Raw genomic sequence first — 52,319 nt, forward strand, 5'->3', positions numbered from 1 at the left:
AACGCCCACCATGGAATAAATCACCTGTTTGTCGCTCATAAGGCTCCTGTTCCTTAATTTATAATTGCCGGAATTTGGCGTGCGCAGCAATCTCAATGGGAGATAGCGCGCAATAATACTCTGTTCTCATGATCGATTTTTGCCATGTTCCCTGTTTTTTAGCAAGACGTTTTTCTGCACGCCCGCGCCCAATCCGGCGCCCTGGATGCCCTCAACCAAAGCCAATCCACCCAAAGCCACCCCATGGACCCGCGCTCTTCCTTGTGGTATCATGTAAAAAATCGGAACCGCCCGCATAATCGCCGGGCGGGAAAAGTGGCCTTAACCTGAATGTTGATGGAATAATCGCCTATGAAACGCCTCATGATGTTCTTCCCGCCGAAGCCCGCCGCCGCTGAACCAAAAGCCCATAAAAAATTCGGGGCGGCCCTGTTTTTCATTCTTCTGGCATTGGTTGTCATCTCAGGATGCCGCCATGTAGAGGACGGACAGGCGGCCTCAAACCCGGTCGTCCAGACGGCTTCTTCGGACCTGGTGGTCAAGGTCGTCAAACAAAGCCCCATGGCCGTCCTCAAAGTCAAGCTGAGCATCGGCGGCCAGGAACTGGGCGCCATGGAAGCCGGCCAGGCCAGCGGGGCGACGGCCAACTGCCGTCTTTTTTCCGCTCCTGAAGGCCCCTATAAATTGGTCATGGACCTGAGCACCCAGAACCAAAACTCGGTTTCCCTGCAACATCGCCACGAAGTGGATTTGGACGGAGAGCCGGGCTTTACGGACTACGTGGTCATTTCGCTGGGCGGGCCTGGCGATGAAACCACGACCCGCGTGGGAACATTCAAGATAGCCTCCCCCTCCGCGGCAAAATTAAAGGATAATGCGGCGGCCGGAGAATGCACCGCCTTTACGGAAATTCGTCAGGATGCGGAAAATTACGCTCTCAGAGCCGCAGTGGAGGACGATGTCCTGGTGCAGACCAAGGCCAAAGCCCAATCCGGCGATCCCGAAGCCCAAATGCAGATGGCCAGGATGTATCTTGGCGGCGCAGGCGTGGAAAAGGATGCGCAAAAGGCTCTGGATTGGGCTCAAAAAGCGGGAAACAGCGGTTACATTCCCGCCCAAATGCTGCTTTCGGCGGGCTACCTGAAAGGTTTTTTTGGAAAGACCGACAATCCCAAAGCCTTTGAATGGGCCCAAAAAGCAGCCGCCCAGGAGGATCCCAAAGCCATGGCCCTTTTGGCCTCCTATTACAAAATGGGCGTAGGAACTCCCAAAGATCCGGAAAAAGCCTTTGAATGGTTTCTGAAATCCGCCGAAAAAGGCCATATGGTCTCGCAGATTGTGGTGGGAGAGGCCTATTATAAGGGGCTCGGTACAGCCCAGGATTTGAGCAAGGCTTTTGAATGGCGGCTTAAGGCGGCCTACGGAGGCTCCCCCGCCGCCGCCAATACGGTTGGCCAGATGTACTACCGTGGAGAAGGCGTGGCTCCGGACCTTGACAAAGCCTTCACCTGGCTCCAGTGGGCGGCGGAAAGGCGCAGCGGAAACGCCTGCGCAACCTTGGGCCTCATGTATTTTCAAGGCCAGGGCGCCGAAAAGGATTCAGCCAAGGCCGTTGAATGGTTCAGCAAAGGCGCGGCTCTGGGCAACATCCTGTGCATGAGCAACCTGGGCAATTGTTACCTGGCCGGCGTAGGCGTGGAACAGGATAAACAAACGGCCAAACAGTGGCTGGCCAAGGCCGGAAAAAAAGGCTACGCCCCGGCCATCAATAAGCTGGCGTTGATATTTCTCCAGGAAAGCGACCCGCAAAAGGCTGCGGGGTGGGCCTCCATCACCGCCAAGGCGGGCAATGCAAGCGGAGTTTATCTCCTGGGCCTGGCCCAGGCCCAGGCGGGCAACATCGAAAAAGCCCTGGAGACCCTGGGGGTTGCCGCCAAGGCGGGGCATAAGGGCGCCGCCGAAGCCATTGAGAAAATCAGCGTTCTCAAGACCCAGCCGGTTCCTGAGGATGGGGCGCCGGAAATCGTACCGGCCGATCCGGCCTCCGAGGAGGAATAAAGACTCCGGACAGAAATTTCTGACAGTATTTTTGAGTAATTCGGATTTTTTTGGGGGGGAATGCATTTTTTTGCATTTCCCCCCTTTTTGCCTGTGGGCGCCAATGATCAAAATATTCAGACTGGTATTTTGCAGTCCTGAACATAATTCAATTACGAATTTGAGCCTGATACAAAATGACTAAACCTAATTCTAAATTACTATTTCAAATTTGGATGAAATATTTTTATTTAATTTTCCTATTAAATCAATATTTTGAAAAATAGGGCCAAGTTTTTGCCCGGTCGATGACTTTGTGAAGCGAGCTTAACCATAATACATATAAATTGCGTTAAATTTTATAATTACTGTATTAAACTACTCACGTCCAGCAACAATGGTAGAATAAATTGAGATGTAGTCTGGTGTATAAAAATAAAATCTTAATATTTATTATAGAAATCATCACTACTCATTAAAGAAGGCTGTTGCTACCCTCTTTTTATATTAAAAATACACAATAAATCAAATTGTTATGCTCTTTATTTCCCGGAGGCTCCGTTCCTAATTAATCTGGCCGAAGCATGATAATGATTATCATTAAAAAGATTGACAGAGAAAATTATCTTAGTTTATGATAGCCCGAACTATGCATGGCGGTCCCTCTGTGCTGTTCATGCTCCATCTCTGTTAGAAAAAGTTAAATCAGGCTGTATTCGATGTATCGCCATGTATTAATGATATTAATGGTGGTGTGTGTCCTCGCCACGTCCGTCCAGGCCGGCCCGCTCACCATCAGCCAAACCATACCCGACGCCTTTATCAATGACTCCATTGCAGGCTCCCAAGGGCAAACCTACCAACTCGCCGCTTCCAACCCCACGGCCCTGACTTCCACTAATGTTGCATTTTCCGTGGATATCCCGGCGGGTTTCTCCTACGTGGCCGGAACCCTGACCAATGACGCAGGCCTCACCCCGAATGTTACGGCCGGCGACCCTTTTGTCATCGATTTCAACGAAGGCCTGACCCTGGCCCCCGGGGACAGCATCAACATGACGTACCGCCTGGCCACGGATTGCACCGCGGTGCCCGGCCAGCAGCTTATTTCCGTAACCGCAAACTATGACGAGCCCGAATCCCCGGATTCCAACTCCTCCCTGGTGACCATCAAGTCCGGTCTCATCCAGGCTGATTTGATCGCCGTGTCCCCCAACCCATTCAATGTAGAGGTGGGCGATACGGTCCAAATGACCGCCAGGATCAGCAACGAGGGCGAAGGCTCCCTGTTCAAGATCGACTTCAACGCCAATTGGGGGGCGGATTTCGCCAGCCCGACGCTTACGGGCGGGACGCTGGCTCCAACCCTGTCCGGCGACAGCTATACGGTTGTCACCGGCGAGATTCCCGCCGGAGAAAGCCGGGAGTTCACCTTTGAACTGGTCGTGGCGGGCTGCGACGATCTGGCCATCGACGTGGGCGCGGAAGATCCCTGCGATCCAGGCACGATCTACACGGACGACAATTCCCCTTTCCTGACCCTCAAGCAGCCCAATATAACCATAGGAACCGCCAACGCTTCCCTGGATTACTGCGGAACCGGAGACATGGTCCTTACGGTTCAAAATTTAGACAACCCGGCGGGGACGAGGGGAACCGCCTACAACTTCTCCCTGTCCACAAGCCTTCCCGATAATGTGAATGTGGACAGCGTTTCCGCAGGCTGGACCCATGACGGCTTGGGCGGCTTTACTCTGAACGGCGGAAGCATCGCCCCGGGAGATACGGAAACCCTGACCATCGTTTTGTCGGACGGCACCCCCTGCGACGGCGCCTCCGGCGTATTTATTTTTTCGCCTGCCTACACAAACGCCTGCGGCGACCCTTTTGCGCCTCCCGTGGTGACGGCCGGGTATTCCACCCAGGCCGGGCCCACTATCGGGCTGGACATGACCCATACCCCGGACGGCGGCGACCCGGAGCGCGTCTTCCTGAATGAACGGGTGGAGTTCACCATCACGCCCTCCCTGACCCAGGCCGATGACTGGGACGGGAACATCGTGATTACCGATGTCTTTCCGGCCACGCTGGGCGGCTTGAGTGAGGTGGGATCCGCCGTGGGAATCGTGGACGTGGACACAGACGCCAACACCGTGACCTGGACCCTTACTCCAGCCCAGGCCGCAGCCTCGCCCTCCTTGACCCTGGAGGCGACCACAACGGACAACGCCTGCCTCGCCGGGGATTACATCAGCAATACGGCCTCCATAACCCAGGCGCGCACGGACTGCGGATGCGATGAAGCAGACAGCGACACGGCCAGGATGTACCTCCAGAGCAAGGAACCCCCGGCCGGCGTGGAACTGGACGAAACCAAGGAAATCCTCAATACCCCGGCCGAAGGCAGTTTCAACGTTTGCCCCTCATCCGACGTGCAATACTCCGTTGTGTTGAACTTTGATGCAGGCAGCGCCGGCGTATGGACCAATTCTTATATGCAGGAAGATATGCAGGGCGGCCAGGTTTATGTGGCCAACTCCCTGGAATACGACGCGGGAGGCGGTTTTGTCGCCGTGCCGGGAGGGAACATAACCTCGGTTTCGCCGCTGACCGTAGACCTGGGCTTTTTAACCGCCGTGACGGGCGGGGACGCCGTGGCCGGTAAATCCGTGACCTTCCAGTACGAACTCACCGTCAGCAACGCAGCTCTTACGCCGTGCGAGCCCACCGGCTCTTTTTTGTCGGAAACCGAGGTTTACGTTTCCCAATCCACGGCCGGATGCTCCGAAGCGGGCGGCAGCCGCTTTTTCCTGGGCGTTCAGGTTCCGGTGTCTCGTGCGGCCCTGGATCTGGGAATCAGCCTGCAGACCAACTCCGTGTCCAAGTCCCAACCCCTGACCCTTGCGGAAACTTCTCCGGTGCGGGTGGAAGTCAATAAGCTGACCCCCTGGAACGCCAACAATGTGGTGGTCACCGTGGACACCGCCAACTACGAATATTTAAAAAATCCCCAATATAGCGGCTTTGGAAACCAGACGCCCAGTGTGGCGCATGTGGGCGATGAGCTTACATTCACCTTTTCCAACCCCTTGGGCGCGGGCCACTCGGGCGTCATAACCTTTGACGCCGTCAAGACCTGCTCGGCCGACTATTCCATTTCCGCGGACCTGACTTTCGAGGACGATTGCGGCGTTTCCTGTCCGGATCTTGTGGACGGGCCGCCGCATTCCGCGAGCGACTCCCCCACCGTGGAGTTGCAGGGCGATCTCCGGGTAAACGCCACTCCCGCCCAGGTGCAAGCCAGCTCCGGCGAACTGTCCTGGACCTTTTACATCACCAACAAGGGGTCTGGCACGGCCTACAATGTTATCCTCACGGAAGAGCTGGACAAAATGTTCAACTACGTCAGTTCCACCGTGGACGGGGCGCCGGCCGCCCCGGCTGAGGTGAATGGCGGAACGACCTGGGACATCACTTGGGAACTGGGTTCCCTTGCTCCCAACCAGGTGGCGCAAGTGCATGTGGCTGCGGAGCTCACCGGCCTCTCCTGCGACTTCTCCAACGCCAGCACGGTCAAAGCCACCTACGGATTTTATGACGGTTCCGATACCCCGGTCTACACGGCGTGCGAGACGGAAACGGCCGCCACCGTGCCCATCTTCACCCAGCCGCCCTCCCTCATGACTCTGACGAACGCTTCCGGCGGCGTGACCCTGTGCGGCAGCGGAACCATCAACCTGACGCTTAAAAATAACGGCAGGACCCACAACTATAACGTGGTGGCCACCCAGAACCTGGGAACCACGGGCCTGGAATACGTTCCTGGCAGCGCGAAGCTGAGCATCAACGGCGGCGGGGCCGTGGCCATAGCCGATCCCGACATTTCGGGCGCCGACCTCACCTGGACTTCCGATTCCGGGCAGACCTATTATGTCGCCGCCCTGGAAGACATGAACATAGACGACATTTATGTCATCTCCTTTGAAGTCAACGCCTACGAGGGTTTCAACGCCAACCAGCTTATTTCCGCCACGGCCAATTGGGAGAAGCCCTGCGAACGCGACGGCGTGGGCACCGGCGTGGCGGGCGGAGCAGGCTTTGACGTACCCATCGATCGGCCCGAAATCACCGTGACGAACGCCGGTTGGAACGTCACGGCCGCCCAGCCCGAGGGAAGCCGCGCCAATACCGTGTACGGCGGCCAGGGCGACACGGTGGTCTGGCGGGTGGACATCGCCAACAATGGAACCTCGGCCGCCCAGAATGTGGAGATACGGGACGCCATCGGCGGTAATTTTGATCTCACGCGCTGGGCGGACAACGCGGGGTTCGCCGGGGCAGCCCCCTTTGCAGGCGGCGCGGACACCGACACCGGCTACCTGTCCATCCCGGATATTCCAGCCGGAGGGGATGTCACCTATTATTTCGAGGGAACCATCCTGGCGGACTGCAGCAACCAGACCAACACCGCTTATGTGCGATGGGGCTGCGGAAACTCGCCCCTGACCGAGCCGGACGACGGCGACGACCCCGCTTACCTGGTGACCGTGCCCGATTTCAGCAACGCGGTCAACGTAACCCAGGCGATTACCAACCTGGCGGAAACCGCCGTGCCGGATGTCAACGGCAAGGTGGTCATTACCGTAACCAACGGCGGCGGTTCGGCCGAAAACCTGGTGCTCACCAATGACTTGCCCACGGGCTTCAGCATTGATACATCGGCCTTTACGCCAACCCTGGATCATAACGGCGTATTTGTAGGCAACCCGACAGTCACAGGTTCGGCTACGGTTCCGATTTTCACCTTTGATCCTTTGTTGACGCTCCTCCGGTACGGAGAATCCGCCACCCTGACTTTCCAGATAGTCCAGACCGGCTCCATTGATTCCAATGAAAACCAGGACGACCGCCAGGAAACCACCGGCGACGGTCTTGATCCTGCTTTTCCGGTCACCAGTAACAATGCGGTCACCCTGGATTACGAAAACACCTGCGGCGCCGCTTTTAGCGCGACGGATAACGTCAGCGTCAATCCCCGCACCCCGGATCTGGATATTGATATCGACCCGGGCGTTTCCATCGTAAGAACCGTCAGCGGAACCGGCGATACGGAAACCTTTGCAATCCGGATCAACAACCGCGGCGACGCAGCGGCGCATAACGGAACCCTTACCGTGGACGTGGGCTCCGGTTTTACGGTAACCGGCAGCGGCGGCATGACCGACAATGGCGGCGGAAATTACACCTTGAGCCTGGCCTCCATCAACGCAGGGGCCAGCCGAACCATCACATTCAATCTCACCGTTGCCAATGAAACCGATCCCCTGACCTTTCACGCTCAGGTGGAAGGCATGATAAAAGACGCTTCCGGCGCGGACATTGATTTATACTCCTTGGACACCATCCGGGCCAGGGTCATCGGATTCCGTATGGACAAGTCCCTGGCTTCCACTACGGAAGCCGACTCGGTCGACCCCAAGGTGTTCATCGGCGAGGACGTGACCACGACCATTACGGCGACCTGGTTCGGCTTTGACGGCTTGGAAAACGTGTCCAATATTACCGTCACCGACGCCATCCCCGAGGGAATGGGGTATCTGACCCACGCAATAAACGATCCATACAGCAGCGTGGACAGTATATCCGGCGACACATTGCACGGCGACGGAAACCTGGTCTTCTCCCTGGCGGACAACAACGCCGCCGGAACCTTTTCCGTGGATGTCAATTCACGCGTTTTGAACGATGCCTTGAACAGCGAAGGCGCTCCCAATGTGGACGCCCATGACCTGACGGACACCGCCTCCGCCCAGTTCACCTATTTGGGGACCACATACAGCACTTCCACCACAGGCTTTACGGCCCTGGCGGACAGACAGGAGACGGTCACAGTAAGCACCCCAAGCGTATCCGTAACCAAGCAGGTCCGTAACATGACCGAGGACTCTCCCTCGGGCGCTGGAAATTATGCGGGCTCGGTTTCGGCCAAGGCGGGCGACACCCTGGAATACTCCATCACTATCACAAACGCGGCGGGCCGCGCGCCAGCCTACGACGTGGAAGTATCCGACACGGTTAACGCCAAATTCCAGTTGATGAACATGGCTGTGGACGGATTGGATAACGACGGAGACAGCATTACGGACGGCGGGGATATTGGAGAGCAAAACTTTGGCGGTTACGGCGCGGCTATTTCCTTTGACGATTCCATGAACGCCGCCCTGGACAAGTTGGACCCCACGGACAGCGTGACCTTCAAGTATCAGGTGTACGTGGGAACCACGGTCAACCCCAACGAAACCATCCAGAACACGGCGACGGTCACCTACGACACATTGGACGAAGCCTCGGGCAGCCAGACAGGCGGTTTTGAAATCGCCAGCAGCTTGGCCGCGGGCGCCAGGGAATACACCGGTACGGACACCGCGGAACTGGATGTCGATCCGGTAGACGTGACCGGCTCCAAAGCCATCCTGGCCACGTCATACACGCCCATGGGCGCCGCCGCGCCCTTTGCCGGCCCCCAGGACGTGGTCATCGGCGAGGAAGTGCAGTATCAACTGAAATTCACCGTGCCGCCCTCCACTCTGGAAAACTGGGTGTTGGAAGACACCCTGCCCGACGGCCTGACGGCCATTGAAGGCTCAACCTTCGCCCTGCCCACGGGCGCCGCCCTGTTTACGCCCGGTGGAAACATCGCCCCGGCCATCACAACCAGCGGCGGCCGGTCCGTTATCACCTGGAATTTTGGAGATCAGGTTTTGGATCCGGATGCAGGCGAGCAGACTATCACGATCAATTTCATCGCCCGGGTGGAAAACGTCGCCGGAAATCAGGCCGGAACCAATCTGAACAACACCGAGGCTGAAGTGCGTTACGAACTCAACTCCGTACCCCAGACCGTGGAATTAGTGGACGTTAACCTGGTGGTTCGCGAGCCCGCCGTTACGATCACAAGGGAAGTGAGCCCTTCGACTGGCGTGGACGCAGGCGACAAGCTGACTGTATCCATCACCGTGGAAAACACCAGCACGGTCACCGCCCACAATGTACGGGTGACCGAAGACTTCACCGCCGAGGATTTTAACTATGTCGCGGGAGAAGTGGGCGGGACCATCCCGGACACCGTGGACGAGTCCAACGCCGACGCCCCGTTTTATGTTTACGATACTCTAAATGCAGGCCAGTCCAAAACCTTCACCTATTCCATCTTGGTGGATACGGACGTTCAGCCCCAGGAAAACCTTAGCAACACATCCTATTGTTCCTGGACATCTCTGGCGGACGACTCCGTGGCTCTGAATGCGACTACCGGAACCATCGGCGCTGACGGCGCCGCTTTGGGCATGAGAAACGGCGACATTCCGGGCGACGGCGGCTTGAATGATTATGAAGACTTCGACGTGTTCAACGTCGCTCTGGACGTGGGTATAGACATCGGCGAAGTCACCGCAGTCAAGGCGGATGAAGGCCTTGTTGCGGGATTCCCTGAAAACGTGCCCGGTGCACGGCATGCTTTCTCCATCACCATTGATCTGCCCGAAAGCACGATCAACGATCTTGTGGTCACGGACCAGCTAAACGCCGGCGCTGCGGGATTGGCGCTGGAAAACAATGCAACCTATGACGTGACCTACACCTTCACCGATATTCTCACGGTTAACGGCTCGGCGGCTGCCGGTTTCGCAGACAGCGGCGACGTGGAAGCCGCGCTCATTGCGTTTGCCGCCGACCAGGCGACCGGTACGGTTACCTGGAATTTTGGAACCGTGATTACGGACGAGGAAGACGACACTCCGGGCGGAGGAGTCAAGAATCCCCAAATCGTCATTAATTACGTAGCCCGCATAGACAACGTTGCGGACAACCAGGCCGGAACCGCCCACGAAAACCTGGGCACGGTCACCTACGATAACGGCGAAACCGCAGCGACCACTACAATCAACGCGGGCGCAGTCCCCTTTACGGTTCTTGAACCCCAGCTTACGGTGACCAAGGAAGGCCGGAACATCACCCGGGGCGACGGAGACTTCTCCTCCATGACAGCCCCGGACGCAGGCGACATCCTGGAATTCCGGGTTACCATTGCAAACGGTAATACCAACGCCTTCACGGCTTACGATATCAACATCCAGGACTCCCTGCCCGAAGGCCTGGCCCTTACGGCCGATCTTCCTGTCGGCGATGTCTCCACCGCCCCGGACGTAACAGGCGACGGAACCGCCGGAAACGCCGAGACCCTGGTTTGGGGCCGCACCCAGGCAACGCCCTTGAGCATCGACCTTGCCGCTGACTCCTCCATGCAGTTCACCTATCAGGTGGAGGTGCTTGGTTTTGTGGAGCCGGGCCAGGAATTCGCCAATACCGTGGATATCGACTGGACCTCCCTGTCCGGCGCAAATGCTGACGAACGGGACGGCGCCGGCGGCGTGGATGACTATACGGATTCCGATTCGTTCACAACGACCAATAGAGACGACACCACATTCGCCAAAGCCCGCACCTCCGACACATACGGCCCGGGCGACAACGACGTGCGCATAGGCGATTTGGTCACCTTCACCCTGACCATCGGCCTGACCGAAGGCGTGACAAGCAGCCTGGTTGTGGAAGACGCTCTTCCGGCAGGCCTGGCTTTTTACGACACCGTGTCCCTGAACGGCGACGCGGCGGCGCCTTATTCCAGCGCGAACAACTTTACTTATACCGATATTCCGTCCGGCGATACGCCTGCTACCGGACAGACCGGAACCGTGGCATGGACCATGGGCGACGTGACCAACGCCAACGCCAACACGGCGGGCGTGGATACCTTCACCATTGTGTATCGGGCCAGGATAGCCGACGCAGTGGGCTTCGGGCTCACGCCGTCCACCCAGACCGTGTCCAACGCTGCGGATCTGAACTATGTGGAGTACGATAACTCGGCCCAGCAGTTAAGCGATTCCGTCAGCCTAGACATTGTGCAGCCGGTTCTGGAATCCACCAAAGCCCTGGCGGTGGGGCAGACCGAACTGGTCAATCCCTCGGGAACCGTTTCGTACGAAATTACCATCACCAACACCGGCGACGCCGCAGCCTATAACACGGTGGTCGCGGACACCCTGCCCGCAGGCATGAGGATGACGGCGCCGGCTTTTGTTTCGGCAACCTTGGGCGGAGCGCCGGTCGCCCTGGCGCCGCTTAGCTTTAACGCGGCCGCCGGATCGGTCTCCTGGACCCTTTCGGACGCCCAGGCCATCCTGCCCGGCGAGAGCCTGGTGATCGAATACCAGGCGACCGTGGACGATCGCGTGAAAGCCGGAACCGAACTGACCAACCAGGCCGGCGTGGTTTCCTGTTTTTCCAAGGAGAGCGCAGACCCGGACGAAAGAAGGCAATATCCCGCTTCCGCCAAGTCGTCCGCCACGGTCACCGTGTTCGGCATGCTGTTTACGCCCAATCACGAGCAGACCACCCAGGCCGGAACGAGCATCCATTACATCCACCAGGTGGACGTTTACGCAGCCGGAACCACGGCGGATCTGTCCTTCAGCTCAGTTTCCTCCCAGGGGCTTGTCTGGACCGTTTACTACGACACCAACGGCTCGGGCGCGCTGGACGCAGGAGACGCCAGATACACCAACGGAACTTCCTTTGCCACCGGAGAATACACCTTCTTCATGCGCACGGTGGTTCCCAACCAGGTGACTGACGGCTGGAGCGACACGACGGTTTTCACAGCCAGCCTGCAATCCGGTCCCAATATCCAAACCCGCACTGTAACCGACATCACCCGGGTGGTTCTGACCGGCGATGAGGGCGCGGGCGAGGTCACGGCGGCCAAAGAAGCCGCCATCGACACGGATTGCGACGGCGATTTGTCGGACGAACTGGTCATTGACGCAACCTACGAAATTTTGAAAGACGCCGAGCCCGGAGAATGCGCGATATACCGCATTACCTTCGCCAATCAGGGCACGGGAACCATAACCAACGTAAAGGTAGTGGACGACGTGGTGGATTACTCCACCTACGTGGGAGGGTCCGCCGAATTTGAAAACACCCCGGCGGGCCTTACGGAAACGGCAATCACAGAGCCTGCCGGCGGCGCCATGGGCACAGTGACCTGGACCTATGGCGGAAGCCTGGAACCGGGCCTGTCCGGCAGCGTGAAATACACCGTAAAAATTGATGAATAAAGGCGGCGAAAGTCCATGAAGCAAAAAATCACCCAGCAGCGTCGAATACAACGGGCATGGCTCCATGCCTCGGCCCTGGTGTTTTTGGTTGTCATGGGCCTGGGCCTCGCCCTGGCTGCAATGCCTGACGCGGGAACGAAAATCGTAAACCAGGGCTCTGTATTTTATACGGACGAAAACGGCGAGGACCGCCAGGCTTCAACCAACCTGGTGACCCTGACCATCAGGCAGGTCTATGCGGCGAGCCTGGAAGGCGACCGTTCCGCCTACGCCTCTCCGGACGGAGAAGCCCTGATGTTCCACACCCTCACTAACGAGGGCAACGGCCAGGACGTCTACTGCGTTTCCGTGGCGGAAGCCGCCGGAGACTCGGGCGACTTTGAACGGCTTCAGGTGGTTTTGGATGAAAATCAGAACGGCGCCGTGGATGACGACGAGGAAGTTCTGCACATTTCCGGCCAGGCCGGATACGGAACCGTTACCCTGGATAGGGGCTCTGCGGCTTCCTTAATCCTGGTGGGCAAGGTTCCCTTCGGCGCCGTGGACGCCCAGAATTACGGCGCTGTGCTGACTGTCCAGGCCCAGGAAGGGACCGGCGCCTGCCAGAACGGCGGGGTGACGGACGGCGGCGCCAACGCGGACGCCTCCGGCGACACCAACCAGGATACGGTTATCATCACCAACGACGGCGTCCTGTCCATCACAAAAACCTCGGTCTACCAGGAAAACGGGGCAGGTACAGCTGACGACACAATCCTGTACACGGTCCAAATCGAAAACCAGGGCGCCAATGACGCCAAGGACATTGCGGTGACCGATGACCTCCCCACCGGGACGGCTTACCAGGACGCCTCTTTGGCGGTAAACGGCGACTGGACGACCAACGCCGGGGACGACGGAAACGACGGATTGGACGGCCAGGAGCCCACCCACGACGCAGCGGTTCCCGGAACCATATCCGGCTTGATCGACCTGCTTCCTGCAGGCGATTCCGTGAGCTTTTCCTATGTGACGGACCTGGACGACGATCTGGAAGGCGGCGCCCTGATAAAGAACTTTGCAACCTGCCAGGGCGACCTGGATAACGACCCTTTAACCACAGAGCCGGAAGTCAAGTCAAACACCACGGAAGACGTTTTTCCTGCGGTCTACGGCGTTGAAATTGCCGACACCGGCGCAGGCGCTTTGGCGGGAGTAAACGACGGCGGAGACGACGACGCGGCCAACGACAGCCAGTTGGTGGATCAGGCCGATCAGGGCGAGTCCGTCATCTTCACAAATATCGTCACCAACCAGGGCAACCTGGAGGACAGCTTCAACCTGGCCGTCACTGCAACCGGTTTTCCCGCCGGGACCGTTTTTGTGTTCTACAATGCTTCGGGCGAAGTCCGGCTTTTGGATACAAACGGCGACGGAACTATCGACACCGGCCCCGTGGCTTCGGGCGCCTCGGTCAATGTAATTGTCAAAGCAGTGCTTCCCTCTTCCGCCTCATTAGGCGGGCCTTACACTGCAACGGTTACTGCGACCTCAGCCCTGGATCCCTCTGGCTTGCCGGCCGCGGACACGGTCACGGAAACCCTGACGACCATCGTTTCCAACATCGTGGATATCGCCAACAGCAACCCGGCGCCCGGCTTCAACGACGGCGGGGTTGCCAATGCCGACACGCCTCCGGCTGTGGTCAACTCCCTTTCCGCGGTTCCGGGGCAAACCGTCATCTTCACCTTGTATGCCGCCAACGAAGGCAGCTTTCAGGACGATTACGAACTTTCCGCCTGGGCCGACGTAACAGGCTCCGTAGCGCTTCCCGACGACATCCAGGTGGAATTCACCCTGCCTGCAGGGGAAACCGTCACCCACACCGGCCCCCTGGATTCCGGCGAGGTTTTTTCCTACTACGCCAAGGTCACCTCATCCCAGGACCGGGTCACGGGAGCGGTCACCATATTTTTTATGGTCAAATCGCCCGTCACCCTGGCCCAGGACGTTAAGGCGGACCAGCTTGTGGTGGCGACGGACGAAAGCATTGCTCTAAGCCCCAATCAGCGTGCGCCCATCTATCCAGGTTCGGTGGTTCATTACGTCCATTTGCTTCAGAACACGGGCAATACCCAGGAAGACGTAACCGTTTATGTGGAAAGCCAATCCCACCTGAGGAATGAACTGGAATACCCCACGGCCGCCCTGGGCTCCGAGGTTACCGCCTGGACCAAGACGGAAAACCTGAACATCGGCGACAACGTGGTGATTTACGATTCAAGCGCCGCCTCATGGATATCCGTCGCCTTGGTGGACGACGGCTCCGGCGGCCTGGCCATTCCCATGGACCCGGGCGATCACACCAATATCCGGGTGCGCGTCCAGGCTACGCTTAACGAGGTGGAGTTCACCCGCGACCTGCTGGTCCTGAGGGCCGATGTGGCTGTGGGCTCTGCAACAGCCAGTGTGCTGGATATCACCACCGTCAACGGAACTCAACTGACCATCACAAAAACCGGCGCCGTGGATAACAATTGCGACGGAACGCCGGACACGGTCTTTGGCACCGGAACCCTGGAAGCGCTTCCCGGCGAATGCGTGATCTGGAAGCTGGAAGTGATCAACCTGGGCCAAGAGCCCATCTGTCAGGTGGAGGTGCATGACGGCGCCGTGGCGTTCACCACCCTGGACGGGGCGCCGGCCATTATCTCCGAGCCCGCTCCCGGCGGAACAGGAAGCTGTGTAGTGAACGGCCAGGACTTTGATTGCACCGTAGGAAATCCCTACGACATTGATAACAACGGCGGGAGCGAATCTTTTTGCCTCCAGCCCGGAGAACAGGCGGAAATCCGTTTCCGCGTAAAGGTGGAATAATAAACCATGATCCGCTTTGTCAGGAGTTTTGCCATGCGCAAACAAATATCCAAAAGGACCCTCGCCCTGACGGCGTTGGCGATCTTGGCTATGTGCGCAACTGCTTTTGCAGGCCCTTTGGAAAGCCTGATGGAAACCCTTTTGGTGACAAAAGACGCCAAGGGCGCCGAGGTCCTCAAAAAAACCGACGCCGCTTATCCCGGAGACATTGTTGAGTACCGCACGACCTACCGGAATACCGGCGACTCGGCCCTGAGCGGTTTGGTGGTGCAGGTTCCCGTGCCTCCCAATACGACCTACGTGGCCGGTTCGGCGACGTCCCTGGTCGTCCATGATCTTTTGATCAGCATTGACGGCGGATCGACCTGGGATGAAGAGCCCGTCAAACGCATGCGCCAAGGCGAGGACGGAGTAAAAAAGGAAATCATTATCGGTCCCGAAGAATACACGCACATCCGTTGGGTTCCCAAAAGCGTGATCCAGCCTGGCGAAGTGCAGGTGTTTCGGTGTCGTGTGAAAATCTCATAAATAAAAATGCTAACTTTTAATCCCGGCCTCCTGCCAAGGCCCGGGATTTTGCGCCAAAAAACCTTATTACACTACTGGAGGATGTTATGAAAACCTGGAACTCTAACCGGCAAATTAGCTGGAAAACCGTATTTGCGGTTTTGTTGGCATTGTGCGTCCTGCCGGGCGTTGCTTTGGCGACTGGAACTAGCGCGGGGGAGCGCATTCAGAACCAGGCTACTGCAACTTACGTGGATGCAAACCTGAACGCCCAGACGGCCCAGTCCAATATTGCGACCGTGGAAGTCGGGCAGGTTTATTCCGCCACTTTGGCTGAAGACCGCTCTCTTTACGCGGCTTCCGGCCAGTCCGTAAACTTTTCTCACGTTTTGGCAAACACCGGCAACGGAGAAGACACCTACACCATCGCCCTGGCCCAAGGCATTTCCGGCGGCGACGACCTCGATTTTGACAACCTGGCCGTGTACATCGACCAGAACGGGGACGGCGTGGCCACCGCCGGTGAAACCCTGATAACCAACGGCGGCGGAACCGGCACGGTAACCCTGCAGGCCGACAGCCAGTTGGACCTGGTCGTGCTGGCCAAACTGCCCACCTCCACACCCGGCCAGACCGCCGGCGCCACCCTGACTGTAACGCCCACCAGCGGAATCGTTGACGATCTCACCGCAGGCAACGGCGTGGATACCCTGGACGGCACCAACGAAGACCTGGCAACCGTGACTGACAACGCGGTCCTGAACGTCAACAAGTCTTCCACGTACAACGACGGGGGCACCGACTCCATCGTGGACGATACGGTCACCTTTGTGGTCACCATCACCAACACCGGCCCGGTGGCGGCTTACGACGTGGAAATTCAGGACGCCCTGGATCTCACGGTGTTTGACGTAACCGATGTGACCGACATCGTAATCAACGCTACCGAGGGCGACTACGAAGACACCGTCGCAGACCCCGCGGAAGGTACGGCCAACACAGACACTATCAACGGCTTTGACCCCATTGCAGTCAATGACGCCAATAACGACGCCACAACAGGCGATTTTGGCGTGCGCGGCCATGACGACGTGTTGAACGCCGACGAGACGATTTCTTTCACCTACACGGTTCCCGTCATAGCAACCTTGCCCGCCGGAACCCTGCTCCGGAACTCCGTGAACATCCTGGGCGACAAAAATGACGACGGCGATGACGATGACGACGGTGAAGACGTCACCTCCAACATCACCACCCAGATCGTTCCGCAGGTGTACGGCGTGACCGTGACGGATACAGGCGTTAACGGAGCCGCCGGCGTAAATGACGGCGGCGACGACGACAGCCTGCCCAACGACACCCAACAGGTGAACACCGCCGCTTCCGGCGAGCAGGTTCTGTTCAAGAACATCATTACCAACAACGGCAACGGAACCGACATCTTTGAACTGACCGCAGTGAACGGCAATTTCCCCGCAGGCACCGTTTTCAGTTTCTGGCAGGCCGACGGAACCACCGCCCTCCTGGACACCAATGACGACGGCGCCGTGGACACGGGCCCCATGATCGCAGGCGAAGTAAAAACCATTATGATCAAAGCCCAGTTGCCCGCAGGCGCTTATGACGGCGACGGAACCAACGCAGGCTCCTTTACCGCTACGGTGGCCGCAACTTCCGAAGGCGACGCAAACATTTCTGACGATGCAACCGAGGAACTGCTCACCATTACCGCTCCCAGGGTCGACCTTTCCAACGAAGCAGCGGTTGGCGCCAGCACTCCTGACGGAAACCCCCTCAGCAACGAGGACGCATACACGGTCGTGGGCAGCGAATCTCCCACCACCACGTATAATGCCGCCCCCGGCGCGGCCGTGAACATCCCGCTGACCATCCAGAACGACTCCGGCGTGCCGGACTCCTTCCAGCTTACCGCAGGCGCAAGCTGGAACGGCGCCGTCCTGGGCGGAATGCCCACGGGTTGGTCCTATGTGTTTAAAAGCACGGCAGGCAACACCATCACCACCACGCCGGCGGTCTCCCCGGGCGGAAGCTACTCCTTTTATTTAAGGGTGACGGTTCCTTCCACCGCCGTGTTCGCTCTGGCCGATTACTCCTCGGACTTTGACGGTGACGCAACGGTTGAAACCATTGACGGGTCCTCTCCGGCTGACGGCGACGGCGACTACCCCGTCTTCATCCGGGTCGTCTCCACCAATACGGGCGCTTCGGATATCAAGCTGGACGCCATTGACGTGTCCGATTCTGAAAAGGTCACCCTGCAGGCCAACCAGACCGGCCAGATTCAGCCCGGCGGCTCCATCGCCTATCCTCATACCTTGAGGAACGACGGCAACACCGTGGAAGCCTTCACCCTGTCCGCCGTAAACAGCCTGAGCGCCTCCGGTTGGGGCAACAACATCCTGGTGGATACCACGGGCGACGGCTCCGGCAATAAGCCCTTCTCCACCCTGGCCATTACGGACAGCGTGTTCTACACGGACGCCGCCGGCGCATATGTTTCCCAGGTGTTCGGCCAGACTGTGGCCAACAGCCTGGTTTTCGCTCCGGGTGAAAAACTTGGCCTCTCTGTTCTGGAATTCGCGCCCTCAAGCGCCCCGGACGGAACCCTGGACATCCTGACCATCACCGCCACTTACAACGCAGGCGCCTCCAAGGTCGTGAACATTGACCAGACCACAGTTATCCAAGGCCAGATTCGTCTGTCCAAGACCGTGGCCGTGGATGCGACATGCAACGGCGTGGCCGACGAAGCCTTTGCTGTGGAAGCGGCCTCCAAGGCCAATCCCGAAGAGTGCGTGTGCTGGCGTCTGGTTGTCACCAATGAAGGTACGGCTGCGGCTGACGACGTGGTCATCTACGACACCGTACCTGCTTTCAGCGACTACGTGCCCGGCTCCATGCTGAGCGGCGCAGGCGACTTCGGAACCACTGCCAACCCAGGCGCTTCCCTCATCGCCCATACGGACGCTGACGACGCGGAAGCCCGCCCGGACGGCTACAACGCCAAGGTGGTCGGCGACAGCATCACCTTTGAACTCGGAACCATTGCTTCCGGCGCATCCGTTACTCTGCAGTTCCAGACCAAGGTGCAGTAGCGGATCGGACGCACAGGTTCTTGTGACATCCTCCTGCGTGCAATCGGGAGTGTGTTTTGAGGTTTTCAAGGCGCAAACCAACGGGAGTCCGGCCGGTCAAACGGCCGGCCGGAACCCCGACAAATTTTAAAGCCGAGGCAGGGGGCTTCCCCGGCCAAGGCAAGGGTATAGGGTACATGATCCGGCATAAGTTTTTACAAATAGTTGTGGCCGTCCTGGCGTTGCTCCTGGCAGCAGCTCCGCCGTTATGGGCCGTCACTCCAGCCGGCGTACTCATTACCAACCAGGCGACCGCAACGTATTTTGATACGGGCAAGGAAATCGCCGGCAAAACATTGTCCAATATTTCCCTGGTCACAGTAGGGAACTTGTACGCCTTATCTTTGGAAGCGGATCAAAATCAGGACGCGGCGGCTGGGCAATATATCAACTTTCAACATACCTTAACAAACACCGGCAACACGGCCGATACTTATAGCTTAAGCTATGCCAACCAGCCCGGAGACGACTTTGACTTCGACACGGTGACCATCGCCCTGGATACAAATCAAAACGGGCTGATAGACGATGGTGAGCCTGAGATAACCGAAACCGATCTCATTCCGGCGGGCGAATCCATTTATCTAATCTTGGGCGGCAGCGTCCCGAGCACGTACGTGGCCGGCCAGACCGGAGCTATTGTCATTACCGCTCAAAGTCAGACGGAGGCCGCTGTTTCCAGCAGTAACACGGATACCGCAACCCTTAACTCCAATGAGGCGGTTTTTCAGTTTTCCAAAAACAGCGACCCGGAATGCGACGAAGCCGTACATCCAGGTGAGGATATCACCTACTCCATCACCCTGACCAATGTGGGGGGCGCTGCTCCGGACTTTCGGGATATCGTGGTGGACGGCGTTATTGAAACAGGCTTTTTGGTGGAAGACCCCCTGCCGCCCAATGTGGTCGTCGCCCTGGACGTCGATGCCCTGGCGGCGCCTGTTGGCTCCAAAGTGCTGGCAAAGTTGTCCGGCTCGGGCGTCAATGATTGGATTGCCCTTTCCAACGCAACCGAAGACGATTTGATTGAACGGGTTGGCGTATTGTTCCCCGACACAGCTTTGGGATCCAACGAAAGCGCTTCCTGGCAGTTTACCGTAAGGGTAATAAGCGAAATCACCCCCGGAACCACGATTATCAATCAAGCTGAGATCGACAAGGACGGCGACGGCTTTAAGGATTTGTACTCCAATGAGACCTGCAATACTCTTGAGGAAGGCGTGGAAGACGATCCGGAAGCGGAGAACGAAGCTGTTATCAGGTTCCTGGAACCGGTTTACTCCTTGAGACTCAATTCCACGCCCCCGGATTTTGAGGACGATGACGATTACCAGGACGCCGGACTGTATCGGCTGTCCTCATATCCCACCTACGATGAGGTTCGGGACGGCGTGTATCTGGAGGTTCATTCCTCCAGCCTGAACACCAGCCCGGTGGCTGCAGACGTGATTGTGGTGTACGTGGTTTCCATGCTGACCGGCGACGACATTTACATCCAACTGGAGGAAACCGGCCCCAACACAGGCGTCTTCCGCTCCAGGGTTCCCATAACGCTGGATGCGGACCAGACCTCCGGCGGAGGAACCTGCTCCGCGGCCAACGCGGGCGGATGCGTGCTGCAAAGCACGTCCCGCGACACCTTGCGGGCCACTATCGAAGATCCCGGCACAGGATTCGTCTTGGTGGACGCGGCGACCGTAGACCCCCTGGGCGTGGTTTTCGATTCCGTTACTTTGGACCCGGTGGCGAACGCAATCGTATCCATCCGCACTTCGGACGGTCAACTCGCATTGGACCCGGATACGGGCGGCGCCTCTGTAATTGAACCCCAACTGACCGGTTCGGACGGCGAGTACCAGTTCCCAAGGGTCTATCCCGGAACTTACTATATCCATGTGCGGCCGCCCGAAGGCCTTAATTTTCCGTCCGTCACCCCGGCCCACACCTTTGCGGGCCAATACACGGTTAACGCGTATTCCTACGGCCAGAACGGTTGGCAAAGAACGCCCAATTCCGGCGAATTCACCCTGGCGGCCGGAGATCCGGCCCTGATCGTGGACATTCCGCTCGACCCCGACAACGACGGCCGCTTTGTGCTGGAAAAAACCACCACGGATTCTTCGGTCCAGGTGGGCGACTTTGTGCCTTACACCCTGACGGTGAGGAACAACGCCGGCGCCAAGCTGTTTGATACCACTGTACGCGACGAAATCCCCTACGGCTTTAAATACGTGCGGGGCAGCACTAAATACGACGGCGAAAAAGCCGGCGACCCCACAGGCGAAAAAGGCCCGGTGCTAGTGTTTGACGTCGGAACCCTCGCCGACGGCCAAGCCGTGGAAATAACCTATGTGCTCATGGTGACGCCCGGCGGACTGGATTCCGACGGCGTCAATAAGGCTCAGGCTTTTACGGTCACCGGCCGGGGCGTCAAGTTCAACTCCGTCAAGGTCCGGGCCATGGTGGACATTGAGCAGGACGGGCTGTTCTCGGATCGCGCCATCCTGTTCGGTACGGTTTTCGTGGATAAAAACGAAAACAAAATCAAGGACGAAGACGAATTGGCCGTAGGCGGCGTCAGGATTTATCTGGAAGACGGAACCTGGGCCATCACCGACGAAAAAGGCCAGTACTCCATTTACGGACTTAAGCCCGGCAATCATGTGGTCAAGCCCGACCCCATCACTTTGCCCAAGGGCATGAAGCTGTCGGCCATTGACAACCGCTTTGCCAAAGACGCCGATTCCCGGTTTGCGGATCTGGTGGAAGGCGATTTCCACAGGGCGGATTTTGCACTCCTTCCGCCGGAGGAAAACGCCGAGGCTCTATACGAGGCTATTGAAAAACGCAACGCATCCCTGGACGACTCCTGGGTGTACGAAGCGGCTGTGGAGTTTGACGGTACGGTCTTTGACGATACGGAATACGAAAAAGACCACACGCCGGCAAGCGCGGACGGCGATATATCCTCCGGCGTCGCCTATCCGGCCGACAAGGCCCTGTCCGATCCCGCAGCGGGGGCGCCCAAGGTGGAGGCCTCTGAAACGGCTCAGCCCGTTTCCAAGGCCATGCCCAAGGTCGAGGACGTTGCAAGGCAGGCCACCGCGCAGCAAGCCAAGGAAGGCGCGTTTATATGGCCTGCCGGCGAGGTCGCACGAGACGGCCGGTTTATGGTTGTCATCCCCAAGGGAATCGTTCCTGTGCTTAGCGTAAACGGCAAGGAAGTTCCGTCCAATAAGTTGGGCGAGCAGGTTTTGAATAAGGCAACGCGGGCTCAGGTGCTGGCCTGGTACGGCGTACCCCTGGAGCCGGGCCCTTGTGAAGTGACGGTCTCGGGCAAGGATATGTTCGGCAACCTGAGGACCCTGGCCCAAAAGACGTTCGCCCATCCCGGGCCGCCCAAGACCCTGAGAATCGTCCCTTCCGCATCCAGCATTCCCGCAGACGGCGGCAAGTCCTCCCTGCCCGTTGAAGTCCAGATCAACGACAAGGACGGCATAGGCGTGTTGGGCGTGCATTTCGTCACCGTGGAGGCCTCCGACGGACGATTCCTGGAGCCTGACATCCAGTCCAAGGAGCCGGGGCATCAGGTGCGTGTGGAAAACGGCCGGGCCATGCTTCATCTGCAAAGCAGTTTCAGGGCGGGCGAGGTGGATCTGGCCGCTACGGCCGGGACTGGGTTGAAGGATAAAACCCAGGTGAGATTCGCCGCGCCGCTCAGGCCTATTGTGGCGGCAGGTTTGGTGGATTTTTCCGTGCATTTCAACGATATCTCCGAGGAATCCATCCTGCCTACGGATCAGGCGGATTCTTTTGACGAAGAACTGGATTACCGGGGCCGGGGCGCGGTCTTCCTTAAAGGCAAGATAAAAGGCGACGTGCTTTTGACCCTGGCCTACGACTCGGACAAAGACGAAGACGAAACCCTGCTTCGGGACATCGACCCGGACGAATACTACCCCATTTACGGGGACGCCTCGGTGAAGGGCTACGACGCCCAAAGCCGCAGCGCGCTCTACGTACGCCTGGAAAAGAACAACAGCAGCGTCATGTGGGGCGACTTTCGCACGGATTACAACGAAAAAAGCCTGGCTCGGGTGGATCGCACCCTCACGGGCGCCAACGCCAATATCGAAGTGGGCGGAACCAAGGTTTCCGGCTTTTACGCAGAGCCCGACTACGAACGCAGGACCGAGGAAATCCGGGCCAACGGCACGGCGACCTTCTACCGCATCTCAGGCGCTCCCATTGAGGAAAACAGCGAAACCATCGAGATCATCACCCGCTCCAGGGATAATCCGGGCCTGATCATCAATACCGTGTCCATGACGCGCCTGGACGATTACCAGATCGACCCAATAAGCGGTTACATCACATTTCACGACGCCATCGCCTCTGTGGACGAGAATAACAATCCCCAGTACATCCGGATTTCTTACGATACGGAAGGCGGGGCCGAACGCCATGCCGTCTGGGGCGCCAGGGCGGAGCAGCAAATTACGGAAAACCTGTTCGTTGGCGGAACCCACACTCAGGACGAGCATCCCGAGGACGGCAGCCGGATTTCCTCCGGGTACGTCAAATACAAGATTAAAGACAAGCACGACGTGGAAGCGGAATACGCTCACATGGTGCATAAGAACGGAGATCCATCCGGCGACGCCATCCGCGTGGACATGGAAAACCAGTGGCACGACAAGTTCAGCACAAAGGCTGAATTCGTTACGGCGCAACCGGGGTTTGACAACTCCAGCGGCTCCGGTTCGGCCGGGCGTCAGGAATTGACCGCCGAAGCCGAATACCGGCCTTACACGCACACCACCGTCACCTTGGAAGGTCTGGAAAGCAAGGATCTCCAGGGCGAAGACGAACGGATTTCGGCAGGCCTGTTGGCGGAGCGCAAGTTCGGCCTGTGGCATACGGAAGCGGGCGGCCGGTTCATCCGCCAGATGGAGACCTCGGATACGGCGGAAGAGGACATATACACCTATCGCCTGGGCCTGGGCAGGGACTTCTATCTGCTTAAACGCAAGGGCCAGGCCGGTGTGTCATGGGAGCAGGACGTCTCCGACGCCAGCAGGCGCTCCCTGGAAGCCAACGCCGACTGGCAGGTGCACAAGATGGTCAAGCTCTACGCCAAGCAGGAGTTGATCAACAGCCTTTCCGGCGTCACCAGCCTGTCCAGCGACGTGGACCGTTCCACAACCACATTCGGCGTGTCCTCCGACTTCATGACCAATACCAAGGCCTACTCGGAATACCGCATCCGGGGCGGCTCAAGCGGCCGCGAGCAGGAAAGCGCCACGGGCATCCGCCGCACAATCGACCTGGAGCCGGGCTTGTCCTTCTCTCCCCAGTTGGAATACGTCAACACCCTGGACGGCGAGAACGCAGGCGACGCTTTCTCCGCCTCCATGGGCATGGTGGACAAGCGGGCCAAACACAGCAAAAAATCAGGCCGCCTGGAAACCCGCCTTGGCAAAGACAGCAATATGTACGGCGTACGCGCAGCCTGGGCGACCCGGTTTTCCGGAAACTGGACCGGCGCCGTTAAAGAGGAATTCAACATAGAATTGCCCGACGAAAGCCCGGACGTGCTTCGCCAGGCTCTGACCCTGGGGATCGCCCGTAGGCCTGTCACGACCAACAAGTACCATTGGATCGGAATGTACCAGTGGAAGGAATCCCGCAATGCAGACAGCGTGGAGTCCAAGCGCGCCCACATTGTGTCGTCCCACCACAACTATCAGGTCAGGGAAAACCTCATTCTTTCCGGCAGGTTGGCTGGAAAGTGGCAGCGAGTCATGCTTTTTGAGGATTACTACGAGTCCTTCACCTCTTTGGGCGGGCTTCGGTTGATTTTTGACATCACCGAATGGCTGGATTTTGATATTCACGGCGGCGCCCTCAATACGGACGGCGACTCCACTCGTTATTCCGGCGGCGCGGCGATTTTCTTCAACGCCTTCAAGAATGCGCGGCTGGGAGTGGGGTACAATTTCGCCGGGTTTACGGACGAGGATCTGGACGCGGAAAAGTACTACGCCGAAGGACTTTACTTCGGCCTGACCTACAAGTTCGACGAATCCTTGTTTGAATGGCTGGCGCCGGACGAAGATTAGGTTTACATCGGGCTGTTTCGCCCGTTGCATATATTTTTCCTGTGGAAAGATATCAAAAGGGGATGGAAAAGCCCCGGGGCCTTGGGCCTCGGGGCTTTTCCTATTCAAGGGAGAGAGTGTGAGCCTGTTTTTTACGGATAGGCTAATCCGCTGACAAATATTTAAGCCGGATTGTTGAAATCCGGAGCGCTTTTCTTAAGCATGCCGTATCCGCCCTGGATGTTGACGGTATCCGTAATTCCATGACTGGCCAGAAGGCACTGCGCTTCGTAGGATCTGGGCCCTGTGTCGCAAATCAGGCACAACTGGCCGGACCCGTTTCCGTTTCCGTTGATTTCGCTGATCCGGGCGGCAAGCTGGTCCTGAGGGATGTTGACCCACCTGTCGCCGAACCGTTCCACAAAAGCCTGGGATTCGGGCTTGCCCCGAACGTCCAGCACGTGCGCCTTAGCCTCGTCAAAGAGCTTCAGAAAATCCGCTACATCAATAGGTTTGTTTTTGCCCTTTAGAATGTTATCCAACGCATTGCCAGCGTTGTTGACAATGTCCATGGCCGAGGCAAAGGGCGGCGCATAAGTGACTTCCAACGCCGTAATGTCCGAAACGTCCGGGCCGAACGGCAATACCGCGGACACGGCGTCCACCCGGGCTTTTACGGCGTCTCCGTTATGCCCCACTGCCTCCACCCCAAGCACCTTGCGGGTGGTTTTATCCGCAATGAGCTTCATGTACATCAATTGGTTGGTGGGATAAAAATGGGCGCGATCCGCCTGCACCACCACGGCGTGGACCGGGTCGAATCCGGCGTCTTTGGCCTGGGCGACGGTCAGGCCGGCCGAGGCCACGCCCATCTCGAAGGCTTTGAGGCAAAAGGCGCCGACGCTGCCTTTAAACTGGGCGTTTCCGCCGGCGATGTTCGTGCCGATCACCCGGCCTTCCCGGTTGGCCAAGGAGCCGAAGGCCATGGGGACTTTCTGTCCGCTGATCAAATGGGTCAGCTCAATGCAGTCGCCTCCGGCGAAAATATTCGGGTCCGAAGTGCGCAAGGTGTTGTCCACCAGAATGCCGCCATGCGGCCCGATGGCCAGCCCGGCTTTTGCCGCCAAATCAGCGTTAGGCCTGACCCCGACAGCCAGCACGACCAACTGGCACGGGATATCCCGCTTGTTGGTTTTGACGCCTTCCACGCCGGTTTCGGGCGTTCCCACAATCTGGGTTACGGATTCGCCCAGAAGAATTCTGACGTCGTGCTCCTCCATGTGGTTCTTCACAATCAGGCCCATGTCCGGCCCGATAGCCATGGGAAGCAAATGCTCCATCATCTCCACCAGGGTGGTTTCCACGCCCCACAGGTCGGCCAGGGCTTCCGCCATTTCCACGCCGATGGCGCCGCCGCCGATGACGACAGCAGACTCCACCTGGCCCTTGGAGATTTTTTCCTTAATCTCTTTGGCGTTATGCAGATTGGCCACCACAGACACGCCGGGCAGGTCTGCGCCGGGAATAGGCGGTACAACCGGGTTGGCCCCAGTCGCCAGAACCAGCTTGTCATATTCCAGCGTTTTTTCTTCGCCGGTTGCCCGGTTGCGCACGCTGACGGTCTTGCCTTTTCGGTCTATATCCGTCACTTCCGTCTGGCTGAGCACGTTCACGCCTTTGACGGTCTCGAAAAAACGATCGTCGCGAATGGCGTGGGAGCTGGTGGAGTACAAGCCTTCCAGGTCGGCTACGTCACCGCCGACATAATAGGGAATGCCGCAGCCGCCGTAGGAAATCAGATTATCGCGATCTATCAGGGTGACATGGGCGGACGGGTCCAGGCGCCTTAAACGGCAAGCCACCTTGGGTCCTAAAGCCACGGCCCCTATGATTAAAACTTTTTGTCCCATGTTAAATCACCTTCTTTCTTACAGGCTGATAACGGCGCTTTCGCAGGAAAGCCGAATCAGTTCCGTAGCAGGAGCCATTTTGGCGCCTTCGATCAGATCTTCTTCTGCAATGCGGCGAGCCTTGGCGCAAGGCGTGCAAACCAGAATAGGCACTTCGTGAGCCTGCAGGTAGGTCAACAGATCATCGGCCACATCGCCGGTAGCAGCCCGCACGTGCTCGATCAGGCCTTCTTTCGCCAGATACACCGCTTCATCCAGCAGAAACATGGTCACTTCCTTGCCTTCTTTATGGGCGACGGTGGCCAGATGAAAACCGCGGGTGGAACGGTTGGTGTTATTGGTGCCGCAGGAAAGAGCGATAAGAACTTTGTTGGTCATGGCTTGGTTTCCTTTCATTATAGGCTCGGGCGCCTGTTTAAAGTTTTCGGATGACAGTCCTGTATCCGTTTCCATTCTGGTAATTATCCTCAACGGAGACCACTTCGAACCGTCCGGCCGGAAGTATGGTACGGATATCCGACGCAGGGTCCGCATCATTGCAGATGATCTCCATGGACTCCCCGGATTGCATCTTGTGGAAATGATTGGTCGCCTGAAGCAAGGAAAGCGGTATGATCGTGTTTCTTAAATCAAATTGTTTCATCATGCGTTCAGGCCCCTTTATGCTTTGCCTTGTCCAAAAGTCATCCTCCTTATTGGCAAATTTGGCGCCAGAAAGCTAAAAAGATCGCAATAGAAAATGTAAGTACTTGAATTTATGTTTTATTCAATGAATTTCGTGGCTTGGCATATTGCTATGCAGGCAGAATCTTCTGGCTGTATAGGCCCTAATGTGTTAACTTGTTAAACATAATATGTGTTAATTTACTTAACATAGGTGAACATATGAACAGCTCAGACCTGAACCTTTATTGGAAAACCGTGGTGGACACCATCCAGGACGGCGTGATGATCGTCAGCCCGGAAGGGACCATCGTGTCGGTAAACAAGGGATTCGAAACCATCACCGGCTACTCTCAAAGCGAAGTCCTTGGGCAGTCCTGCGCCTTGCTGGGGTGCAGTTCGTGCGAAATCGCCAGAAACGCGGAAGGCTGCCACTGGTGCGTGATGTTCAAGCACGGCAGGCTCCGGAGGCAGCGTTGCGCCCTGATACGCAAGGACGGCATTCCGGTCCAGATTGTTAAAAACGCCTCCGTGCTCAAAGACGGCGAAGGGCAGATTATCGGCGCGGTGGAAACCATCACGGACATCACCGACCTGACGACCAAGGAAAGCCTGATTGCTTCCTATCGTCAGGAGTTGGACGCCCAGGACCGGTTTTACGGCATGATCGGAGCTTCCGCGCCCATGCAGGCCTTGTTTGAATTGATTCGCAACGCCGGCCAGTCGGACGCACCGGTGATCATCTTTGGAGAAAGCGGCGCCGGCAAGGAATTGATCGCAAAAGCCATCCACGAAGCCGGGTCTCGCAGCCAGTTCCCCTATATTAAGGTTAATTGCGCAGCCCTGAACGAATCGTTGTTGGAAAGCGAGTTGTTCGGGCATGTGAAAGGGTCGTTCACGGGTGCGCACAGGGATCGGGAAGGGCGGTTCGAGGCGGCGGATAAAGGGGATATCTTTCTGGACGAAATCGGGGATTTGCCCCTGTCCACCCAGGTGAAGCTCTTGCGGGTATTGGAGGAAAAGGTGGTGGAAAGGGTGGGGGACCACAAGCCCATCCAGGTGGACGTGCGCATTATATCCGCCACCAACCGGGATTTGCAGGCCCTCATTGCCAAAGGCGAGTTCCGCGAGGATTTTTTCTACCGGATCAACGTCATTCCCTTGCGGGCTCCTTCGCTTCGGGAGCGCAAGGGGGATATTCCGCTCCTGGCCAGGTCTTTTTTCAACCGCATCCGCATGAAAAGCGGCAAGGACATCCATGGGATTTCCCGAGAGGCCATGGACGCCTTGGCCAATTACAACTGGCCGGGCAATGTGCGGGAGTTGAAAAGCGCCCTGGAGTTCGCCTTTGTCTCCTGCCATGAGGATTTGATCGAACCCCGGCATTTGCCCGCGCCCATAGCAGCGGAGCCGGAATGCGCACCGCCGCAGTCCGCGCCTGTATTAGACGGGGGGCAAGGCGGCGCCACATTGGATCAGGTTAAAAGAACACGCCTGATTGATGCCTTAACCTCAGCCAAGGGCAACCAATCCGAGGCGGCCAGAATTCTGGGAATCTCCCGCACCAGCGTCTGGGCCCAGGTCAAGCGCTATCAACTCAACCCGGCGGATTACGTTTAAAGGGGAAGAGTTGGGCGTTAGGCGGGCTTATCGGAGTCCAGGACGCCTCGAATCATGGAGGCCATTTCCTGTTTGACGATGGGCTTCATGAGAAAGCCCTTGACGCCGATGGCCGCCGCATTTTCCTTGTTAATGCGTTCGCTGAATCCGGTGCAAATAACAATGGGGATGTCAGGCCGTATTTTTTTCAGTTCCGCGGCGAGTTGGTCGCCGGTTAGGTGGGGCATGGCCATGTCGGAGATGACCATGTCATAGGAGTCTGATTCGGTTTTGAATTTTTCCAGGGCGTCCTGGCCGCTTAGTAGGACGGTCACCTTGTAGCCTAGCCGCTCCAGCATTACCTGCCCGATTCGCGCGATGGCGGGCTCGTCGTCCACCAGCAGGATGCGCTCATTCCCCCTGATTATTTCAGGCGTTGGTTTTACCTGCTCCACGGCGGCGGCTTCCTTTATCAGCGGCAGATACACGCTAAAAGTCGAACCTGCGCCGGGCGATGTGTTTAGCTTGATTTCCCCACCGTACTCCTTGACGATCCCATAGGCGACCGCCAGCCCCAGGCCTGTGCCCTTGCCCAGTTCCTTGGTCGTAAAATAGGGGTCGAAAATTTTGTCCTTAACCTCGTTGGAAATGCCGACTCCGTTATCCTCGACGGTCACCAGAAGGTATCTTGCAGCCTTAGCTTCCTCCTGTATCAGGTCGGGCGGGCCGTCAACTTCTTGCAAGGAAAAGCTGATCCCGGCTGATGCGAAGATCGTTCAATGTTTTTTGATGCTCTGCGATTTCCTCCCTCAAGCGGTTGGAGGCGCTTTCCAGGTCCCTGGCGCTTTGCTCGGCCGCCGCATGGAATCGGCGTATCCCGCTGATCAACAGGGAGATGGCAATCGTGCAGACCGAGGTTAAAAATAAAAATGTGATGGTGGTGACTTTCCAGGCGTTAAAATCGTAGAGTTCGTTCAGGTTCCAATGAATGGTTCCGTTGTGCAGCAATATGCTAAAAACAAAAGCCAGGCAATATATCCCGGCCAGGGTGACAAAACCTGCACGGGTTCCCAATAACAGGGCGGCCAGAATGGCTGAGGCGAATAAGTAAATTCGCCAGGACCCTATGGGGCCAAGGGTCCTCAAGGCCACGAGCCCAAGAAAGAAGATCAAAAGAACTGTGAATATAGCTTTGACCTTATAAGGCACGGTTGGAGTGAAAAGCAGAAACGCCGCAAACCCGTAGCAGAAGACGTAAATGACCAGATTTATGGGCTGGCCTGTATCAATAGCCATTTTGACGCTGCTTATCAGTGCAGGCGCGCCGAAAAACAAGAGGCTGGCCAAAATTCCAAAAAGCAGCTTTTCGTTCCACTCCTGAATGGTTTTGGGGACGCGGGTGAACTTCTCCACTATTCCGGGAATGAATTGCATCAAAGTCTATCCGTTCGTCGTTCGCTTTAAATAAGCTCTCTGGTTCGGACGATGATTGCTGAAAAACATGCAGCAATTTGTGCATTATATGAAATCGATACCAATGTTATGGTTTATCGGAGGGGCTTAGGTCCAGCTTTTTCATGAAAACAGTAAAAAGACGCCGAGTCCGGCTTGTCTGGCAAACCGGACCCGGAGTAGTCGCGTTAAAAAAATTGTCAGCGAGTTGAAAAAGGGAAATTTAGGGCTTGACACGTGTGATACAATATACGCCTTTCCTTCTCAAGCAATTCTCATACGCAAGAAAAAATCGAACCCCTTTATACAGGCCGGAACTTGGGCAGGGTGCATTCTTCCGACACGTCGTCCCAATGCACCCGGACCGGCATATCGCACGCCAGGGATTCGTGGGGGCATTCCACGATATTGGTGATCAACATGGGGCCTTCCTCCAACTCCACAATGGCGACCACGTAAGGAACCTTGTCCGCAAATTCGGGGTGAAAGGGCTGGTGGTATATCACGTAGCTGTATATGGTTCCTTTGCCGCCCGACCGGACCATTTCCACTTCCCGGGAATGGCAATGGGGGCAGAGAATGCCCGGCGGCCACCGGATTTCTCCGCACGCGGCGCATTTTTGAAACAGCAGTTCATGATTCCGGCATCCCTCCCAAAAGGGCTTGGAGTCGGCGTCAGGCGTGGGCGTAAGATCGTTATATGACATGGCGGCTACCCCTTTCTGAAAACAATGCAGGCATGGGATTGGAGGATTCCCCCGTTATCGCTGGCCAGGATGATTTCGGGCGGCTTGGTATTGGTCTTGGGCCCTAACTGCCTGTCTCCGCATTGGCCGCGAAGCTGCATGACCGCTTCGGCAAAAGGAGTCAGGCCCATGAAATACGCCTCGGACAATTGCCCGCCCGAGGTGTTGACGGGTATGCTTCCTCCGGGCTCGATGGTTCCTCCCTTAAGCCAGTCTCCGCCTTCCCCGGGGCCGAAAAACCCGTAGTCCTGCAAGGTGATTTCCACGGTGTAGGAAAAGCAATCGTAAATTTGGCAGGCGTCTACGTCTTTCAGGCTGACGTCCGCCATTTTCAGGGCTTCCTTCCCGGCCTTTTTTGCGCCCGTAGGGCCGGCCATGTATCTTGCCTGGCCGATTTCATTGGAGGGGTTTTGCTGTCCCATGCCGGAAATCAAAACTGCGGGCTGCTTCAAATCCCTGGCGCGCTCCGCCGAGGTGACGATGACGGCCCTGCCGCCGTCGCTGACGAGGCAAATGTCCACCAGCCTAAAGGGATCGGCTACCATGGGGGCTTTGAAATAGTCTTCTTCCGCCAAAGGTTTTTTGCCCATGACGGAGATGGGGTTCAAGGCCGCCCATTTACGCTGTCCGGAGGCAATGCGTTGCCAGGTTTCCGGCCCGGTTCCGAACTCGTGCATGGCCCGTCTGGCCGCCAGGGCGTATCCGCCCACGGCCCCAAAATGGCCGAAGGCCGCCTCGTTCCGGGTCATCTGAAAGAGCATTTGGGCCATGCCGCCGCCCCACAGGGCGCTGTGGCCGTAGGTGATGACCACGTAGTTGCAAATCCCGGCGTCAAGCACGCCAACTGCGTGCTGTAAATGAATGCGGGATCAGTTGGCGTCCTGGCTCAGGTAGGACGGCTCAATGCCGAGATGCTGGGCGATATGTTGCGGGGTGACGTCCGGCTCGCCCGGGCAGGGGGGAAAGTGGCGATAGGCGATGAGGCCGTCAATGTCCTCTTTTTTTAAGCCTGCGTCTTTGATGGCGTTGGCCGTGGCTTCCAGATGAAAGCTCAACGACGTCCGGTCCGGGACCTTGCCTTGGGGCGTATACCCGACTCCCACAATGGCGTATTTGTCTTTCAAGCTCATAAGAAAAGTCCTTGGGTTAAGGTAATTTTTAAGAACAAAAAAGCGGGCGGGCTTTTTTATAGTACCCAAGGAGAGCGGAACAGGTCAAATACTCCATAAAAAGCAGGGCGTCGCTGGGTTCACATGGCCGCTCAGTCTTTGCAGTCATCTATGTATTCGATATCTTCCGACTCGCACCAGTCCATGGCTATTTTTTTTAAGGCCTGGTCTTTGAATTTGTACCAGTCCTCCTGCACTCCATGATGGTGGATGCCGTCCTTGAAACGGCGAAAGGCCCCTTTGCCCCCGATTGCATCGGAAAGATCCTCGGCGACCCTCTCGTCCTCCAGGGAGTCGATAAAATCCTCCATAATTCGGTACTCGTCAATTTCATACTTGTCAGGCAACTCGATAAAAGATTCTCCGTTTTCCAGGACCTTTTTTCCCAGTTCCACTTCTTCTTCCTGCCAATCAGGCGGGGCGCCGCCATCCTTTACAAGAGAGAACGCCTCATCGGAAACCATAAAAACCTTGCCGGTTTCCTTTTCCAGATAACTTGTCGCCTCATCGAAACTCATGGACATTTCATCAATGATCGCCTTTAGGCTCGCTTTTGCCGCCATAATAACCTCCTATGATGGAATTCCTTGATCTGATTACAGTAAGACAATGATATTTTGATTCTAAAGATTTTTTAAGCAGAGTCAAGATGGTTCGTCCAAATAAAAAGGGCGCCCTCCCTTGCGGGAAAGCGCCCTTGGACTTACTTAATCAGGCTGTAGCCTGGGAGGAATCTTACATCATTCCGCCCATTCCGCCCATGCCGCCCATTCCGCCGCCGGGCATTGCGGGCATGCCGCCGGCATTTTCGTCCGGCTTGTCGGCGATCATGGCTTCGGTGGTGAGCATGAGGCCGGCGATGCTGCAGGCGTTCTGCAGAGCCAGGCGGACCACCTTGGTGGGGTCGATGACGCCAGCTTCAATCAGGTCTTCGTAGGTGTCGGTGTCGGCATTGTAACCAAAGGAGCCTTCGGTGTTCTTGACCTTGTCCAGAACCACGGAGCCTTCCATGCCGGCGTTGTTGGCGATCATGCGAAGAGGAGCTTCCAGAGCGCGCATAACCACGCGGGCGCCAATTTTCTGCTCGCCGGTGATTTTCGCTTTGGCCACGGCGTCAATGGCGCGAACCAGAGCCACGCCGCCGCCGGGAACGATGCCTTCTTCAACCGCTGCGCGGGTGGCGTTCAGGGCGTCTTCCACGCGGGCTTTCTTTTCTTTCATTTCCACTTCGGTGGCTGCGCCGACGTTAATGACGGCCACGCCGCCGATCAGCTTGGCCAGACGTTCCTGCAGCTTCTCGCGGTCGTAATCGGAGGTGGTGTCGTCGATCTGAGCGCGGATCTGTTTGACGCGGCCTTCCAGGGCGCTGCGGGCGCCTGCGCCGTCAACGATGGTGGTGTTGTCTTTGTCAATGCTTACGCGTTTGCATTTGCCGAGGTCGGCCAGGGACATGTTTTCCAGCTTGATGCCCATGTCTTCAGAAACCACGGTGCCGCCGGTGAGGATGGCGATGTCTTCGAGCATGGCCTTGCGGCGGTCGCCGAAGCCGGGAGCCTTAACGGCTGCAATCTGCAGGGTGCCGCGGAGCCTGTTGACGACCAAAGTGGCCAGTGCTTCGCCTTCCACGTCTTCAGCAACGATCAGGAGGGGCTTGCCCATTTTTGCGGTTTGTTCCAGCAGGGGCAGCAGGTCCTTCATGTTGGAGATTTTTTTCTCGTGGATCAGGATGTAAGGATCTTCCAGGGAGCACACCATTTTTTCGGAATCGGTCACAAAGTAAGGGGAAATGTAACCGCGGTCGAACTGCATGCCTTCCACGACGTCCAGGGTGGTGTCCATGGATTTGGCTTCTTCCACCGTGATGACGCCTTCTTTGCCGACCTTGTTCATGGCCTCGGCGATGATGTTGCCGATGGTCTCGTCGGTGTTGGCGGAGATGGTGCCGACCTGGGCGATTTCGCGCTGTTCCTTGGTGGGCTTGGAAAGATTCATCAGGGATTTGACAGCCGCTTCGCAAGCCTTGTCAATGCCGCGTTTGATGGCCATGGGGTTGTTGCCCGCCACGACCAGCTTCATGCCTTCTTCGTAAATGGCGCGAGCAAGCACGGTGGCGGTGGTGGTTCCGTCGCCGGCGGTGTCGCTGGTCTTGGAAGCCACTTCCTTAACCATCTGAGCGCCCATGTTCTCGAACTTGTTTTCCAGTTCGATTTCCTTGGCCACGGTCACGCCGTCCTTGGTCACGGTGGGGGCGCCCCAGGCTTTATCAATAACCACATTGCGGCCCTTGGGGCCGTGGGTGACGGCTACGGCGTCAGCAAGAGCATTGACTCCAGCGAGCATAAGCTCCCTGGCTTTCATATCATATTTAATTTCTTTTGCCATTTTCTATATTTCCTCCCTAACTTGGTGAGTTTTTGCGAGTCCTGAAAAAAAAGAAAACTACTGCACGATGCCCAGTACGTCATCTTCGCGCATGATCAGGTATTCTTCACCCTCGATTTTCACCTCGGTTCCGGAATATTTGCCGAACAGCACGCGGTCGCCTACTTTCACTTCCAGGGCGATTTTGGTTCCGTCTTCAGCATTTCTGCCGGGACCCACGGCCACGATTTCGCCTTCGGCGGGTTTTTCCTTGGCCGTATCAGGGATGATAATTCCACCTTTGGTTTTGGTTTCTTCAGCCAGACGCTTTACCAGGATGCGATCTGCTAATGGTTGAAGTTTCATACGCTGTCTCTCCTTTTTTTCTTTAATGTGGTGGCTTTCACACCGGCGATTTCCGCCACAAGCGGCGCTCTGGTGCAAAATGCAAGTTGCTATGAGGTTATCCAATTTTTGTTGGAGAAGTTAATCACCCAAAATGATTTGTAAAGAGGCTGATTTGATTTTTTTCTGAAACCAAGTTCAGCCAACCCCCCCAGGCTCCGTATGTTTTTGCCGTACTTAACCATCAAACCCGGGAAAATCGTTTCCCGGGCCTTCGGATTCCATAACTTTTCTACAAAACTCTATGCTTAGGAAGGGGGCCTGAAATGCAAAAGCCCCTGCCCGAATTACTCGGAGGAGCTGCTTTTGGCGCCGGCTCCGGCGGAGCAGCCGGAGGAACAAGACGATTCCGCCTTGGGTTCCGTTTTATCCTTGGCAACGGAAGCATTTTTTCCTGCGTAATCCGTGACATACCAACCCGTGCCCTTGAGATGGAAACTGGAATTGGAAATGAGCTTCCTCAATTTTCCCGAGCAAAACTCACATGTTGTAAGAGGGTCGTCAGAAAACTTCTGTAAAGCCTCTATGGTTTTTCCACATTCCGTGCATTCATACTCGTAGATCGGCATCTTTCTATCTCCCTGCTTGTCAGAACCGCCCTTGTTCTGTTTTTTCAATAATTTTAGACTCAAACGAGTGGTCTTCAAATCACATGATCAATATAGAGCGCCGGAAAAATTTGTCAAGGGCGACAAAAAGCCATTTTTATAATTTTTTCCGTCCAAACCGGGGCAGGCGCCTATTTTTCCGTAATTCGCTCCCAAAGACGCTGGCTTACAAACAAGTCCACCACGTCTTTGTCCAATCTGCCCGACTCAACGTCTGACTGCAGTATGGCGCAGGCGCGCTCAGGAGGCGCCGCCTTTCTGTACGGCCTGTCAATGGCTGTCAGGGCGTCGAAGATATCCACCATGGCCAGGATGCGGGCTTCCAGGGTGATTTCCTGATCGTGCAGGTGGCGGGGGTATCCCGTGCCGTTCAGCATTTCGTGGTGCGAGGCCGCTATGTTGGGGACCGCTTCCAGGTGGCCGGTAAAGGGGATGTTCTTAACTATATTTAAGGTGTGCTCCACATGCCCCTGCATGGTCTTGTATTCATCGGGGGTGAGATTGCCTTTTTTTACAGCCAGGTAGACCATCTCGCCGTCCGTAAGCAAGGTGCGCTCGGCGCCCTCTGCGTCGTAAAAAGTCCTGGCGCGAAGCCGGTTTAAAAATTCCTCATCCTCGTCCGGGAGCCAATTGGCCCGGTTGATGTTTTTCAGGCGTTGGAAATCCGCTTTCAGCGCTTCGCGCTCCTTTGCCGTATCCTCCCGGGGATTTTTGCTTCCGGAGGCTGCAGCCTCGATAACCAAGCCGGCCGCGCAAAGGTTGAAGCGCTCCTCAATGGTTTCCTCCACTCCGGCAGGAAGGCGGAGGTGCTTGTCCAAAATGGCCTCGGGAACGCCGATTTTACCCAAATCGTGCAGCCAGGCCGAGTAGCTGAGCCTTTCCAACTCATCCGCCGTAAAATGAATGTCCTTGAAGGGGCCGTCGTTCAGGCGGTTGATTTCCTGTGCAATGACAGTGGAATACTCTGCAACGCGGCGGGAGTGGCCGGCCGTATGGGGGCTCCGGGCGTCGATGGCGGAAGCCGAATAACGGATCAAGGCCTCAAACAGGCTCTTGATATAAGATATGAGCCGGGCGTTTCGAATGGCCACGGCCGCCTGGGAAGCCAAAGACATGGTCAGGCTGATGATGGACTGGGGAAAAGGGACCACCTTGCCGTCATCATTTTTGGCGTTGATGAGCTGAAGCACGCCAAGTACCTCGCCGTCCGGCTCCTTCATGGGAACCACCAGCATGCTCTGGGACCGGTAATTGTTCTTTTGGTCGAAATCCCGGTTGAAGGAAAAGGGCAGGCTGTCGGAAAGCATGTACACGTCTTCAATGTCCAACAATTGGCCGTTCAAGGCGACGTATCCCGCAATGCTTCGCGAATCCAGGGGGATGGGCACGGGCTTGAACGCCCCCTTGGCGCCTTTTCCGTTAAGCGTGTCGTTTTGGGCGATGCGAAAATACAGCTGGTCCTTTTCCAAAGTGTAAAGGCTGCCTGCATCTGCATTGGTGAAGCCCCTTGCTTCCGTAACGATCAGGGCGAGCAATTTCTCAAGCTGGATTTCGTTGGAAAGAGCGATGCCGATTTGGTTGAGGCGTTCAATCTGGGGGTGCAATTCCATGCTTCACGTTCCATAAAACTATGTTAATTCCGGCGCCGGCGATTTCCGGCGCATTGCCGGATAACTGCACAAGCAAAAGCCGTTCCAAACAGAACTGATGCTGAAACAAAAAAAGGGGCGTCTGAAGAAGTCAGACGCCCCATGTTCTTCATATTTGGCTGAGGGACAAGGATTCGAACCTTGGTTAACGGGGCCAGAACCCGTCGTCCTGCCACTAGACGATCCCTCAGCAAAATTTACCCAAAAATTATAAATGCGACGGCCTGTGTTGTCAAGGGGTGAATCCGGAAAAACAGGAAAAAATCCTGAAAGGCAGCCCCAACCAAGCCTTAATCGCGCTGGGCGGACATTCTCTTAGATGAAAATTTAAGGAAGCGCAAGCCCTATGTTTCAAATTCTTGCAAACAACCTCCCTCCGGTCTATATTCGGAAGATTCTTAAGCAAGCTGCGGAGGAGAATCGCATGGATCTGCAAACGGTGACGGCCTATCTGGACAAAAAACAGGGCGCGGTGCAGGACTTCCCTTTCGGCCCGGACGCCATGGTTTACAAAGTCATGGGGAAGATGTTCGCCCTCATCGCTCTGGAAAGCTCCCCCCTGCGTATGAACCTCAAGTGCGACCCGGATCACGCCCTGGCTCTCCGAAGCATATACCCTTCCGTATCGCCCGGATACCACATGAACAAGAATCATTGGAATACGGTGATCCTGGACGGATCCATTCCTTCCGATCATCTCTTTGACATGATGGACGACTCTTACGACCTGGTGGTCGCAGGCCTTAAAAAGGCCGACCGGGAAAAACTGAGCCGAAAGCCCTCCAAATAACCCCCTCGTTCCAATGTTTTTCATGGTGTAGCCCAGTCCGGTGGAACTTCAAGCATTGCTCAATCCATCCTGAATTTGATGAAAATCCGGCGTCCGTAATACAGGCCTTTATTTTGCCCATGGTGGTGAAATGTGGTATCGTGCCGTGGTTTTTTACACCCCAAGCAGCGTTTCGGGGAAGATGGAAAAGGAGTGGATAATGAAACGGATTGTCATCGCCGCCATGGCGCTTTTGCTCAGCGCCTGCTCGTATCCAGGGCTTGAAAAACAATACATGAACAGCCCTGTCAGGGAACTGGTGCTTCGGTCCACCGCGAAAGATATGGCGGAGGGGCTGCAGGCGGATTGGGAAGGGGCTGTAAAGCCGCCGGAAGACGGCGAAGCCTCGGTTGACGCTATAAAAAACAGGCAATACAGACAATTCCTAGTGGAGGCCTTTGACCTCGAACGGTTTGAAGATCTAATTTATGCGTTTCTGGATGAATCCTTGACGGAAAGAGTCCAGATCAAGATTAAAAAATGGGATAACAGCCCTTTGGGGCGCAAGGTCGCACAAATTGAACGGGCGAAAAAAGACGCTGCTCCGGATTATTCCGGAGAGGCGGTTCAGGAGGCCCTGGAAGCCCACGGAAACGCGGCAAAGCGTACGGCGCTGATTCGGGAACTGGTGGACGCAGTGGGCATGCCTGCTTTTCTGGCGCAAGCCACGGAGGATATGGTCGCCGCCATGGCCGCAGCCATCCAGGTGGAGCATGATGCGGTTTGGGAGGATGTGGAGGATATGCGCGATGACTTGATCAGCGATATGGGTCTCGATATCAAGGATTTGCGCCTGGAGCAGTTCAATGAGACGGCGGTGGATCTCAAAGAGCTTACAAACAGGGAGATCATGGAATTGACCAAGCACTACAAAAGCCCTGAAATGCAGTTATACATGCAAAACTTGTACAAGGCTCTCAATACCGGCATGAAGGAGCTCGGCGCCAAAGCCGGAGAAGCGATTGTCACGCTCATGAGCCAGGAGGTCGCCTCGGTTCGGATCGCCCCTCCGTCCCTTCAGGCCGTACGGTCAAACCACTGCAATCCCACATCTTGGGTATAAGCGAATAGAGCCCATGATTTTTTGCAATTGCCTGGATAGTATGTTAGCCTTACCGATGGGAATTAAAGCCCCGCCTTTGATTCCGGCTATGTAGGCCTTGGGCCGTTGAATCAGGAGAAAAAAATGAAGAAATATGCGTTGGCTGTTTTTCTTATAGCGGCATGCCTTTGTTCATGCACGACCGCATCCGTGCGCCCGAGGGCGACCGCAGACGAAGTCCGGGATTTAATGGTCAAGTCCGGAATAGAGCAGCAGTTTCAGTCCATAGAAGGCCAGTGGAAGGAAGGCATTGAAGGTGCAATGGAAGACGCCATGATTTCGGGCCGGTCTCAAAATAATGAGGCCGTTCAGGAAACGGTCAGCCGTTTATCCGACGCCCTTGTAGAATCCATGGATGCTCAGCGTTTTCATGATCTCGCCTTTCAAAATATCCAGGATAAAATGAATTCCAGGGAGGTGGCGTTCGTTGTCGATTGGTTCAGCACGCCCTTGGGTAAAAAAATAGTGAAAATAGAGCAGGATTACACCGAAGTCGGCGCTGCAGCCACGGTGGCGTCGGCTGGCGCCGCCTTGGCGCGTCACGATAATCCAAAACTCAGATCCGACCTCATTAGGGAGTATATAAAAGCCACCGCCTTGATGGATCGGCTTTACGTCCTGATGGAGAACATGGCTTTTGCAATAGCCTTGCCCATGATTATGGCCTCCCCGCAGGAAGACATTTCTGTGGACGATGTGAGGGCCCTGGTTTTAGGCCAGCTGCAGGCCCAAAGACCTGTTTTTGAAACGCAATGCTATTATGATAATGTGGTATGCTACGTGGGGCTTTCGGACGAAGAGCTTGAGGAATACATCCGGTTTACCAAAACAAAGGCAACTCAAAAGCTGCTCAGCACGATGATGGACTCCATGGAGCAGGGATTTAAGGAAGTGGGCGACAAAGCAGGTAAAGCCGCCGCTGAAGTCGTACAGGATATAAAGGAAAACGGGCCGGGAAGAAAGGTCTAATCAATCCCGTTTAATTGTACGGGACCGCTGGCAGGATGATTGATATGAACTTAGCAGCAGAGCTTGATATCAATACGGATTTGGATGAGGAAATTGAGGGCCTGTTCAAGGACCTGGGAGAAGACGACGCCGTCGAGCACATGGTCATCCCGGACATGCCCGGACTTTCCGAAACCCTGCACAATGAAGAACAGCGCATGGACGTGTACAGGGTTCATCTGGTGGATTTCACCCGCCAGGTTTCCAGTTTTCTGGGCGCCTCCCTGTCCGGGGGGTTCCGGGCCACGGAGGCGGCCGTCACCCGCTTGGTGGAACGGCTTTCCGCGCTGCACGAATTGGGCGACCACGTGGGCAAGGTTCTGATTCGCCACCGGGGCAGGGGCCTGGAAGGCGAGGGCGCCAATTCCGCCAAATACGACTACACCGTGTGCTTCGGCGCCCTGAAGCTGGACATCCCCTTGCTGAAAGATGCGGAAAAACGCCTTGGCCAGCCTGCGGAACACGCCACTGTGGACTTCCGAAACGCCCTGAAAACCATGGGCTCCTACGGCATTCACACCCTGTACGCCTCCACCCTGCCGCACGACGCCCAGGCCCGGCACCTGCTGCGCCTGTGCCTGAACGTGCTGGCGGACTACCTGCGCATGTTCCAGGAGGGAAAAACTCTCAAATACGAAGGCATCGACCCCTGGCAAGGGCTGCCTGTCGTCCTGAATCCCGCGGGATTTCCCGACCCTAATCTCACTTGCCTGGCCGCCGTAAACGGCCTGAAGCCAAGGACCGTCTCCCGCTTGGTGGATAAAATCGGAAGCCTCATGCTGGACGTGGGTCCCGGGCATCCGCTCAAACAATACGCCAGCGTGTACGACGCCGTGTTCGGGTTCGAAAAGCTCTCGGACGTCCTGGTCCGGCCGCCCATGGAGATCAATAACGCCCGGTGGCTCATCAACGAACATGAAAGCCAGCCCTTATCCGACTCCCAGGCAAGGCTGGTTCGCTTTTTGGCCCGGGAATTCCCCAACGGCTCCCAGGCGCCCGGCAAACTGGTGGACAGCCTGTACGCCACGGATTTCGGGTGCGTGAACTGCTTCCATCTCATGGATCGCATGACCCTGGCCTCCGACCTGCTCAAAGCCATGGGAAAGGCTGCTCCACACCGCAAAAGCCAGGTGGATTTTTCCCTGGAAAACCTGGAAATGGAGGTGCTGGGAAACCTGGAAAAAGGCCTGGCCCGGGTGAGCGAGCCTGTGCTGAAAAATCTGTGCGTGTCCAACGACGCCCTGGTGGCCAGACAGCCGGAACGCGACGAAGTCCGCGCATGCGTGGATGAAAGGATTCTGGATCTTGTCTCCTTTTTTCACCATCGCAGCCAGACCAAAAAGAAAATGGAGTCCCTGCCCTTCGCCGTGAATGAGTTTGATAAATCGGACTATCAGACCATCGCCCGGGACTTCGGCTCCACCGTGGACGAGGCAAAGGATCTGGTCAGGATATTCAAACTCTGCTTTGACGACGGCGGGCACTTTATCCGTCCGGTTTTCGAGGAGAACATCCCCGCCCTGGCGCGGTACCAGGACCATGTTTTTGAGTTTTTGTGGCATTACCTCCAAAACAGCATGCACAGGGAGGACCGCATTTCCTTCTTGAACGCCCTCCAGGTGCTCATCGACAGGATGAACCAGCCCCAAAAGGCCCTGACCGTGCTTTTGGAGGATTTTCTTCACGATCCCGAGACAATTCAGTTCCACGACCGCAACGCGCTCATGCTGTGCAGCGTGCTCATGCGCACATTCAACAAGGAGCTGCACAAAGACACCGAGTACACGCCCCAGGAAGTGCTTAAGGTGAAGGCCGGGCTCGACCAGCGCGCCGTCATCCATGCGCGGGAGTTCCTGGACGCCAACCGGGAGCGCTTTTTCGTCAAAATACGCACCATCCACACCCTGCTCAAGCAAGCCCTGGGCAAATACAAGGTCAAAGGGCGGCCGCCCACACGCTACCTGCTTATCCTGGAATGGGAAGCCTACATCCTGCTTTCGCTGGTGGGCGGGGCCGCTGCCGAGACTGTGGTGGGGAGCGCTTTGGGAGAGTACGGCAATCCGGACTCCGAGATCTACCATCTCCCCAGAAGCAACCAGGCTCTGCTATGGCTGCTCCTTCTCCTGCAGGTGGTGGCTCAGGGCGCCGCGCGCTTTGGCAGGCCCGCCGACGCGGTCCTGTTGTCTCAGATCAAAAACAGGGAAGAGTTTTTTGTGGCCTTGGGCGGAGGGGAAAGAGCCCGCAAGCAGATAAGAAACCTGGTGCGCCAATTGAAACGCAACTTTAAATAGCCAATAGTCAGGCTTTCCCCCAATCGCATTCAGCTTCGGACGCTTCAGGGAACTATTGTAATTCGTTTGACATTTGCGGCGGGAATCTCCGCCCCTATGTACCCTATGGCGCCTTCCTGCTGCGCCACATAATCCATAAGTTGTCGCTCCGTCTTGAACAAATTGATTTTCAAGGGTTTTCCCGTAAAGGCTATGCGCCTCCAGTGGGTGGAGAATTGGGCCGGGGTTTTACGCAGATACAATTCCAGGAATTTTTGGTGCACGGGGCCGCCTTCCAACGCAGCCGGGAAAATAAAGCCTCCCTCCTTCCACGCCCGTTCTTTCCCCAGGAAAATATTGCGCAGGGTTTTGGCTGTCAGGCTGTCCTGGCTTACATTTTTATTGGCGATCACAACGGGGCCGTCAGCTAACGAGGCGCTGGATAAAAATAGCAGGATTAACAAAGCGCCCATGACTCGACTCATCAAAAAATGCTCTCCTTTGGACTTGCATGCCGGGGGGATAGGCAATGTCTCCAGGGATTTTCTCCCTGTGTATATCATTTTATACCGGTAAAAACGCTAAATACAACGCCAAAATGACATAAAATGAATCTTTATCAACAAAAAACACCTTAAATACTACATTAATTTGAAATAATTACAAGCAGTCTTTCTTGGCGGCCTTCACCGGCACCCCGGAAAAAACAGCCGTCCCGCAGATGGAATCCACCCGTTGATTGTCCGTGATGTCATTGACGGATACGCCGGGCCGGCGGGATGCCACATTCAGGGAGACCCCTTTGTATTGATGCCCCCAGCCGTGAGGCACGCTCACAACCCCTTCCATGATGTTTGAAGTGACTTCCGCTTCCAGCTCGATTTTCCCTACCCGAGACTCCAAACTGATGACGTCGCCTTCCTCTATTCCCCGGGAGGCTGCGTCTGCGGGGTTCAGCATGGCGGTGCAGCGGTTGGAGGGCGTGTGCATATTTTCCAGATTGTGGAACCACGAATTGTTGGATTTCCGGTTCCGCCGGCCAATGAGCAGCAGGTCGTAATCGCCGGCAATTTCCGGCGCGGAGAAGTTCCCGGAAAGGGCTTCCAGGCCGTCCGTAAAGATTTGGGGGACGAGATTGATGCGTTTGTTTTTGGTGAACAACCGGCCGGGCAGGCTGGAGCGCAAAGGCCCCAAGTCCACTCCATGGGGGGACGCCTTCATCTTTTTTAAGGTGAGCCCCTGGCCCCAGGGGTTGAGGCCGGCCCCGTGAGGGCCTATGCGAATTCCGGCCTTAAGCAGCAAGGTCGGGGTGCTCATTTTAACGGCGGCCGCCGCCAAGGGGTTGGCCTCCATGCGCACAGCCAGTTCCTTTAAAATCTGCCAGTTATGCCTCACGTCCCCTTCCGGTTCAAATACCGCCGGAGAATACTTGGCCATGTTGTGAGAGCCGCAAACATGCGTCATGGTTGGCATGTGGTCGTGCTCCAGAACGTTCGTGGGCGGTAAAATGATGTTGGCATGCCGGGACGATTCGGCGATGTACCAGTCCATGGCCACCATGTAGTCCAGTTCGGCCAGGGCCTGATCCAGGATTTTTCCGTTAGGCGCAGAGAGAATGGGGTTGCCGCAAATGCTCACCAGGCCCCGGATCTTGCCGGGCCCGGGCGTCATGATTTCTTCGGCCAGAGCCGCCACGGGAAATTCGTCTCCAAAGTCGGGAAGCCCCCTCACGCGGGTTTTGTTTTTTCCCAATTCCCCTTTGGGGGTAAGCCACGAAAGAGCCCTTGCCACGTCCAAGGCCGGAGTGGGAAACATAAAGCCCCCGGGCCTGTCGAACTTGCCTGCGATAATGTTCACAAGCATGATCAGCCAATTGACCAGAGCGCCGTGTTCCTGCACGCAAACGCCCATGCGCCCATAACAGACCGCTGAAGGGGCGCGGCAAAACTCCCGGGCGACGGCTTCCACGTCCCGGGGGGAGACGCCGGTGACGGATTCGGTTTTTTCCGGGCTGAAGGCTTTCACCATGGATTCCGCCTTATCCAGGCCGTCGCAAAAATGCCCCAGCCACCCCGGATCCGCCAGGCCGTCCCGAAACATGACATGAAGCAGGGACGCGAGGAAGAATACGTCCGAGCCCGGCCGGATGAAAAAATGCTGGTCCGCCAAAGACGCCGTCGCCGTTTTCATGGGATCCACCACAACCACTTTGCCGCCCCGCTTTTGAATGGCTTTCATGCGGCGTCCAAACCCGGGCAGGGTCATGATGCTGCCGCCGGAAACCACGGGATTGCCTCCTATCAATAAAAAATAGTCGGTTCGGTTTGCGTCCGGACTGGGCAACAGAAACATGTGGCCGAACAACTGCTCGCAGACCAGCATGAGCGGCAATTGGTCCGCGGAGCTTGCGGAAAAACGGTTTTTGGTGTTCATGGCCTTGAAAAAGGGCAGCAGGTAAAGCAAGGATCCATGGTAGTGGGCGTTGGGATTGCCGAAATAAAAAGCCAGGGCGTCATTGCCGTATTCTTTTCTGATCGCCTTCAATCCCGCCTCGGCCTGATTAAAGGCGTCATCCCACGAAACCCTCTCCCACCCGGCGCCTGTCCGCACCACAGGCTGGCGCAAACGGTCGGGGTCGTTGTATAAATCCTTAAGGGCTGCGCCTTTTGCGCAAATATACCCTTTGGACAATGGATCGTTTTTGTCCCCCCGGATCGTTACAATCTCGGAACCGCGGGTGACAATTTCCAGCCCGCACATGGATTCGCAAATGGAACAGGAACGATAGTGGCGTTTTGTTTCCATAACCCCCCGAAAGCAATATAGAATTTTGCGGTTCAGCGGCCAAGGCGCCGCTTAAAATGCTGGCTACGTCCTAAAACGAATTTTAACCGAATTGGTTGCTGATGAAAAAAGATAAGGCGAACGGACATCCTCCAATCCGTTCGCCTTATTCATAACAGTTGCTTGGTGTGAATGCAACCTGAGAGATGCGCTTTCAGCTTGGCGGAGAAAGCACTTTCAACAGTGCGTCCTGAATCTCATCCAGCTTGCCTTTATCCAAGATTTTTTTGCCGGCTCTGTCCTGAATAAAAAATACGTCCATGACCAGGTAGCCGAAGGTGGCGATCCGGGCCGTACAAACCGTGACGTCGCACAGGTGCAATTCCCGGGTGATCCGATACAGGAGGCCAAGGCTGTCTCCTGCACTTACGCTGACTACCGTGAAAAAACGCGACGCATCATTGTCCAGGCGCACGGAAGGGGTCGCATGATACCGGGAGTCGGGTTCCGCCTCCGGGGAGTCCAGCTTCTTCCGGAGCATGGATTCCAGATCAATCCTGCCTTCCAGAATGCCCAAGAGGTCATTTTCCAGCTTCTGGCCCCAGGTGTCGTCCAAAACCGCGTCAATAGGCAGCTTCACCTTAAAAATGTCAATCACGGTCTGGTTGGTCCATGTGTATATGCGGGACTCCTGGATATCCAGTCCATGAAGAAAAAAAGTCCCGGTTATTTTATTGAAAAGACCAGACTGGTCCGTGCAACATATGGTGATGGAACGGGTGCGGTCATCATCGGCGGGAGCGATTTGCACCAGCGCAGTTGCGTGCGCGAGCTTCTGATGGAGTTCTATGTGGCTGGAAATATCCTCCGGAGAATTTTCCCGGGTGTACCGGGCTGGCATGTGGTTAAAAAGTTCTTTCCAATCGTACATGGTAGCGCCTCTCTTTCTGCTCTTTCTCAACAAGGGTTTATCCCCCCTTTCCATCTTTTAATGGCAAGAATGGCGCCAGAATTATAATCCCCTGAATTAATGCGAAATGCGCCATAAGCAGCCGGCTTTATAAATACAAAATTGTATCTACATCTCTATCAAATATACAAAAACGAAGTTTTTTTCGCCCAAAAAAACCGCTCTACTCCAAACGGCCGCCATTCCAAATGCTTCGCGCCTTGTCAACCAAAGCCGCAGCAGCCACGCGAGCTCCCAAAGGAGAGGGATGCGTATCGTCGCCGGCTGCGTACAGGGACTTGGGGGTCGCCCCGGCCTCTCTCTCAGATTGTCGGTTTTGAAAATCTTCTCTAAAATACCCGGATAAACGGAAATGGGGAAGCCTGAATTTTTCCGCCAGCCGTTCCACGGTCATCCGAGGGCCTTGGGGCGGTGCTGCTTTTTTGTCCCCGTCGAGCCACAGGCCGTCGCCGCCGTTATCCACGTCCATAATCCCGTCGTCGTCAAACCGCGGCCAAACGGCGATCAAACAGGAAAATCCGTTTTCCAACGAAAGCTGCTGGAGCAGCTCAAAGCCTTGCTCCACGTTGTTTCCTCCGATTTCTTCGAATTGCCGGTCATTGATCCAATAATCTTTGTTTTCCGATGCAAAATGCATCCAGTCCGTTTCCATGGCCAGGGTCCGGAAAAGTCTGGAATGGATGAACAGCCACTCAATATATTTGGGCCGTTGGATGCGGTAATGGCTGATCTGGCTGTTGAAATCCCTGAAATCGTTTTTGACGAAGATCAGAATCACCATGTCCGGGTCGAATTTCAATGCTTTGGTGCGCAGCAGCTCCACTTCGGCCCGGGTGCAATACCCTCCCATTCCAAAATTCAACACTTCGACGCGGTCTTCAACCATCAACCGGTCCATCCAGCGCGAAATGGTCTGGTTCAAATCCCAAACTCTGTGTCCCGCGGCCACGGAATCGCCCAGCACCACAATCCGTTTCCATCCCGGCTTTTTTTCCAGGGACCGTTCTATATCCCGCTGTCCGTGGGCGTTGATGTATGGGAACGTCTCGTGCAAGTTCGGGGTGCTGCACCGGAAGTTGGGTTTTAGCTCATAGCCCAGGATGGGGTTGGATGAGGCCTGATAAGCGCTGTTTTCCACATGGGTCCGCACGCGATGCACGTCCGGGCCTATGTTCAAGATGCGCGCAAAGGCTTCGGCGAACCCGAGGGCGAGCAAGGTCGATACGCACACCAGCATGAGCTTGGCGCAAATGTTGCTAATTTTGTATTTCATGACAATCAGCAAAAAACCGCCGCACGGGGAGAGCGGAGGTTTTTTTTCAAGGCCAAAAGGGAACGCAAAGCATGATCAGCATATGAATACACCGAAATCCTTGACTTTTGTCCTATCACGTCATATTGGTTTATTCAAGGCCTTGTCTCAGTAATTCCATTGGCGCGAACGCTGTGCGCCAACCCCTGTAAGTCCATACAATTAGGAGCGTCACAATGAATAGGTTTCTATCCGTTGCCTGTGCGACCTTGGCATGCGCTTTAGCACTCGTTGCCTGGATCCCTCAGCCTGCTGCGGCTGAATTCAGCCCGGACCCGGAGACGGATTTTATAATTGACGTAGACAAAGTGATCTATACGGATCAGGCGGGGCGAATCATTGTTGATGATTTTTCCGTCCAGCCCTTTCCCGGGGAGCAAATCGCCTACTTTGACGTCTCCCAGTACGCCAATGGCCACGAAGGGGTGTATGACTACAACATACAGGCGGACAAGGAATTCACCCCCGCCGCTTATCTCAATAGAATCATGAATGACGACGACGATGAGCATTTTCTGCGCCTGGCCCTTGATCAGGAGGAAGGGGATTTCGGCTGGTTCCCCCTTGTCATGGGAGACGGAACGGCCAGAAACATAGACTTAAGCGTGAAATTCACGAATTTCAGGAATGTCACGGAATCCCAGACAGGCTACCATTTTCAATTGGCCGCAGGCGGATGCACCCTGACCGGGCTGTGGTTCACCGGCACCCGTGCAAACGGGAAGACGTACAGGGACGCCTTGATTTTTTTCGGCGCCATAACGGACGACGATGGAACCACCTACCCGGTGTCGGACACCGACGGCTACCCCTTGGAAGCCATTATTACGGATACGTCCGACCCGGACCAGACAACGGTCACGTTGCGGCTTATCATCAGCACGTATAACGAGGACGACACGGCTTATCAGGGAGGGCTTCTGAGCGCCAGCTATAAGATAAACGACGAAGACACCGTCGCTTTTTTTGAGGGCAGCACCCTGAACGTAAGGCAGGTCACGGGCTATGACGGAACTTATACGGATGACCAGGGCGTGGAGCACAGCTACGACCAGGGGGATTCCGTGGGGTACTATTCCTTCCCCTTTATTCATATGTACACCAAGCATTACGCGGCCGGCAGCCTTTCAAACACCACAACCGTGATTGACGAGCACGTGGGTGGAACCTGCTTTATCGACAATGTATTTGCAAAGCCCGGCAAAGAATCCAAAATCATCAATCCCACATGGCTTTGGAAGTCCCGTCCATAAGGGTTTGAAGACTCTTTCCCGCCTGGACGTGGCCGGGATCGGCGGCCAGAACCTTTTTCAGGTTTTTCACCGCCGCCGAAACATCGCCCAATTGCATCTGGGCCGTGGCCAGGCCGAATAAAGCCTCCACGTGGTCCGGTTCCCACATCAGCGCCTGCTTAAAGCATTCGGCGCCTTCCTCGAACTCCCCTCTGTTCACAGCCAGGCAGCCCAGCCCGTACCATGCATCCCCATGTCTGGGGTTGATTGCCAGGGCCTTTTTATATTCCTCGGCGGCTTCAGCCGAACGCCCCCGGGCGGCCAGCGACGAGCCCAAATATTCGTGAACCATATAATTTTTTCTCGTAACATCAAGGGTATGGGCGTACAGGGTAATGGAATCCTTCCATGCGGCCGCCTGCATTGTTGAAACCACGAACAGGAAAATGACGAAGGCCGCCGTCAAAGCAATGCCAGGCCGGGCCAAAGAGTCTCTTTTCCTTATCAGCCAATCCCCGCTCCATACCGCCCCTATGATCAATCCCAGCAATGGAATGTACATAAACCGGTCCGCACGGCCCTGCAGCCCGGATTGCACCAGGCCGATCACCGGCAGCAGGGCGACGATGAAAAAGAACCAGCCCGCCGTGACCCAAGGCGTCTTACCCCTGAATCTCCAGGCAAAACCAGTGGTCGCAGCGAAAAAAACGCCGGCCAATACGGCTTGATAAACCGGCAGGTCCATGCCTGCATGCGGATAAAAAACGCCCAGGTTCAACGGCCACAGGCTTTTCAGCGCATACCATCCGTAGGCGTATACGGCGCCCCCAACGCGGGCGGCCAGGGGAACGGCGCCAAGGCTTTGCACGCCCCGGTATAGGTTTTGGGCGTACAGCGTGATGAGCCCGAATCCCAGGCACATCACCGCCAGGGGGATTTTTTCCAAAATCAGACATCGGACCTTCTCCCGGGAGAATCGGTTCAAAGGCCAATAATCCAGGATCAGCAATATAAAAGGGAGCGTTACCGCCATAGGCTTGGCCGCCAAAGACAAAAAACCGGCGCAGAAAGTCCACGCCAACCAGGCCCGGCTGCGAGTGTGAGCGTATCGCCCGTAAGCCCCCATGGCCAATAGAAAGAAAAGAGCGAAAAGCACGTCTTTCCGTTCTGACACCCAGCAGACGGACTCCACGTGCAGAGGATGGACCGCAAAAATCAAAGCGGATATCAAACTTAAGCGAAATGACTTGGTCAGCGGCGAAAAAACCCACAAGACCAGCAGGCTGTTAGCCAGGTGGAGCAGCATATTGGTCAGGTGAAACCCCCAGGCGCCCCCGCCGAAAAGGCTTTGATCGGCCATCAGGGATATCCAGGTTAAAGGAATCCAAAATCCCCCATGCAAGGTTTGAAAAGCCCAGGCGACTCCATTGGCCGTCAGCCCGGCCTGCACCATGGGATTTTGCGTGACGTACACCCCGTCGTCCAGGTCAATAAAGTCAAACCCCAGGCTTTGGGCGTAAATCCCCAGGACCGCCGCGGTCAACAGTGCTCCGGCAACGATATGCATCTTTAAACGCGTGCGTGCGGTCTGGTTGTTCTCCATAAATCAAGGCCTGGCTTCAATGGGAGAGATTGGTTCAGCAAGATTAACACCTTGCAATGGTAAAACATTTCTTATCAAGAGAAAAGCCTGAATTTTGCGGGCTGGCTGTGAAGCGGGAGGTTTGAAAGAAAAAGGTGCAACCAGGCCCAACTGCCTGACGACTTCCAGGTTGTGGTCATCGTCGTATTCGAATTCAGTGATGTCGGGATAAATGGATGAAGAGGCCAGCTCGAACTTGTAAATGCCCTTATTGATGACGGACGTGAATTCCCTGGCGCCGAAGGTAACCATTTCCAAGGTCGGCAGATCAGGTTGCGCCATATTGGCGCGTTGCGGGCCGATAAAAGATTAATAAACTATGTTTAATAGATATTCTAATGACTGAATTTATGTATTATTTCAGATCGATATAAAGTTAGTGGATTAATCAGGGACGTCCCCAAAAATATAAACTATGTTAAATTGATATTGTAATGACTGGATTTATGCATTATTTCAAATTGATATAAAGTTAGTGGATTAGTCAGGGACGTCTCCTTGAATATGCGAATTGAAATCTTTTCAATGACTGAAAGAAAAATTGCATATTTCCCATTTTTCCATATGAACTGTGAATACATAGTCACCACTTAAAATAGTCTCATCAAAACCATAATGCAAATCAATTTTAGAACCTATATATATATACAATTCATCCAATTTTAAGCACTTTAGTAACTCATCCATATTGGTAAGGTAATCACCATTAATTTTGCTTTGAACATTGTAAAATATTGTGCTGTTAATTTTAGATAACAACATTTCATACTTCTCATAAAGCTCATGCAGCATTTCATATGACTCTTTATAAGGACCTGTAACATCCCCTTGTACGTAAACAAAGACTTCATGGCCAACTGGAGCAAACATAATTTTTCCTGTCCATGTATCATGATTATCGTATTTTATATTACCAAACACATTATCTTTAATTTTTTTATGTTTAAAAAAGTCCAAAATCCCCATAATGCCCCCCAAAAAAAATTAATTTATCTCGTTTCTAAGACTTCTGGCTGATGTAGTTATTGGATTTATAACAATTTTAGCTACAAATTCCTCAACCATCATTATTTTATGATAACGAGTATGTTGAGAATGACCGAGTTTTTTTAAGTTAAATCGATTATGGCGCAGCCATTTTGGTAAGCCAGCCGTTGGGAATAAAGTTTTTCCTCCACCAGTTAAACGCTGAAACTTATTCCATATATAGGATGGATGCCCTTTTAAAGGATTTAAGTGATGAATACTGTGGTTTGGACCCGTAGGATATAATGATCTATAATATCTCGTTTTTTGACCTCTTGCAATACTTTGAGTAACTTTCCCGGCAGACTTTTGGGGACGTCTTTGATTATTTGACTAACTGTCAACTATGCATGGATTTGTGACGGATTCAATCTTCTTCTATGGAATACCCGTTTTCCAGGGCTATCCGTCTTCCGCTAACTTTGAATCTTATTGAAATCATGTGTTATTTTTGATCAAGTACACATGGATGGCGGACGAATTTGCTATAACCAAGGCGGCGAGGCGGGTGGAAATGCCGTTGGTTTGTAAGCATTGCCAACGGGGATAATTTGCAGGCTATCCATAATCTCTTCGGTTGAACAACATGTCGCTATGCGACCCTGGCAGGATACTGCCCTGCCAGGGCTGCCCGAATGCGTTGGAAACACAGCCTCCCTATTATCCTCTATCTTGTCGGATTGCTCCGCGTGAAGAGATGGGCGCTTAGGATGTTTTTGTGGAAATTTTTACCCCGCCTTGTCCT

At 55.6% G+C, this 52,319-nt stretch carries 32 protein-coding genes and 1 tRNA gene (1 of these 33 only partly in view); 12 read left to right on the top strand and 21 right to left on the bottom strand.

Going from position 1 to position 52,319, the window contains the following annotated elements:
* Nucleotides 1-39: the start of an energy-dependent translational throttle protein EttA gene (gene ettA, locus G491_RS0120685; protein WP_015948955.1), read on the bottom strand. The gene continues 1,635 nt to the left of window position 1, outside the view; only the first 39 of its 1,674 coding nucleotides appear in the window; it begins with the start codon at nt 37-39; its stop codon lies beyond the left edge, outside the window.
* Nucleotides 40-351: 312 nt separating this feature from the next.
* On the opposite strand from ettA, the gene G491_RS34325 reads away from it, so the two are divergent.
* The 6 genes from G491_RS34325 (at nt 352) to G491_RS0120720 (ending at nt 24,858) form a co-directional block, all read left to right on the top strand.
* Entirely contained in the window at nt 352-2,058 is a 1,707-nt protein-coding gene (locus tag G491_RS34325; protein WP_051327417.1) for a tetratricopeptide repeat protein, read from the top strand.
* A 725-nt stretch (nt 2,059-2,783) separates the two neighbouring features.
* Nucleotides 2,784-12,218, top strand: coding sequence for an isopeptide-forming domain-containing fimbrial protein (locus tag G491_RS0120700; protein ID WP_028315925.1), 9,435 nt, complete (start codon nt 2,784-2,786; stop codon nt 12,216-12,218).
* A gap of 15 nt (nt 12,219-12,233) precedes the next feature.
* Nucleotides 12,234-15,074: a DUF11 domain-containing protein gene (locus G491_RS0120705; RefSeq protein ID WP_028315926.1), complete on the top strand. Its 2,841-nt coding sequence runs from the start codon at nt 12,234-12,236 to the stop codon at nt 15,072-15,074.
* 33 nt (nt 15,075-15,107) lie between these two features.
* Nucleotides 15,108-15,602: a DUF11 domain-containing protein gene (locus G491_RS0120710; protein WP_051327418.1), complete on the top strand. Its 495-nt coding sequence runs from the start codon at nt 15,108-15,110 to the stop codon at nt 15,600-15,602.
* A gap of 86 nt (nt 15,603-15,688) precedes the next feature.
* Nucleotides 15,689-18,697 (top strand): beta strand repeat-containing protein, encoded by a 3,009-nt coding sequence (locus tag G491_RS0120715; RefSeq protein WP_028315928.1) that lies wholly within the window; start codon nt 15,689-15,691, stop codon nt 18,695-18,697.
* A gap of 176 nt (nt 18,698-18,873) precedes the next feature.
* The gene (locus tag G491_RS0120720) at nt 18,874-24,858 is read left to right on the top strand and encodes an SdrD B-like domain-containing protein (RefSeq protein ID WP_028315929.1); all 5,985 of its coding nucleotides are present in this window, start codon (nt 18,874-18,876) and stop codon (nt 24,856-24,858) included.
* Nucleotides 24,859-25,019: 161 nt separating this feature from the next.
* Here the strand turns inward: G491_RS0120720 and G491_RS0120725 are convergent, their stop codons facing one another.
* From G491_RS0120725 to G491_RS0120735, 3 genes are read right to left on the bottom strand one after another with little or no spacing between them, the layout of a single operon-like run.
* Nucleotides 25,020-26,747: an FAD-dependent oxidoreductase gene (locus tag G491_RS0120725; protein WP_028315930.1), complete on the bottom strand. Its 1,728-nt coding sequence runs from the start codon at nt 26,745-26,747 to the stop codon at nt 25,020-25,022.
* An 18-nt stretch (nt 26,748-26,765) separates the two neighbouring features.
* A complete protein-coding gene (locus G491_RS0120730) occupies nt 26,766-27,125 on the bottom strand; it encodes a DsrE family protein (protein WP_015948963.1) in 360 nt (119 codons plus the stop codon).
* A gap of 37 nt (nt 27,126-27,162) precedes the next feature.
* Nucleotides 27,163-27,393 (bottom strand): sulfurtransferase TusA family protein, encoded by a 231-nt coding sequence (locus tag G491_RS0120735; protein ID WP_015948964.1) that lies wholly within the window; start codon nt 27,391-27,393, stop codon nt 27,163-27,165.
* A 239-nt stretch (nt 27,394-27,632) separates the two neighbouring features.
* Between G491_RS0120735 and G491_RS0120740 the strand changes: the two genes are divergently transcribed.
* Nucleotides 27,633-29,030, top strand: coding sequence for a sigma-54 interaction domain-containing protein (locus tag G491_RS0120740; RefSeq protein ID WP_028315931.1), 1,398 nt, complete (start codon nt 27,633-27,635; stop codon nt 29,028-29,030).
* 17 nt (nt 29,031-29,047) lie between these two features.
* Here the strand turns inward: G491_RS0120740 and G491_RS0120745 are convergent, their stop codons facing one another.
* The 10 genes from G491_RS0120745 to G491_RS0120795 all read right to left on the bottom strand — a co-directional run bounded on the left by G491_RS0120745 (nt 29,048) and on the right by G491_RS0120795 (nt 37,589).
* Nucleotides 29,048-29,752, bottom strand: coding sequence for a response regulator (locus G491_RS0120745; RefSeq protein ID WP_028315932.1), 705 nt, complete (start codon nt 29,750-29,752; stop codon nt 29,048-29,050).
* Nucleotides 29,739-30,443: a hypothetical protein gene (locus G491_RS0120750; RefSeq protein WP_028315933.1), complete on the bottom strand. Its 705-nt coding sequence runs from the start codon at nt 30,441-30,443 to the stop codon at nt 29,739-29,741. Before G491_RS0120750 ends, G491_RS0120745 begins: the two co-directional genes overlap by 14 nt.
* Before the next feature lie 320 nt (nt 30,444-30,763).
* Complete coding sequence (locus G491_RS0120755) at nt 30,764-31,168, bottom strand: Zn-ribbon domain-containing OB-fold protein (RefSeq protein ID WP_015948968.1); 405 nt, start codon at nt 31,166-31,168, stop codon at nt 30,764-30,766.
* A 5-nt stretch (nt 31,169-31,173) separates the two neighbouring features.
* Nucleotides 31,174-32,337 (bottom strand): thiolase family protein, encoded by a 1,164-nt coding sequence (locus G491_RS31770; protein WP_169829487.1) that lies wholly within the window; start codon nt 32,335-32,337, stop codon nt 31,174-31,176.
* Nucleotides 32,338-32,468: 131 nt separating this feature from the next.
* Entirely contained in the window at nt 32,469-32,939 is a 471-nt protein-coding gene (locus G491_RS0120765; protein WP_028315934.1) for a UPF0158 family protein, read from the bottom strand.
* A gap of 172 nt (nt 32,940-33,111) precedes the next feature.
* Nucleotides 33,112-34,758, bottom strand: coding sequence for a chaperonin GroEL (gene groL, locus G491_RS0120770; RefSeq protein ID WP_015948971.1), 1,647 nt, complete (start codon nt 34,756-34,758; stop codon nt 33,112-33,114).
* Between the two features lie 57 nt (nt 34,759-34,815).
* Nucleotides 34,816-35,103, bottom strand: a complete 288-nt coding sequence (gene groES / locus G491_RS0120775; RefSeq protein WP_015948972.1) for a co-chaperone GroES — start codon at nt 35,101-35,103, stop codon at nt 34,816-34,818.
* 326 nt (nt 35,104-35,429) lie between these two features.
* The gene (locus G491_RS0120785) at nt 35,430-35,711 is read right to left on the bottom strand and encodes an FmdB family zinc ribbon protein (protein WP_015948973.1); all 282 of its coding nucleotides are present in this window, start codon (nt 35,709-35,711) and stop codon (nt 35,430-35,432) included.
* Between the two features lie 170 nt (nt 35,712-35,881).
* Nucleotides 35,882-37,360 carry an HD family phosphohydrolase gene (locus tag G491_RS0120790; RefSeq protein ID WP_028315935.1) on the bottom strand — a complete coding sequence of 493 codons (1,479 nt, stop codon included), beginning with the start codon at nt 37,358-37,360 and terminating at the stop codon, nt 35,882-35,884.
* A gap of 155 nt (nt 37,361-37,515) precedes the next feature.
* A tRNA-Gln gene (locus G491_RS0120795) sits at nt 37,516-37,589 on the bottom strand.
* Between the two features lie 234 nt (nt 37,590-37,823).
* Between G491_RS0120795 and G491_RS0120800 the strand changes: the two genes are divergently transcribed.
* The 4 genes from G491_RS0120800 to G491_RS0120820 all read left to right on the top strand — a co-directional run bounded on the left by G491_RS0120800 (nt 37,824) and on the right by G491_RS0120820 (nt 42,629).
* On the top strand, nt 37,824-38,189 hold the full coding sequence (locus G491_RS0120800) for an MmcQ/YjbR family DNA-binding protein (RefSeq protein WP_015948975.1): 366 nt from the start codon (nt 37,824-37,826) through the stop codon (nt 38,187-38,189).
* Between the two features lie 199 nt (nt 38,190-38,388).
* On the top strand, nt 38,389-39,291 hold the full coding sequence (locus G491_RS0120810) for a DUF2059 domain-containing protein (RefSeq protein WP_051327419.1): 903 nt from the start codon (nt 38,389-38,391) through the stop codon (nt 39,289-39,291).
* A 123-nt stretch (nt 39,292-39,414) separates the two neighbouring features.
* Entirely contained in the window at nt 39,415-40,299 is an 885-nt protein-coding gene (locus G491_RS0120815; protein WP_015948977.1) for a DUF2059 domain-containing protein, read from the top strand.
* 44 nt (nt 40,300-40,343) lie between these two features.
* Nucleotides 40,344-42,629, top strand: coding sequence for a hypothetical protein (locus G491_RS0120820; RefSeq protein ID WP_028315937.1), 2,286 nt, complete (start codon nt 40,344-40,346; stop codon nt 42,627-42,629).
* A gap of 44 nt (nt 42,630-42,673) precedes the next feature.
* Here G491_RS0120820 and G491_RS0120825 read toward each other — a convergent pair whose 3' ends face one another.
* The 4 genes from G491_RS0120825 to G491_RS0120840 all read right to left on the bottom strand — a co-directional run bounded on the left by G491_RS0120825 (nt 42,674) and on the right by G491_RS0120840 (nt 47,635).
* Complete coding sequence (locus G491_RS0120825) at nt 42,674-43,093, bottom strand: type 2 periplasmic-binding domain-containing protein (protein ID WP_157468445.1); 420 nt, start codon at nt 43,091-43,093, stop codon at nt 42,674-42,676.
* Between the two features lie 175 nt (nt 43,094-43,268).
* Entirely contained in the window at nt 43,269-45,413 is a 2,145-nt protein-coding gene (locus G491_RS0120830; RefSeq protein WP_028315939.1) for a molybdopterin-dependent oxidoreductase, read from the bottom strand.
* Nucleotides 45,414-45,606: 193 nt separating this feature from the next.
* A complete protein-coding gene (locus G491_RS0120835) occupies nt 45,607-46,323 on the bottom strand; it encodes a bifunctional uridylyltransferase/uridylyl-removing enzyme family protein (protein WP_028315940.1) in 717 nt (238 codons plus the stop codon).
* A 202-nt stretch (nt 46,324-46,525) separates the two neighbouring features.
* A complete protein-coding gene (locus G491_RS0120840; RefSeq protein ID WP_169829488.1) occupies nt 46,526-47,635 on the bottom strand; it encodes an SGNH/GDSL hydrolase family protein in 1,110 nt (369 codons plus the stop codon).
* Nucleotides 47,636-47,850: 215 nt separating this feature from the next.
* Between G491_RS0120840 and G491_RS0120845 the strand changes: the two genes are divergently transcribed.
* Entirely contained in the window at nt 47,851-48,927 is a 1,077-nt protein-coding gene (locus G491_RS0120845) for a hypothetical protein (protein WP_028315942.1), read from the top strand.
* Here G491_RS0120845 and G491_RS0120850 read toward each other — a convergent pair.
* From G491_RS0120850 to G491_RS0120860, 3 genes are all read right to left on the bottom strand, one after another.
* On the bottom strand, nt 48,893-50,509 hold the full coding sequence (locus tag G491_RS0120850; RefSeq protein ID WP_084511616.1) for a tetratricopeptide repeat protein: 1,617 nt from the start codon (nt 50,507-50,509) through the stop codon (nt 48,893-48,895). The two genes, G491_RS0120845 and G491_RS0120850, sit on opposite strands and share 35 nt — an antisense overlap.
* A 3-nt stretch (nt 50,510-50,512) precedes the next feature.
* Nucleotides 50,513-50,830 (bottom strand): hypothetical protein, encoded by a 318-nt coding sequence (locus tag G491_RS0120855; RefSeq protein WP_028315944.1) that lies wholly within the window; start codon nt 50,828-50,830, stop codon nt 50,513-50,515.
* A gap of 240 nt (nt 50,831-51,070) precedes the next feature.
* Complete coding sequence (locus tag G491_RS0120860) at nt 51,071-51,514, bottom strand: hypothetical protein (RefSeq protein ID WP_028315945.1); 444 nt, start codon at nt 51,512-51,514, stop codon at nt 51,071-51,073.
* Nucleotides 51,515-52,319: the final 805 nt, after the last annotated feature.

This window comes from Desulfatibacillum aliphaticivorans DSM 15576, from assembly GCF_000429905.1.
GTDB classification, from domain to species: Bacteria; Desulfobacterota; Desulfobacteria; order Desulfobacterales; family Desulfatibacillaceae; genus Desulfatibacillum; species Desulfatibacillum aliphaticivorans.

Coding starts and splice junctions, on each gene's coding strand:
- G491_RS0120825 (WP_157468445.1), bottom strand. CDS start 43,093: ATGAGTCGAGTCATGGGCGCTTTGTTAATCCTGCTATTTTTATCCAGC.
- G491_RS0120860 (WP_028315945.1), bottom strand. CDS start 51,514: ATGGGGATTTTGGACTTTTTTAAACATAAAAAAATTAAAGATAATGTG.
- G491_RS0120735 (WP_015948964.1), bottom strand. CDS start 27,393: ATGATGAAACAATTTGATTTAAGAAACACGATCATACCGCTTTCCTTG.
- G491_RS0120835 (WP_028315940.1), bottom strand. CDS start 46,323: ATGTACGATTGGAAAGAACTTTTTAACCACATGCCAGCCCGGTACACC.
- G491_RS0120810 (WP_051327419.1), top strand. CDS start 38,389: ATGAAACGGATTGTCATCGCCGCCATGGCGCTTTTGCTCAGCGCCTGC.
- G491_RS0120800 (WP_015948975.1), top strand. CDS start 37,824: ATGGATCTGCAAACGGTGACGGCCTATCTGGACAAAAAACAGGGCGCG.
- G491_RS0120840 (WP_169829488.1), bottom strand. CDS start 47,635: ATGAAATACAAAATTAGCAACATTTGCGCCAAGCTCATGCTGGTGTGC.
- G491_RS0120820 (WP_028315937.1), top strand. CDS start 40,344: ATGAACTTAGCAGCAGAGCTTGATATCAATACGGATTTGGATGAGGAA.
- G491_RS0120740 (WP_028315931.1), top strand. CDS start 27,633: ATGAACAGCTCAGACCTGAACCTTTATTGGAAAACCGTGGTGGACACC.
- G491_RS0120700 (WP_028315925.1), top strand. CDS start 2,784: ATGGTGGTGTGTGTCCTCGCCACGTCCGTCCAGGCCGGCCCGCTCACC.
- G491_RS0120790 (WP_028315935.1), bottom strand. CDS start 37,360: ATGGAATTGCACCCCCAGATTGAACGCCTCAACCAAATCGGCATCGCT.
- groL (WP_015948971.1), bottom strand. CDS start 34,758: ATGGCAAAAGAAATTAAATATGATATGAAAGCCAGGGAGCTTATGCTC.
- G491_RS34325 (WP_051327417.1), top strand. CDS start 352: ATGAAACGCCTCATGATGTTCTTCCCGCCGAAGCCCGCCGCCGCTGAA.
- G491_RS0120755 (WP_015948968.1), bottom strand. CDS start 31,168: ATGTCATATAACGATCTTACGCCCACGCCTGACGCCGACTCCAAGCCC.
- G491_RS0120730 (WP_015948963.1), bottom strand. CDS start 27,125: ATGACCAACAAAGTTCTTATCGCTCTTTCCTGCGGCACCAATAACACC.
- G491_RS0120765 (WP_028315934.1), bottom strand. CDS start 32,939: ATGGCGGCAAAAGCGAGCCTAAAGGCGATCATTGATGAAATGTCCATG.
- G491_RS0120815 (WP_015948977.1), top strand. CDS start 39,415: ATGAAGAAATATGCGTTGGCTGTTTTTCTTATAGCGGCATGCCTTTGT.
- G491_RS0120725 (WP_028315930.1), bottom strand. CDS start 26,747: ATGGGACAAAAAGTTTTAATCATAGGGGCCGTGGCTTTAGGACCCAAG.
- G491_RS0120845 (WP_028315942.1), top strand. CDS start 47,851: ATGAATAGGTTTCTATCCGTTGCCTGTGCGACCTTGGCATGCGCTTTA.
- G491_RS0120785 (WP_015948973.1), bottom strand. CDS start 35,711: ATGCCGATCTACGAGTATGAATGCACGGAATGTGGAAAAACCATAGAG.
- G491_RS0120710 (WP_051327418.1), top strand. CDS start 15,108: ATGCGCAAACAAATATCCAAAAGGACCCTCGCCCTGACGGCGTTGGCG.
- G491_RS0120705 (WP_028315926.1), top strand. CDS start 12,234: ATGAAGCAAAAAATCACCCAGCAGCGTCGAATACAACGGGCATGGCTC.
- G491_RS0120850 (WP_084511616.1), bottom strand. CDS start 50,509: ATGGAGAACAACCAGACCGCACGCACGCGTTTAAAGATGCATATCGTT.
- G491_RS0120830 (WP_028315939.1), bottom strand. CDS start 45,413: ATGGAAACAAAACGCCACTATCGTTCCTGTTCCATTTGCGAATCCATG.
- G491_RS0120715 (WP_028315928.1), top strand. CDS start 15,689: ATGAAAACCTGGAACTCTAACCGGCAAATTAGCTGGAAAACCGTATTT.
- G491_RS0120750 (WP_028315933.1), bottom strand. CDS start 30,443: ATGCAATTCATTCCCGGAATAGTGGAGAAGTTCACCCGCGTCCCCAAA.
- G491_RS0120720 (WP_028315929.1), top strand. CDS start 18,874: ATGATCCGGCATAAGTTTTTACAAATAGTTGTGGCCGTCCTGGCGTTG.
- G491_RS0120855 (WP_028315944.1), bottom strand. CDS start 50,830: ATGGCGCAACCTGATCTGCCGACCTTGGAAATGGTTACCTTCGGCGCC.
- groES (WP_015948972.1), bottom strand. CDS start 35,103: ATGAAACTTCAACCATTAGCAGATCGCATCCTGGTAAAGCGTCTGGCT.